Below are 57,671 nucleotides of genomic sequence, written 5' to 3'. Positions count from 1 at the left end.
CCGCTGAGATCGGCGGGCGCGCGCTTCAGGCTCCCCGTTCCCGCAGCGCCTTGACGAGCGCGACATAGTCGACCTTGCCGGAGCCCAGCAGCGGGATCGCGTCGAGCACGACGACCGACGCGGGGGCCATGATCGGCGCCGCCCCCTTGATCTTCATCCAGGCGTCGACCTCGGCCTTGGCGGCCCCTCTATGGGTCGTGGCCAGAATGACGCGCTCGCCCCTTTTCGCGTCGGGCGCCGCGACGCAGGCCACCGCATCCTCCGGCCACAGGCCCCACAGCAGATCCTCGATCGCGGCGAGCGAGATCAGTTCGCCCGCGAGCTTGGCGAAGCGCTTGGCGCGGCCCTTGATCGCGACGAACCCTTCCGCGTCGATCGCCACGATGTCGCCGGTGTCGTGCCAGCCGCCCGCCGGCGGCTCGAGTTCGCCCGGGTTGTCGGCGCGATAGTAGCCGACCATGACGTTCGGGCCCTTGACCAACAGCCGCCCGCCCTCCTCGATGCCCGGCACGGGAACGATGCGCGTCCTGATGTGGGGCAGGAGCCGGCCGACCGTGCCGATCCGGTTGAACATCGGCGCGTTGACGGCCAGCACCGGCGCGGCCTCGGTCACGCCGTAGCCTTCGAACAGTTGCAGGCCGAATTTCTCCTGATAGACGCGGCGCGTCTCGGGTTTCAGCGCCTCGGCGCCGGCGATGACGTAGCGCAGCGAGCGGAAGCCGTCGGCGGCGGCGTTGCGCGCCCAGCCGGTGAGGAACGTGTCGGTGCCGAACAGCACCGTCGCGCCGACCCGGTCGATCAGGTCGGGGATCTGGCGGTAGTGCAGGGGCGTCGGGTACAGGGAGACCCGCATCGAGGTCATGAGCCCAAGCAGCGTGCCCGCCGACAGGCCGAAGGCGTGAAACATCGGCAGCGGGTTGAAGACGATGTCCGAGACCCTGAGGTCGTAGCGGGCGTCGATCTGGGCGACATTGGCGAGAATGTTGGCGTGCGACAGGGCGACGCCCTTCGGCGCGCCCTCGGTGCCCGAGGTGAACAGCACCGCCGCCGGATCGTCGGGCGCGCGCGGCGTCAGCGCCCGCCCGGCGGTCAGCGCCGCCGTGAGCTTGTCGCGCGCGGTCGCGCCGGCGCGCACGTCCTCGAGCCAGACGATCCGGGCGACCTCGGCGATCGCCTCGATCACCGGACCGAGATCCGCTTTCTCGACGAAGGCGCGCGAGGTCAGCACCAGCCGGATCTCGGCCGTCCGGCAGGCCGAGACGAGGTTGGCGGGGCCGGCGGTGAAGTTGAGCAAGGCTGCGACCCGGCCGGCAGCCTGCAACGCCATGAACGTCACCACCGCGCCGTTGGCGTTCGGCAGCATGAGCCCGACCGTCTCGCCCGGCGCCGAGAGCGCAGCGATCTTGCGCGCCAGCACCGCGATCCCGATGCGGAACATTCTGACCGTCATGGGGCCGGCGAGCGGGTCCTCGACCACGATCCGCTTCACTCCGGTGCGGCGGACCTGCGCTTCGAAGGCCGCGTGAAGGGTGCGGCGGATGTCCGTCGTTTCGAACACGACGTCGGCCATCAGGTCGACGAGCGCGGCGCCGGCGGCGCGCCGGCGCGCCCTGCCGTTGGCCGCGCGCGGAACCGCCAGCCGGCGCGGCGGCAGGACGGTGAGCCTGATCTTCGGGAACAGCCGCCGGCCGACATGGGCCGGGTCGAGCCGCGAGAACAGGGTGCGTTCCGCGCCCTCGATGCGCACCGGCGTGACCAGCGCCCCGGTCTTCTCGATCATCAGCGACAACGCAGCGTAGTCGCGCATGATCATCGGGGTCAGCGCCGTCCGCCCTTCCGGAAACACCGCCAGCGCGCGGCCGGCGCGCGCCGCCCCGACCAGCGCCCGGGCGGTCAGCGGCCGCGCGGGGTCCATCGGCGCGATGCCGAGGATCCCGAGCAGCGGCTTGACGAGTCCGCGGCGCGCGGCGATCCGGTCGACCGCCAGCAGCGGCGCCTGCTCCATGACGGCGGTGAGCGCGACCGCGTCGAGGAACGAGACGTGGTTGACTGCGATCACCGCGCAGTCGTCGGGTCGCGGAAGATTGTCGGCGCCGACCACTTCGAGCCGGTAGACGATCCCCAGCGCCAGGCGCGCCAGGAAGGCGAGCGGGTTGGCGGGCAGGGAGCGAAACGCCAGCGCCGCCGCGACGAGGTTGGCGAGGCCGAGCAGGACGAGCGTCGCCGGCTCGCTCAGCCGCACGAGCTCGAGCAGGATCATGGTCGCGAGGGAGCCCGCGACCATCATCAGGTAATTCAGCGCATTGACGGCGGCGGTCACCCGGGCGCGCCGGTCTTCCCCCGCCCAGGCCTGGATGGCGGCGAAGATCGGCACCACGAACAGTCCCGCCGCCGCGGAAAAGACGAGCAGGTCGAAGGCGAGCCGGAGGCCGAGCGGGCTCATGAAGAACTCGGCGAGCGGGACCGTGCGCGAGGCCGCGGCGAGGCCGCTCGTCGTCAGCCCGAGGTCGATCAGCGGCGCGGCCATGACGAGGAGCAGGAACGGCGCCGGGGCGAGTTCGATCCGGCCGTGCGCCAGCGCCGCCGCGGCGAGCGAGCCGAGCGCGACGCCGACGGCGAAGATCAGATTGACGCCGATCTCGACGTCGAGCCCGCCGCCGATCCGCGCCTTGACGATCACCGGCACGAGCGACAGCGCCACGATGCCGACCGTCCAGAACCAGCTCGTCGCCAGCGCCGCCGCCCACGAGCGTCGGTCCGCCCGCAGTTCGCCGATGATCGCCCAGGTCGAGGCGAACACGTTCCAGCGCACTTTCAGACCCGGCGCGCCGACCCCGGTCGGCGGGATGAAGCGCGCCGTGGCGTAGCAGGCGAAGGCGACCAGCATCATCTGCGCGACGATCCCGAGCGACGAACGGCCGTTCGCCGCCGCGAGGCCGCCCAGGATCAGGCCGCAGATGATCGCCGCATAGGTCGCGCCCTCGACCAGCGCATTGCCCGCGACCAGTTCCGTCCGCCTCAGGTGGTCGGGCAAGATGCCGTACTTGATCGGGCCGAACAGGGCGGCGATGCAGCCGAGCCCGAACAGCGCGACATAGAGGAGGGGCAGCGAGGAGAACACGAAACCGGCCGCCGCGATCGCCTGGACGACGATCTCCGCGAGCTTCAGGCGTCGGGCGACCGCCGCCTTGTCGTGCGAGTCGGCGATCTCGCCGCCGAGCGCCGACAACGGGATCGCCGGCAGCACGAAGACCATCGAGGCGAGCAGAATCTTCAGGCTGCCGTCCCCGGCTCCGAAGCGGAACAGGATCAGCATGACCAGCATGTTGCGGACGAAATTGTCGTTGAAGGCGGAGAGGAACTGGCACCAGAACAGCGGCGCGAACCGCCGTGACGTCATCAACGCGCCAAACATCAGGCGTCCCCCACGCTCAATTGCAGCCGTTGGACGCCAAAATCCCCGGGCCCGTCAAGCGGCCCGTTGTCCCACCTCGAATCGGGCGGGCGCGGCGGACGGCCGTGCCGTCAGCCGGCGACCCGCAACGGACCGTCGAGGAACGGCTGCGTCGCGAGGAAATGCGCGAGCCGGCTCGCGAAGGCCCGCCTGACCTTGGTCAAGGGCGGCCGCGAGCGCCGCCAACCGGGCGTGTCCGGCGCCGCGGCCCAGTCAGGCCAGGGGGACGTGTGGAACCAGTCGCGGTAGTCCTCCGCGAAGCGCGCCTCGCCCTTCCATTCGCCCAAATTCCACGGCTTCGGCGCGTTGACGAAATGCAGCACGATCGGGTCGATCCGGCGCTCGAGGTCGAGGAGGAAGAAATCGCCCATGAAATTCATGCGCGGCGAGAGCGGCGCGAAGCGGCCCGCGAGCGTGGCGTTGAGCGCGTCCTGCTCCATGAAGGGATAGCGCTGCGGCGCTTCGCTCAGCGCCGTCGTGACTCGCTCGGTGAGCCTTTCCCGCCGCCACGCCGCCCGGTCGATCGCCATCAGGCCGGCGTTGAAATAGGGCGTGTCGAGCGCGAGGCCGAGCGCCGCCCGCGAGCGGCGGAAGCGCTTCACCAGCGGGTCGTCCTCGCCCTTGAAGTCCATGAGAAAGATCATGTCGTAGGCGGCGGCGAGGGGCGCCCCGGCGAAATCGAAGTCGGCGAGCCGGGCGAGGCCGGGGCGGACGATGACCATGTCGGAATCGACGCTGACGATCCGCTCGATCGGGTCCGGCAGGACCTCGGCGAGAAACAGGCGGCGAAACACCGCGCGCGAGAACCGGCCTTTTCCGGACAGCCGCCTGTCGTGCGCCGAGAAGTCGAGCGTCAGGAGGGTGATCCGCTCGCGCAAGCGGGCGGGCAGGCGGTCGAAGCCGGGCGTCACGTCCCCGGGCTCGCAGACGAGGTAGATCTCATGCGCCTCGTCCGGCTCCGCCGCGATCAGCGAGGCGATCGCCCGCACCGCCGGCGGGAAGAAGGCGCGGTCGGGCGTGAAGCAGAAGGCCGTGCGCAAGACCGAGTTCCTCCCGAATCGCGGCCCGAGGGCCGAGTGAACCGCTTACCGGGAAACGACGTATCCCGAAACCGGCCCGGACCTCGTCGGGGATGCCCGGCGGACGCGCAGGCGCTATGCTGGCGCGATCCAACGTCCGAAAAGGTCAAGCGCATGGAATACCTGCACACCATGATCCGCGTCACCGACCTGAAGGCGACGATCGCGTTCTTCGAGCTGATGGGATTCGTCGAGACGCGCCGGGTCGACAACGACAAGGGCCGCTTCACCCTGGTCTTCCTCGCCGCCTCCGGCGACGCCGAGCGGGCGCGCAAGACCCAGGCGCCCCTGATCGAACTCACCTTCAACTGGGATCCCGAGGTCTATGGCGGCGGGCGCAATTTCGGCCATCTCGCCTACCGGGTCGACGACATCTACGCGACCTGCCAGCGCCTGATGGACGGCGGCGTCACGATCAACCGGCCGCCGCGCGACGGCCACATGGCGTTCATCCGCACGCCCGACGCTATCTCCATCGAGTTGCTCCAGAAGGGCGGCGCGCTGCCGCCCGCCGAGCCGTGGGCGTCGATGCCGAACGTCGGGGTGTGGTGAGCGCGCCATCCCGGCTTCGCGACCAAGGCCGGACGGCGGGCCGCCGCGTTCTGCTGTGAACCCTCGTTGAGTGCGGCTCCTCCCTGTGACATAGTGTCGCTCCGGCGAAGGGAGCCGGTTGCTGGGGGATCCGCTCATGGACGTGTCACGACGAGGCTTGCTGGCCGCGACCGCGGCTGGCGGCGCCGCGCTCACCGCGACTCTCGCGCGCGGCGCGTCTTTCGGAAATCCCGACCTGCCGCCCGAGGGCGCGGTCAATGTCGCCGATCCGCGGGCGCTCGCCATTCCGGGCCCGCACGATGCGTCGCTCGCCCAGCAGATGCCGACCTTTCTCGATCCGCCGCCGACCGACGTCGGCAGCCTGCCCGAGTTCTGGGCCTCCTTCAACCTCGCGCCGCGGCGCATCCAGAACGGCGGCTGGGGCCGTCAGGTGACGGTGTCGGACTTCGCCATCTCCACCGAAATCGCCGGCGTGAACATGCGGCTCTCGGCCGGCGGCATCCGCGAGCTGCACTGGCACCAGCAGGCGGAATGGGCGATCATGACTTACGGCCATTGCCGCATCACCGTGCTCGACGCCAAAGGCCGCCCGTACGTGGCCGACGTCGCGGAGGGCGACCTGTGGTATTTCCCCGCCGGCCTGCCGCACTCGCTGCAGGGACTGGGGCCCGACGGAGCCGAGTTCGTGCTCGCCTTCGACAATGGCGCCTCCTCGGAGTTCAACACGCTGCCCGCGACCGACTGGATCGCGCACACGCCGCCCGACGTTCTGGCCAAGAATTTCGGCGTGCCGGCGGAAGCGTTCAAGAACATCCCGCTGCAGGACCGCTGGATCTTCCAGGGCGCGGTTCCCGGTCCGCTCGAGGAGGTGCGGGCGGCGATGGCGGGCACGCGTGGCGCGCCGCAATATCCGTTCACCTTCGCGCTCAGCAAGTCGCCCAAGGTCGCCGACAGCCATGGCGGAACCCTCCAGATCGCCGACAGCTCCAACTTCACCGTGTCGACGACGATCGCCGCCGGCCTCGTCACCATCAGGCCCGGCGCGCTCAGGACGCTGCACTGGCATCCGAACGCCGACGAATGGCAATATTACCTCAAGGGAACGGCGCGTATGACCGTGTTCAACGCCGGCCCGTCCGCCAATACCGCGAACTTCCGCCCCGGCGACATCGGCTACGTCAAGAAGGGCCTCGGCCACTACATCGAGAACACCGGCGACAGCGATCTGGTCATGATCGCGGTGTTCCGCTCGTCCGTCTACGAGGAAGTCTCGCTCGCCGACTGGCTGGCCCATTCGCCGCCCGAGATGGTCGCGGCGACCTTCAATCTCGATCCCGAGACGGTGGCGAAGTTCCCGCGCAACAATCCGGCCTTCATGCCGGAGTGAGGGTTTCGGCGCGAGCCCCGTCATTGCGAGCGAAGCGAAGCAATCCACCCGCTGCTTCGTCGCTTCGCTCCTCGCAATGACGGCGGCGTTTGCAGTCTCGATTGTTACAGGATCGCCGCGCTCACCAGGTTGCGGAACAGCGTGCGAAAATACTCGCGGTGCTCCGGCGCCTGCACCATCAGGACGGCGAACAGATTGTCGCGCGGCGAAATCCAGAACGCCGTCCCCATCATGCCGCCCCAGAAATATTCCCCGACGCTTCCGGCGCTCGGGGCCAGCCCCTGCCTGACCCGGACCGCGAATCCGAGCCCGAAGCCGTGGCCCGGCCAGAGCAGCGGGTGGCGGCGGTCGACGTGGGCGTCGAGGTGGTCGCTCGCCATCCAGGCCAGCGTGCGCGGGCTTAAGAATCGCGTCCCGGCGAAAGCGCCGCCCCCCGCGAGCATGGCGGCGAAGCGCGCATAGTCCGTGAGCGTCGAGACGAGGCCGCCGCCGCCCGATTCGAATTTCGGCGGCGCCTCCGCGTTACCCATGTCGGCGCCGGCCGCGGTCATGATCTCGAACGAGAACGGGTCGGCGCGGCGCGCCAGTTTGGCGTGCGGGGTGAAGAAGGCGGTGTCGGGCATCCCGAGCGGGCCGAAGATGCGCGCACGCAGGACGTCGCTCAGGCGCGCCCCTTCGACGATCTCGACGATGCGCCCGAGCACGTCGGTCGAGACGCTGTACTCCCAGACGGTTCCCGGCTGATGCATCAGCGGCAGCGCGGCGATTTCCGCGACGTTCTCGGCCGTCGTCCGCCCGGCGCTGAGCACGTCGGCGGCCTTGGTCAGCGTCTGGACGGGGCCTGCGCCGGTGAAGCCGTAGGTCAGGCCGGAGGTGTGGCGCAGCAGGTCCTGCACGGTGACGGGCCTCGCGAGCGGGCGAAGCTCGAGTTCGTCGCCGTTGGGGACGCCGACCTTCACGTCGCCGAAGGCCGGGACATAGGCCGAGACGGGATCGAGGACCGAGAGCCGGCCCTCCTCGACCAGCATCATCGCCGCCACCGAGACGATCGGCTTGGTCATCGAATAGATCCGGAAGATCGCGTCGTCGCGCATCTCCGGGCCGCCGGGCCGCAGGTCGCCGAGCGCCTGGCGGTAGGCGACCTTGCCGTCGCGGGCGATCAGCATCGCGATCCCCGGCGCCTTGCCGTCGTCGATCTGCCGCTGCATCGCGTCGGTCAGGCGGGCGAGCCGGGGCGGATCGAACCCCAGGCGCTCCGAGGGAACGTAGGGCAGGACGGAATGAGGCATTTGGGTTTGCTCGCTGACGAGGGACGCGGGAGCATAGTCACGCAGCGGAGAGGGGCAAGAGTCCGTGGCTATCGTTGGGCGTCACCCCCTTCTCCGCGAAGCGGGGAAGGTGGCGCGAAGCGCCGGATGGGGTGCGGAAAGCAGGACTCCGTGGGTGCAGGCAGGCGGCGCCGATCGTGCAATCCGTCCCACGGCGACGCCTCGGCCCACACCCCATCCGTCGCCTTCGGCGACACCTTCCCCGCTTCGCGGAGAAGGGGTGTCGTCTCCGCAGTTCGTGCTACATAGGCGGCATGGAGGAGCCGCCGCGATATCGTCAGTCCTCGCGCAAGTTCGCAAGGGCGCAGCGTCAGAGCATGACGAAGGCGGAAACGCTGCTATGGCGCGCGCTGCGCAATCATCGCGTCGACGGGTACGGGTTTCGCCGTCAGACGTAACTCCCAACCCCGTCATTGCGAGGAGCAAAGCGACGAAGCAATCCATGCCGCCGCTTGCTTCCTGCGGAAGAAATTGCTCGCAACGAAGGGCGGCGGGACGATCAGAGGGCGCAACAGCAGCCCAGCGGCCCTGGATCGCTTCGCTTCGCTCGCGATGACGGCGCTGTTCGCTGCCGGCTTGGGAGTTACCGTCAGACCCCGATCGGCCCTTATTTCGTTGATTTCGTTTGCCTCGCGAGAAGAGTCATCGTCGAAGCGGACGGCCGCACGCACGAAACGGAGGAGGCGCGGATCAGGGACGCAGCGCGGGACGAGTGGTTTCACAACGCCGGCTTTCGCGTTCTGCGCTTTCCCGACGACCTCGTCATCGGCGGCCTGCCGATCGTCGTCGAACGCATTCGCGCAGCGTTGCGCGAATCCTGAACTCCGGAGTTGCGTTGTGCGCCCCTGTCCTGCTTCGCGGGGTCGCGTCGCTTTCTCCGCCTCCCGCCGCTGGACAGCGCCGCCCCCCGTGCGGGACAAGGGGAGCCATGAGCCTGTTCGACGAGGCGCCGCCGAGCGCCACGCCGCCGCCCTCGCCGCTCGCCGAGCGGCTGCGGCCCAAGAGTCTCGACGAGGTCTCGGGCCAGGAGCATCTGACCGGACCCGACGGCGCGCTGACGCGGCTGCTTCAGGCGCCGACCCTCGGCTCGATGATCTTCTGGGGTCCGCCGGGCAGCGGCAAGACCACGGTCGCGCGCCTGATCGGCGCCCTGCGCCCGGACACGTTCGTCCAGGTCTCGGCCATCCACAGCGGCGTCGCCGAGCTCAAGAAGATTTTTGACGCCGCCCGCGCGCGGCGGGGGCAGGGGCGGGGGACGTTGCTGTTCGTCGACGAGATCCATCGCTTCAACCGGGCGCAGCAGGATTCGTTTCTGCCGGTGATGGAGGACGGCGCGGTGACGCTGATCGGCGCCACGACCGAGAATCCGTCGTTCGAGCTGAACGCCGCGCTCCTCTCGCGCGCCCGCGTCCTCGTCTTCAAGGCGCTCGACGCCGAGGCGCTCGAGGCGCTGGTCGGCCGCGCCGAGCGCCTCGTCGGCAAGCCGCTGCCGCTCGAGGGCGACGCCCGCGCGGCGCTGATCGGCATGGCCGACGGCGACGGCCGCGCGGCGCTGACGCTCGCCGAGGAGGTGTGGCGCGCCGCCCGCCCGGGCGAGACGCTCGACGCCCGCCGTCTCGCCGACGTCGTGCAGCGGCGGGCGCCGCTGTACGACAAGGGCCAGGACGGCCACTACAATCTGATCTCGGCCCTGCACAAATGCGTGCGCGGCTCCGACCCGGACGCGGCGCTGTACTATCTCGCGCGCATGTTCGACGCCGGGGAGAACCCGCTGTTCATCGCCCGCCGCGTGGTGCGCATGGCCTCCGAGGACATCGGGCTCGCCGATCCGCAGGCGCTCGTGGTCGCCAACGCGGCCAAGGACGCCTACGACTTCCTCGGCAGCCCGGAGGGCGAACTCGCCATCGCCGAGGCCGTCGTCTATGTGGCGACGGCGCCGAAATCGAACGCCGTCTATAAAGCCTGGGCCGCCGCGCAGGCGCTCGCCAGGAGCCACGGCTCGCTGACGCCGCCCAAGACCATCCTCAACGCGCCGACGAAATTGATGAAGCGCGAGGGCTACGGGGCGGACTACCACTACGACCACGACGCGCCGGACGCCTTTTCCGGCCAGAATTACTGGCCCGAGGCGCTCGGGCGGCGTACGGTCTACCAGCCGGTCGAGCGCGGCTTCGAGCGCGAGATCCGCAAGCGCCTCGACTGGTGGGCGAAGCTTCGCGGCGAGCGGGGAGGGGGTTGAATGCGCCTGACGAGACGGGCGATCGCGCTCACGCTGGCCGGGGTTCTTGCCGCCGCCGGCGTCGCGGCGGTCCTGTGGCCGGCGCCGCCCATTCCGCCGGATTCGATCGAGCGCACGCCGACCTATCAGAACGAGGCGCTGCTGGCGCGCGCCTGGTCGCTCCCGGTCGCCCATCGTTACGGTCCGGCGGGCTACGTCTATCAGCCGAACCAGAGCGTCTGCGGGCCGACCAGCGTCGCCGACGTCATGCTGTCGGAGGGCCGGCCGACCGATCCGAAGACGGTCGCCGACCTGTCGGGGGCGTTCCAGATCTTCGGTTATCTTCCGCGCGGCCTGACGCTCGACCAGGAAGCCGAAGTTCTCGGCAAGGCCGCCGACGCGCCGGTCAAGACGCTGCGCGGCCTGTCGCTCGACGACTTTCGCGCCGAGATGGCCAAGAGCAACGACCCGTCCGAACGGATCGTGGTCAATTTCACCCGCGAGCCCCTGTTCGGCCGCGGCCACGGCCATTTCTCGCCCGTCCTCGGCTACCTCGCCGATCAGGATCTCGTGTTCGTCGGCGACGTCAACGCCCGATTCAAGCCCTGGCTGGTCCCGACGCAGCGCCTGTACGAGGCGCAGAACACGATCGACTCCGACAGCGGCCTGAAGCGCGGCGTGCTGGAGGTCGAGGCGCGCCAACCCTTGTAGGGCGCGGTCTGCCCCCGCAATGTAGGGCGCGGTCGCTGACCGCGCCTGGGCGGGGTCGCCGACCCCGAGCCCTACAGGCCGCGCACTGTAGGGCGCGGTCGCCGACCGCGGCTGGGCGGGCCGCCCCCGACTCTCGCCGACCGCGCCGGGGCGGGGTCGCCGACCCCGCCCTACAGGCGTCCTGCCCGGTGTGCTCAGAGTTGACATTGCGGGGAGAACTTCGCAAAATAGTGAAATCGAATGGGCAGGCGCGCCGCTCCGCTGACAACGCTTTCCGAGTCCTTCCGCATCGAGGAAATGGCGTGCGCGATCGAAAGCACCTCAAGCGCCTCTACACGGTTTCGATCGCGACCCCTGTGTTCTTCGTGACAATCTGCGTCGCGAACCGCCGCCCGGTCCTCGCCGCCCCCGAAGCGTTCGCGATCCTCCGTGGGGAATGGGCCGCCGCGCGCGACCGTTACGGATGGGCGGTCGGCCGTTTCGTCGTCATGCCCGACCACGTCCATTTCTTCTGCGCCTGCGACGAGACCGCCCATGCGAAGCCGCTGTCCGGGTTCATCGGCGGGTTCAAGCAATGGACGTCGAAGGCGATCCTCAAACATCTCGGCCTGCCCGCTCCCCTTTGGCAAAAAGAGTTCTTCGACCATCTCCTTCGCAACGATGAAAGCTACGCCGTGAAATGGGATTATGTCAGAGACAATCCCGTCCGCGCCGGGCTCGCGCGCTCGGCTGACGACTGGCCGTACGCGGGCGAAATCACGCCGATATCGAGGTGATCGCGCCGCGCGCATTGCCGGGCGCGGATCGTTCACCGCGCCCGGGGCGGGGCCGACCCGGCCTTTGCAGGGCGCGGATCGTTGACCGCGCCGGGGGCGGGGCCGGGGCGGGGTCGGCGACCCCGCCCTACAGGCCTCGCATGTAGGGCGGGGTCGCTGACCGCGCCTGGGCGGGGTCGCCCCCGCTCTGCCGGGCGCGTCGAAATGCGGCCACACAGGGGCCCGGTTTCCCGCGTAGCGACCGGGCGGGCGCATGCACGCGCTCCGTTCGCGTGAGGAGCGCTCCGGCCGATGGCGGCGACGCGCAGACAGGTTCTTTCCATCGCGGCGTGCGTGGCCGCGGGCGGGCTTCTCGGCTGGGCCGCGCCGGCGGCGGCCGAGGCGGGTCCCGGCGGCAGCCTGGCCGCGCCCGACCGCTCCGCCTTCGATCAGGTCTGGGAACTGGTGCGCGACCGCTTCTACGACCCGCGCCTGCACGGCGTCGACTGGGACGCGATGCGCCGCCGTTTCAGCCCGCAGGTCGCAGCCGCCCGGTCGAACGCCGAGCTCGCGGCGGCGATCAACGCGATGCTCGCGACCCTGAACGCCTCGCACACGCACTTCTACACGCCGGACGAGCCGGCCTACTACCAGCTCGCCGACATTTTCGCCGGCGCCCTCGAGCATCGCGGGCTCGGCAAGATCTTCCCGGGCGGCGCGATCCGCTATCCGGGGATCGGGATCTTCACCGAAACCGATTCCGAGGGCCGCCAGTTCGTCGCCGGCGCGATCGACGGCGCTCCGGGCCGCAGCGCCGGCCTGCTGGTCGGCGACGAGATCCTGTCCGTCGACGGCCGGCCGTTCGAACCGGTCGGGTCGTTTCGCGGCAAGGTCGGCGCGCGGGCGTCGATGTCGATCCGGCGCGCCGCCGGCGCCGCGCCGATCGAGGTCGCCGTCGCCCCCGTCGACCTCGAGCCCGGCGCGCTGTTTCTAGCGGGCCTGAGGCAGAGCGCGCGCATCGTTCCGGGGGCCGGCGGCGCCCGCGTGGGTTACGTCCGCGTCTGGTCCTACGCCAGCCGCCGCTACCAGAGCGCGCTCGAGGATCTGATCGCCGAGGGTCCGCTCCGCGACGCCGACGCGCTCGTCTGGGATTTGCGCGACGGCTGGGGCGGGGCGCAGCCCTGGTATCTCGATCTCTTCAACGCCCGCGCCCCGACCATGCAGGTCGCCGACCGCGACGGCGAGACCGGAATCGTCGGCGCCCGGTGGCGCAAGCCCGTCGCGGCGCTGATCAACGGCGGCACCCGCAGCGGCAAGGAGGTGCTCGCCTACGGGTTCAGGGAATACAGGCTCGGGCCGCTGGTCGGCGCCCGCACCGAAGGCGCGGTGCTGGCGGCGACCGCCTTTCTGGTCGGCGACGCCGGCCTGCTGCTGCTCGCGGTCGAAGACGTCCTGGTCGACGGCAAGCGGCTCGAGGGCGTCGGCGTCGAGCCGACGATTCCCGTTCCCTTCGACCGCCGCTGGGCCGAAGGCCGCGACCCGCAGCTCGACCGCGCGGTCGAGGCGTTGACGCGGAGCCGGGTCGGGGTCGAACCGTGACCGCGCTCGGCGCTTCCGCCGGATCGTCGTAACCGGGGCGGATCGGCGGGCGGCGAGCGCGGTCGGCGGCCGGGTCGCCAGGGGAAGCCGACAGGTCGATAGGCCCGGATCGGCCGCCGGGTTAAAGTTCGCGCATGCGAATCATTTCCTATCGCGACCTCGAGCCCGGCCGATTCGCCAAGGCGGTCGAGCGAATTCGCGCCGCGCTGGCGTGCGGAGATTTCGCCGCGGCCGGCCTCAAGAAACTGTCGCCGACGCCGTACTGGCGCGCCAAGCTCAGCGACGAGGCGCGGCTCCTGATGCAATTCGCGCCGCACGAGGGCGAGACGGTCTGTCTGTTTCTGGAAGTCATTCCCAACCACGCCTATGAAAAATCCCGCTTTCTGCGCGGCGCTGCGATCGATCGGTCGAAGATCGAAAGCGGGCCCGACGATCCGGCGCCGCAACCGGCGCCGCCGGCCCGCGGCGGGCTGGAGCTGCGCTGGCTGCCGGCGCAGGCCGCCGAATTCGAGCTCCTCGACCGGCCGATCGTGTTCGACGAGGCGCAGGAGGCGGTGCGCCGCCGCGAGGTTCCGCTGGTGGTCGTCGGGTCCGCCGGGTCGGGCAAGACCGCGGTGACGCTCGCCAAGATGCGCGAGGCGACCGGCAGGGTGCTCTACGTGACCCACTCGGCCTATCTGGCGCAGACGGCGCGCCGGCTCTACAGCGCCCACGGCTACGAAAATCCGGCGCAGGACGTCGAATTCATGAGCTTCCGCGAGCTCGTCGATTCGATGGCCGTTCCCGAGGGCGCCGAAGTCGGCTTCTCAGCCTTTCGCGCCTTTGTCGAACGCCGGCGCGGCGGCCTGAAGGGCGACTTGCGCCAGGCCGACGCGCACGCCCTGTTCGAGGAATTCCGCGGCGTCCTCGGCGCGCCGGCGGCCGGGCCGCTGTCGGGCGACGACTATCAGGCGCTGGGCGTGCGGCAGTCCCTGTTCGCGGCCGGCGACGTGCGGGCGGCGGCGCACGAGCTGTTTCGGAAATACGTCGACTGGCTGGCCGAATCCGGCCTGTTCGATCTCAATCTCGTCTGCCACGCCTGGCGCGCCAAGGCCGAAGCGCTTTACGATTTCGTCGTCGTGGACGAAGTGCAGGACTTCACCGGCGCCCAGCTCGCGCTGATTTTCGACTCCCTGAAGGCGAAGGATCGCTTCCTGCTCTGCGGCGACGCGCATCAGATCGTGCACCCGAACTTCTTCTCCTGGGCCTCGGTGCGCGCCCTGTTCCGGGAGGCCGGGCGGAACGAGACGACGGAGGCGGCCGCGGCCCGTGACGTCACGGTCCTGCAGGCGAATTTCCGCAATACGCGCGCCGTGACCGGGGTCGCCAACCGCCTGTTGAAGATCAAGCAGGCGCGGTTCGGCTCGGTCGATCGCGAGAGCAATTTCCTGGTCAGGTGCGCCTCGTCCGCCGTCGGGGAGGTTCGCCTGCTCGAGGCCAAAGACAAGGCGCTGAAGGCGCTCGACGCGTCGTCGCGCGCCTCGGTGCGCAGCGCGGTGATCGTCCTGCGCGACGAGGACAAGGCCGCCGCCCGCGCGCATTTCCGCACGCCGCTGGTCTTCTCGGTGCACGAGGCGAAAGGCCTCGAGTATCCGAACGTCATCCTGTTCAACATGGTCTCGGGCGCCCGCGCCGTCTACGCCGAATTGTGCCGGGGGGTGGCCGCGGACGACCTCGAGGGCGATGAGCTCGATTACCGCCGGGCGAAAGACAAGGCCGACAAGTCGCTCGAATTGAACAAGTTCTACGTCAACGCGCTGTACGTGGCGATGACCCGGGCGATGGAGGGCCTCGCGATCGTCGAGTCCGACGTCCGGCATCCGCTGCTGCAGCTTCTCGGACTCGAGGCAGCCGGCGAGATTGTGACCGGCCCCGTCCAGGCTTCGAGCCGGGACGAATGGGCGCAGGAGGCGCGCAAGCTCGAGCTGCAGGGCAAGCAGGAGCAGGCGCGCTCGATTCGGGAAACCTTCCTGACGAGCCGGCCGACGCCCTGGACCCCGTGGTCGCTGGCGGCTCTGCAGGAATGGGCGCCGAAAGCGCTCGATCCCAGGAACCCGTCGTCGAAGATCAAGCAGAGCATGTTCGATTACGCCCTGTGGCATGGACAGGGTGCCTATATCGAGCGGCTCGCCGGGCAGGCGAAATTCGCCGCCGCGCTGCCGCTGACCCACGACGGGGAGCTGCTCGGCCGCCTCGACCGGACGTGGAACGGCTGGCGGTACGCCCATCCCTCCCGCGACGAAGGCTTCGCCGAGGATCCGAAGAACCCGATGGGGCGCGCCGGGCGCGCGGTCGCGGCGATGCGCGAGCGGCTGTTGCGGCCCTATCTCGAGCGCTCGCCGAAAACCATATTGCAGGATTGCGGCGTCTACGGGGTCGACCACAAGACCTATTGCGGCGCGACGCCCCTGATGCTCGCGGCGCGCGCCGGCGCCGTCGCGCTGGTCGAACAGCTCCTCGAACGCGGCGCCGACGCCGATCTCGTCGACGATTACGGACATACCGCCTGGATGGGCGCGCTCAACCGGGCGATCGACGATCACGCCTTCGGCAAAGCGCATCTCGGCCCGCTGTTCGAGCGTCTGGGTCCCGATACGCTCGACGTTCACGCCGACGGGCGGCTCGTGCGGCTCGAACGCGGTCAGGCCGAGTTCTGGCTGCTCGGTCTGATGCTGGCGGGCCTCAAGACCCATGCCGGCGGGTTGGTCGCGCGGCCCCTGGGACCGCATCGCCATATGCGCGGCTTCTTCTCCGATTCCCTGCTCAGGACGCTCGAACTGCTGCCGGAGCATCTGTGGCCGACGTCGCGCCGCAGGCGGGACTACATCAGCAGCGTGCTGGCGCGGGCGGAAGTGGGATCGGCCTATCGCCCGGCGCGCAAACTCTGGAAGCGCCGCGAGACCGGCTATTACGTCCCCGCGCCGGACCTGCGATTGCGCCGCAAGACGCCGGACGGCGAAACCTGGACAGGGATCGCCGAGGCCATGAACCTGGCCGCGGTGGCCGACGGCGCGGGCGGCTGGTTCTTCGACGTCTACGGCCTCGACGCGGCGACGCTTTCGGCGGAGGCGGCCGGCTCGGCGCAGTCGTGACCGGGCGCAGCGTTTCGGCAGGTCCAGCCGCTGGCGCAGGCCCCCCGACCCGCCGACTTCAGAAAGCCAATCTCACCGCGACGCCGCCGTGCACCGTGCTGCCGACTTCGCCGAAGGCGGTGCCGAGCAGGAAGGCGTCGAGGACGAAATGGCTGTTGAAGCGGTAGCCGAGCCGCCCGCCGTACTCGAGCCAGGTCGTGTTGGGGATCGCGCCCGGCGCGATCGGGCCGAAATCGGTGACGTTGACGAACGAGCCCGCCCCCGCTCCGAACCCGTAGGCGACCGCGGCGCCGACGTTGGCCTCGATGACGCCGTTGAAGAGGTGCGTGATCTGGCCGCCGAACCGGGCGACGTTCAAGGTCTGGAGGCCGGCGCCGGCGCTCGCCGGATAGGGGTTGAGCGCCGTCTCCGCCTCGGCGTAGGCGCCGGTCTGCATCCAGCTCCGGCCGATGTCGGCATAGGCCGCCGCCTCGTCGGTCGGCGTCAGCCGCGCGAGCCAGCCGGCGCGGGCGAACAGCGAAAGGCTGCGGTCGACGGCGGTCGAATTGCCGGTCGCCATCGTCGACCCGTTCGGGTAGCTGCGCGCCGTGTGGACGCTCTCGTAGGGCGTGACGCCGCCGCCGACCTGGAGGAACGGCCGGCTCGAACCCCAGTTGGACATGTCGTAGATGAGCGAGCCGGCGGCGGTCGGGGCGTCATAGACGGAAATGCCCTGCGCGCTCCACTGGTTGTAGGAGACGCCGCCGATCGCCGTCAGCATCGGCGACAGGGTCCAGCGGCCCTGCATGCCGAGCGCGAGCGAGCCGATCGAGGCGAAGCCCGAGGCGCAGCTCGAGCAACTGATCTGCTGCGTCGCGCCGATCAGCAATGAGCCGAGCACGCGCCCGGTGACCGCCTGCGCCTGCTGCGCCTTGGCGACGGAATTGACCGAATTCTGCATCTGACCCTGCGTGGTCGTCGGGGTCGAGGTGAGGAACCATGCGCCGTCGGTCTCGTCGAGCGTGTACTTGTAACCGCCGACCACCGGCGAACCGGCGAGCTGGAAGGCGTTGGCGGCGATCGTCCCCCCGTTCGTGGCGACGATGAGCGGAATGCCGCTGCCGCTCGTCTGTCCGCCGAGGCCGCCGACGTTGCGGATCTGCAGGACGGTCGTCCCGGTCGCGGTTCCGCCGTTGACGATGAGCTTGTCCGCCCCCGAGCCCGCGCCGCCGAGCGCGACGTTCATGACCATGAGCGCGCCCGCGCCGACATAGCTGCCGACCGTCAGGGTCTTGAACCCGCCGCCGGCGCCGGGCGGAGCGAACGTGACGACGCTGTTGGCGACCGAGAGGCTGCTGACGTTGGACGGCCCGGTCAGGGTCCAGGTCGTGCCGTTCGTCAGGTTGAGGTTGGACGTCGACGTCGGCGTGGTGATCGCGGCGCCGGTCAGAGTCGACCCGCTGGCGTTGAGCGTCACGACGCTGCCACCGGTCGCGTCGACGACGTTGGCCGCGGTGACGGTCGAATTGGCGAGGGTGATCGTCGCCGTCGACGGGTCGGCGTAGACGAAATCGCCGGACTTCGCATTGATGGTGAAATTGTCGAAGCTCGCGGTCTGGTTGTTTCCGTCGAGGAACGCGAAGACGTTTCCGGCCGCCGTGATCGCGCCGCCGCCGCTCGCGACGATCGCGGCGCCGTTCCCTTGCAAGCCGACCGCGGTCGCGGCGGCGTTGGTCGTGACGATGGCGAGGGGGCCGCTCGCCGTGATCGCGCCGGCCTTGCCGCTGCCGGCAGCGTCGCTGGCGAACAGGCCGTAGGCGCCGGCGCCCGCGACCGTCACGTTGGCCGCGCCGAGCGCGATCGCCGATCCCGCGCCGTCGGCGTTCACGCCATGAGCGGCGAGGCCCGTGGCCGCCGAGACGCCCCCCGACGTCGTGACGGTGGTGATCGAGGACGGGCTTGCGCTCACCACGCCGCCGAGCGCGGCGTAGACGCCGATCGCGCCGGCGCCCTTTGTGGCGAACGTGTTCGTCCCGTCGAGGCCGACGGACGTTCCGGCGCCGCTCGCGGAGAGCGCGTGCGCGGCCTCGCCCGTGGTCGCAACCGAAGAGTTGGCGAGGGAGGTCGAGCCGCCGCCGTTGGTGACCACGCCGCTCGCCCCTGCGCCTGTCGTGGCGATCGTGAGGCCATTGGAGGTCGTGACGTTCGCCCCGGCGCCGGAGGCCAGCAGTCCGTAGGCGGATTGCCCCGAGGTCGTCACCGACCCGCCGCCGATCGTGGTTACGCCGCCCGCGCCGGTATAGACGCCAGCGGCGCCGTCGCCCGCGGTCGAGATCGTCGTGTTGGTCAGTCGGAGCACGCCGCCCGAGGACGACGAGCTCGTCCAGGGCGCGTTGGCCGCGCCCCAAGCGGTAAGGCCGGTCGCCGAATCGTAGCCGCCCCTGGTCGTGATCGTGAGGTTCGTCGCGTCGATCTCGGAGCCGAGGCCGGTGACGCCGAGGCCTCCCGAGCCGTTGGCGGTGGTGGCGATCGTCTGCCCGTTGAGGGCGATCTTGCCGTTCGACGTCGCGACGGCGACGATGGCGCCCGCTCCGCTCGTTCCGATCGTCGCCTGCCCGGCGTCGCTCGCGCCGATCGTGATCGCGCCGCCGCTTTCGGCGAGGAGCGCCTGCGCGTAAGCGCCCGTCGTGGTGATCGAGCCGCCGAGGATCGTCGTCGTCCCGAAGTTCGCCGAGACGACGCCGGACGCGCCGGCGCCGCCGGTTCGAATCGAGGAATCGGCGATCGTCAGCCTGCCGCCGCCCGAGAAGTCGCCCGTACCCGAACTGCCGTTGTAGGCGCCGACCGCATTGTGGCCGCTCGCGTCGGCCCCGCCGGACGTCGTGATCGACACGCCCGTCAGCGACATCGTCGAGCCCGTGCCGACGAGCGCGGCGCCGGGCGAGCCGTTGCCGGTGGTCGCGATGGTCGCGCCGGCGACGGTCGTCCGCGTTCCCGCTCCCTCGGAGACGATCGCGTCCGCCCACACGCCGGCCGTGGAAACGGCGCCGCCGGAGATCGTCGTCGCGCCGCCGTCGGCGGTGACGACGGCGTGCATCTGATCGCCGCTCGTCGCGATCGTCGCGCCGGTCAGCGTCATTGTTCCGCCGCCGGCATAGCTCGCATAGGACCCGTTGTAGGCGCCCTCGGCGTGCTGCCCGGTGCTGGAGTCGATGCCGCCCTGGGTCGTGATCCGCACGTTGGTCGCGTCGAGGACGCCGCCCGATCCGTTGACGAACAACCCGCCCGAGCCATTGCCGGACGTCGTGATGACCGTCCCGCTGATGTCCAGCGTCCCGCCCGCGGCGACGCCGGCGGCATAGGACGAGGTCCCGGTCGTCGCGATCGTTCCGCCGTTCAGGCCTATGCGGGCGCCGCTGTCGGCGATAACGCCGATCGACTGCGCCCCGCCGGTCGAGACCGCCGCGCTGTCGGCGGTGATCTGCGACCCGGCGCCCGTCGCGTAGAGACCGGTCGAGCCGGCGCCCGTCGTCGTCACCGTCCCGCCGCTCAGCGTCACCAGGCCGCCGTTGTCCGCCTGCACGCCGTTGGCGTTGCTCCCTCGCGTCGTGACATTGACGTTTTGTGCGGTGATCGACGACGCGACGGGGCCGCTGTCGGTCGACGCCGAGCCGGTGGCGTAAAGCCCGACGCTGTTGTTCCCGGTCGTCGTCACCGTTCCGCTGGTCGAGGTCGGCGACACAGCGAGGATGACCGATCCGCCGGAGTCCGCCTGAACCGCCGGGGTGTTGGCGGCCGACGTCGAGAAAGACACCGAACTCTGACCCTCGTTGACGTTGGTCAGGACCGCGCCGGCGCCCGTGGCCTGACCGGCGATGACGTCGGTCGACACGTAAGAGCCGCTGGCGAAGCACTTCTCGCCTGCCGAGGCTTTGATATTGACTCCCGGGGCGCCGAGGCACCCCGCAGGCGGCAACCCCGCCTGGGCATAGACGAGGATGTCCGCGCCGTTCCCGCCCGAAGTGGTGACGTTGCCGTTGGTGCTGACACGCGACCAGCTGGTCAAGGCGCTGTTGTCCGTCGCGGAGAACGTCACCTGGTACGTGTCGCCGACGGTTGTGGAGATTGTCTGACTGATCGCGTCGTAGGCCTGCACCGCGCCGTCGTGCCAGCAGTAGCTGCCATAACCCTCGCAACTCGACGTCACAACCCCGCCAGCGCTGGCGCCGTAGATGTTTGCGTACGTCCAGCTCGTCGGGGCTGCCGTGTTGCCGTTGTCGGTATGCGTGCCGCCCGAGAAGTCGCCGTTCGTCAGCAGGTTCCCGCTCGATGTGGTCAGGTTGACGACCGAGGTGTTGAACACAAAAACGTAAGCCGGGTCTTCGCGGAAGGCGAAGGTGATCGCGGTGTTCGGCACCGACGATGTGAAGTCGACGGTGTACGTCTGAGGCGTCCCATGCGGGATCACGCCGCCATTCAGATCGAGGATGGCGCCGGACGGCGGCGGTTGGTTGCTGGGTCCGGCCCAGGCGGCGCCCGCGAATCCGGCGGCGACCGCCAGCGCGAAACACCAGCGGGCGCCCGTGCGAGCTCTCGGCGCTAGTGTCCGCATAGCGCCCCCGCCGGAAAGCCGCCCGCGCCCAGGGTCCCGCCGCCGGCGCCGATCGGACCGGCCGACGCGAAGGCGACCGGCGAGCACAGCGAACCGGAGCACAGCGCGCCGATGTTGACCGGAGCGGCGACCAGACCCGCCTGAACGGCGCCGCCCGCGCCTCTCCGGACCTGCGCGGTCTGCCCGTCCTGATTGAGTTGGACGCAGTCGCAGCGTCGCCCGCTCGCGCAGTCGCTCACCTGGCTCTCGAACGTGACCCCGGCGCGCCGCGGGCAGACCAGGGCCTGGCCCTCGACCAGCGTGACCCGCGTCTGGGCGCTGCGCGCGTCGATGTCGAGCACCGTGCCGCGCACCCCGACCGAGGCGGTCGGGGTGTTGATCTGGTAGGCCTTCTTGTCGAGGGCGCCGGTGGTGAAGCGGAACACGCCTTTGGCCAGATTGACCGTCACCTTCTGTGCGCTGACCTCGGTCGAATAGACGAACTCGTCCAGCGTCACCCGCGAGGTCGGGCCGATGGCGAGATTGGTCGAATCGAGGAAGACGAGCTTCGCCCTCGAATCCTCTCCGGTCCGGACGATCTCGTTGCGAAAGACGTCGTCCCCGGCCTTCAGCGGCGCAGCGGCGCCCGACAGTTCCCGGGTGACGACGTTCAGGGAGGCGGCGGCCGAGCCGATGTTCTGCTGCGCGCGGGCGTGGCCCGCGCCGCAGACGACAATCAAGAGCGCGAAAAGCGCAATGGCGCAACGGAAGGAAATCCCCGCCTCCCTGCATCGGCGGCCGTACAAGCCGGTTGACTTCGTCATCATACAGCAGGAAAGCCGGTCGAGGCGAAAACCTTTCGCAATTTTGTCAAATTCTCTCGGTGGTGTGGCCGGAAAGGCACGCATTTCGTAACTCCCAAGCCGCCGTCATCGCGAGGAGCGACCCCCGGACTTGGATCCTGACTTGGATCCGGGGGGACGTGGCGATCCAGGGGGCAGGGCCAAGGCCTGCCGTATGCGGGGCGTCGCGCGCTTCAAGATCGGCGCTGGCGGCCCCTGGATCGCCGCGTCGCCCTTCGGGCTCCTCGCAATGACGGCGGGAAGCGTCATCGCCCCACCTCGGGTTTTGACGACCGCCCGTCATTCCCAAGGCGCCCCAAGGCTTGGGAGTTCCATCAATTCTCATTCGCAAACATACGCCCTGTTGGCAATATTCCACGACCATAAATTGTGGTCATGCGCAGGTCGCTGGACCGTGCGGGCCAGGCGCGCCGTCGGCGCGGCTGCGCCCCCGGGCTTCGCGTCTACTGTCCTTGGCCGCTCTGGCCCGCGACGCGCCCGATGAGCGCGCCCGGCAGTCGCCTCAGATAGTCGAACGCGTTCGTGAGCTGGCCGACCGACTGCGCGGCCAACGAGGCGGGCGGCGGCGGGGCGACCGGCGCGGCTTCGGCTGGATCGGGCGCCGGCTGATCGACGGGCAAAGCCGCCGCCTTCTGCGGCGACGCCGGCCGCGGCGGCGGATACGGCGTCTCCGCCGCTCTCGCCTTCAGGGGCTTGTCCGCGATCTTCTGCGCCGACGCCTTGTCGGGCGTCGGCTTCGTCGCCGGCTCGACCTTCCCCGCCGGCGACCTTGGCGTGTCCGCCCTGACGCCGCCCGCGGGCGTCGCCTTGTCGTGCGGCTTCGGCGCTTCGCTCGCAGGCGGCGCGCCGGCCGCAACGGCGGGCTTTGCATCGACGGGCGTTGGGTTCGGCCCGACCGGGCCGCTCCGGACGGGTTCGGGGGCAGGCGGTTGCGGCGCCGTCGAGGCCTGGGCCGGCTGAGACGCCGCCGGCGTGTCGGCCGGTCTCGCCGCCGTCGCGTTCGAGCCGTCGGCGGGCCGCAGACCGTCGCGCGGCGCCGTTGCAGCGCCCGGCGCCTCGGCGTCGACGGCGGCGCCGGAGCCGCCGGCCGGCGCCGGATCGGAGCGGCGGTCGTCGGTTCCCGGCGCGCCCGGGACGACGCTCGACGTCTGCCGGGTCGGGGCTTCGGCGAGCGGCCGTTTCGGCGTCGGAGCGGACGGCATGAGCGCGAAACCCGCGCCCGCGACCGCCGCGCCCGCGAGCGCCAGCCCGGACGACACGATGAGCCGCCGTCGCAAGGGACGGCGCGCCGGCGTCCCGATCGGAGCCTGTCGCGGGCCGCGGTTGTCGGCGACCGATCCGGCGGCGCCGTCGCGCTCCCCGGCGATGTCCGCGCCGTGGCGCGGCTCCGCCGCGGCGGCGGATGCGGACCCGGGCGACTTCGACAGCAACGGAAAGCCCGCCGATTCCAGCGCCTGCTCGAATTCGGCCAGCAGGTCTTGCGCGTTCGGTTGTCGCCCGGCGCCGGGGGGCCTCTCGACCGGCCCGGGTCTGTCGCCTCCGGTCGGCTGGGAGCTCATGTCAAACTCCAGTTCTCATCATGCGCGACATGCGCGACCGCTCCCCGCCCGGCGTTATACCGACGCCGTCCGAAGAAGGGAAACCATGATGTGTCTCGACGCCTCGCTCGGGCGCCGAACAGGCGATTGCGACGGCGGCGTCAGCGTTGCGCCCGCCCGATTGCGGCGGCGGGGCGGAAGCTCGTCGGGGCGCTCTTCGTTCGAGCGCCGCGGCAACGCCGCCGACGCCATGGCCGCTCACATGGGAGCGGCCATGGCGTCCTTGACGCACTTCTTCACGAACGAGGTCCTGGCCGCGCCGTAGAGCTTCTTGTCGGCGGCCTGTCCATCGCAGGCGGTCCGTTCGCATTTCGTCAGGAAGCTGGTCTTGGCGGCGCCCGCGAGCTTCTTGTCCATCGACTGGGTCATGCAGGCGTCGTCGGCGAAGGCGAGGGTCGACGCGCCGGCGAGGCAGAGGGCGAGCGCGGCGAGCGCGAAAGTCTTGATCATGGGTTCGTCTTCCGAGAATCCGACCGTCTGGGATGCGGCCGGCGACGAGGATAGCCGCGCCCGGCCGATCTGGCGAGACGCGCGGCGGCGCGCGGGGAGAACCGTCAGCGGAGGGCGCTTGGTTTTCCGATTCTTTCGACATTGTCTTCCGATTTAGAGAAATCAGGAGTAGCATCGGAATCGCCGCGCCGCCTCGCGCCTCGCGACGGGGCTGCCGGCTGGCGCGTCCGGGCGCCCAAGACGCGCGCCATGCCGTTGAGCGCTGCGATCGCCGCTCGTGCGCCCGACTTGGGAGATACGGCCGCCCGGAAAATCCAATGCAAATGGCTGAAAACACTGAAAACCGACTCGGGAACGGGGCCGCGGCCGCGTCGCCGGCGAGGGTCCGCCGAGCGGCCGTTCGGCGTCTTGGGGGCCTTGTCCGCCGGGGGCGGCGACCGGTGACGCTGCGACAAAAAGTGACGGCGGCCGTCTGAATTCGCTTGTGCGGCGCCGGGACAGGCGGCACTGGAGACCCGGCAGCGGCGGGGGCGTCGCCGTCGCAAGCGAAAAGGCCGCAGGCGCGCCGTCTGGCGCCAGCGGCCCGCGAACGCTAGATAGGATCGCGACGCGGACGCTGCACCGCGATCCGAGGGAACCGCGGGCGGCGATGAAAGCGATCGACTGGATTTTGGCGACACTGGCGCTCGCGGCGTTGGCTGCGGGGGCGCTCGGGCAGGCCGGCGTTGTGCATCCGCCGGCGCCGCCGATCGCCTTCGTCGTGGCCGCCGCCGTTCTGGTCGCGCTGCTCGTCATCCGCTGGCTGCCCTTGCGGGTCCGTCGCCCGGTGGTCTTCATCGTCACCTTGTGCGCGCTCGCGGGCCTGACCGTGGGCCTGGCCTGGTTCCAGTTCGTCATCAAGCCGGCCATGCTCAAGGGCATCATGGCCGCGGCCTTCGCCCCGAAGCCCACCACCGTCTCCGTCTCGCCCGCGACCATGGAGCAGTGGCCGCCGGCGCTCACCGCGATCGGCACCTTGCGCGCCTACCAGGGCATCTTCATCGCCCCGCAGGTGGCGGGCGTGATCACGGCGATCCACTTCGAGTCGGGGCAGGACGTCAAGGAGGGCGACCTGCTGATCAACCTCGACGATTCGGTCGAGCAGGCCGACCTCGCCGCGGGCCAGGCGCAATTGCGCAACGCCGAGGCGACGCTCGCGCGGCAGAAGACCCTGGTGCTCGGCGGCAATACCCCGCAGGCGACGCTCGATTCGGCGCTCGCGGCGCGCGACAGCGCCGCGGCCTCGGTGCAGCGCACCCAGGCGGTGATCGCGCAGAAAGCGATCCGGGCCCCGTTCCCCGGCCGCATCGGCATCCGCAACGGCGACGTCGGCCAGTTCGCCGCGGTCGGCACGCCGCTCGCTTCGCTCACCCGGCTCGAGCCGATCTACGCCGACTTCCCGGTGACCGAGGACGCGCTCGCCACGATCGCGGTCGGGCAGGACACCGCGATGACCGTCGCCCCGTTTCCCGGCCAGACCTTCCAGGGCAGGATCAAGGCGGTCGACGCCCGCGTCAACGCCGATTCCCGCAACATCACGATCCGCGCGGAATTCGCCAACCCGGACCGGCGCCTGCTGCCCGGCATGTTCGCCAACCTCACCGTGACCACCGGCGCGCCCCGGGAGGTCCTGACCCTGCCGCGCACCGCGATCGTCTACAGCCTTTACGGCAACAACGTCTTCGTCGTCGCGCCGGCGCCGCCGCCGCCGGCCCCGTCGGGGACCGCCTCGGCGGCGGCGCCGGCCGCGCCGGGCGGCCTCGTCGTGGAGCGGCGGTTCGTCCGCCTGGGCGCCGTCCGCGGCGAGCGCATCGCGATCACGGACGGGGTGAAGGAGGGCGAGCGGGTCGTCGACGCCGGCCAGATCAAGCTGCAGCCGCACATGCCGGTGGTGATCGACGACCGTCCGGCCCTGCCGCCGCCGGCCCAGACGCCGCTGCAGTGAGCCGGACCGCCCGATGAACGCTTTCACCGATCTCTTCATCCGCAGGCCGGTGCTGGCGAGCGTGGTGAGCCTGCTCATCCTGCTCGTCGGGCTCATGTCCGCCTACAAGCTGCAGGTCCGGCAGTTCCCGAAGACCTCGAACACGACGATCACCATCACCACGACCTATCCGGGCGCGGCCGCCGACGTCATCAAGGGCTTCATCACCACGCCGATCGAGCAGGCGGTGGCGAGCACCGAAGGCATCGACACCCTGGTGTCGAGTTCGCAGCAGAACGCCTCGACCGTCACGCTCAACCTCCGGCTCGACGCCAATCCCGACCGGGCGATGGCGGACGCGCTGTCCAAGGTGAACCAGGTGCGCGGCATCCTGCCGCGCGAGGCCAACGATCCCATCGTCGTGAAGCAGACGGGGCAGGGCTTCGCGCTCATGTACCTGAACTTCAACTCGGCGGTGATGACGTCGTCGCAGATCACCGACTATCTGACCCGGGTCATCCAGCCGCGCCTGCAGACCGTCGACGGCGTCGCCAACGCCCAGATCCTCGGCGGCCAGCTGTTTTCGATGCGCATCTGGCTCGATCCGACCCGGATGGCGGCGCAGGGCGTCACCGCGACCGACGTGCGCGCGGCGCTGCTCGCCAACAACTTCACCACCGCCGCGGGCGAGGTGAAGAGCGACTTCACCCAGATCAGCGTCGACGCGCTCACCTCGCTCGACAGCCCGAAGGCGTTCAGCCAGATGGTGATCGCGACCCACGGCGACGCGCTGGTGCGGCTCGGAGACGTGTCGACCAAGATCGACCTCGGGCCGCAGACCTCCGACTCGTCCTCCGTGTTCGACGGCCTGAAGGCCGTGTTCATCGGCATTTACGCGACCCCGGAAGCCAATCCGCTGACCGTCATCGACGGCGTCAACGCGATCATGCCGAGCATCCAGCAGCAGCTGCCGGAAGGCCTCAACGCCACCATCGCCTACGATTCGACCAAGTTCATCCGCGCCTCGATCCGCGAGGTCGCCAAGACCCTGGTCGAGGCCGCGGTCATCGTGATCGTGGTGATCTTCCTGTTCCTCGGCAACCTGCGCTCGACCTTCATACCGATCGTCACCATCCCGCTGTCGCTGATCGGGGTGATGATCGCGCTCTACGCGCTCGACTATTCGATCAACCTGCTGACTCTGCTGGCGCTCGTGCTCGGCATCGGTCTCGTGGTCGACGACGCGATCGTGGTGGTGGAGAACATCCACCGCCATATCGAGGAGGGCATGACGCCTTTCGATGCGGCGATTCGCGGCGCGCACGAGATCGCCCTGCCGGTGGTGGCGATGACGATCACGCTCGCCGCCGTCTACGCCCCGATTGGATTCGTGACCGGCGTGACCGGCGCGCTGTTTCGCGAGTTCGCCTTCACCCTCGCGGGCGCGGTCATCGTCTCCGGGTTCATCGCGCTGACCCTCTCGCCGATGATGTGCTCGAAGCTGCTGCGCCACGACCAGCATCAGAGCTGGTTCGCCCGCCTCGTGGACCGCACCTTCGACCGCCTGCGCCAAGCCTACCAGCGGCGTCTGCACGCGACGCTGAACTTCCGTGCGCTGACGGCGCTCGTCCTGGTGGGCGTGCTCGCCCTGACCGCCGTCATGTACCGCTCGACGCCGCAGGAGCTCGCGCCCGAGGAGGACCAGGGCTTCCTCCTGACCCTCGCCAAGATCCCGCAGGTCGGCAACCTCGACTATCTCGAGGCGGCGACGAGCCGGCTCGTCGACGAGATCAAGGACATTCCGGAAGTGGCGCATTCGTTCGTCATCAACGGCGCCGGCGGCGTGCGCATGGCTTTCGCGGGCCTGATCCTCAAGCCGTGGGACGATCGCGAGCGCAACCAGAAGAAGGTGCTCGCCGACCTCGGCCCGCGCTTCCTCAAGGTGCCGCAGGCGAAGGTCCAGGCGTTTTCACCGCCGGCCTTGCCGGGGTCGACCGGCGGCGCGCCGATGCAGTTCGTCATCCGCACCACCGGCGACTACCAGACGCTCGCCGACGTCGCGGAATCGATGCAGCAGGCGGCGCGCGAGAGCGGGCTCTTCCTGTTCACCGACGTCGATCTCAAGTTCGACACGCCGCAGTTCAAGTTCAAGGTCGACGCCGACAAGGCGAACGCCATGGGCATCAACATGGCCGAGGTCGGCAACGCCCTCGCGACCATGCTCGGGGGCAATTACGTCAACCTGTTCAGCCTCTACGGGCGCAGCTACCAGGTCATCCCGCAGGCCCCGCGCGAGTTCCGGCTGACGCCCGACTGGCTGACCCGCTACCAGCTGCGCACCCGCAACGGCGAGCTCGCGCCGCTGTCGGCGATCGCGAGCGTCACCGACGAGGTTCAGCCGAACGCGCTGACGAGCTTCCAGCAGCTGAATTCGGCGACCATATCCGGCGTGCCGTTTCCGGGCCGCACGCTCGGCGAAGCGCTCGATTTCCTCAAGGCAAAGGCCAAGGCGAGCTTCCCCGAGGGGTATTCGTACGATTTCGGCGGCGATTCGCGCCAGTACGAGCAGGAGGGCAACGCGCTCGTCTATGTGTTCGTGTTCGCGCTGATCGTCATCTATCTCGTGCTCGCGGCGCAGTACGAGAGTTTTCGCGACCCGCTGATCATCCTGATCGCCCTGCCGACGGCGTTGTTCGGCGCGCTGCTGCCGCTCAACGTCGGCGGCGTCCTGGGGTTCGCCAGCATCAACATCTATTCGCAGATCGGCCTGGTGACCCTGATCGGCCTGATCTCGAAGCACGGCATCCTGATGGTCGATTTCGCCAACCGCATGCAGGAGCGGGGCGGCATGTCGCGCCGCGAGGCGATCGAACACGCCGCCTCCGTGCGCCTGAGGCCGATCCTGATGACGACGGCCGCCATGGTGGTCGGAGTGATCCCGCTGATCGTCGCCACCGGGGCGGGCGCGGCGTCGCGATTCAACATCGGATTGACGATTTTCGCCGGCATGTCGATCGGAACCTGCTTCACCCTGTTCGTGACGCCGATGGTTTATACGCTTCTCGCCCGCGACCACGCGGCGTTGATCGCGCGGGAGCGCGCGGCCGGGCATCTCGCGCCGGGCGGAGAGGAGCCGCCGCCGGCATAAGGACGCTTCGGCCTCAGGTTGGGCTTCGAGCGACGGGATCGGGGTAAGGAGGCGAGGACCGCATGACCTATCTACCGAGCCTCTTCGCCGTCGCCGGGCTCTATCTGGTCGCCGTCGCGAGCCCCGGTCCCAACTTCCTGATCATCACGCAACTCGCCCTGAGCGGCGAACGCCGGCTCGCGCGTCTCGTCGCCTGGGGGGTCGCGACCGGTTCCGTCATTTGGGCGCTGCTCGCCATGTTCGGCGTCGCCGCGGTTCTGGCGAGCGTCGGTTGGCTGTACCTCGCCGTCCGCCTCCTCGGCGCGGCCTACCTGATCTGGCTCGGGGTGAGGCTGCTGCTCGGCGCCGCCCGCCCGCGGGCCGAGCCCATCGGGCGAACCGCCGCGATGCGGCCCCTCGCGGCTTGGCGGGCGGGACTGACGACGAGCCTGACGAATCCGAAGTCCGGCGCGTTCTGGACCAGCGTGTTTGCGACGACGTTCCCCGCCGACGCCCCGGTCTGGTTTTTCGTGGCGACCGCGGCGACGATCGCCGCCCTGTCCGTCGGCTGGCATTTGGGGCTTGCGACGACCTTCGCCTCGAGCCGCATCCAGGCTCGATATCGGCGCTTGCGTCGCCCAATCGATGCGGTCTCGGGGGCGATCCTGGTCGCGTTCGGTCTTCGACTCGCGACGGCGAGGTAGCGACGTTCCGGGACGAAATCGCCGCGGCGCGAGCGAACCCGGGTCCGGGGTTACGCGCGGGGGGCGTGACCCAGGCGCGCGCGCGCCTTCGCCGCCAGCCGCGGCGACTCCCCCTCGGACATCGCCCGGCTCGGCATGACGATCGGCGCCCCCGCGCGGGTCCAGAGATAGACGAGCCCGCCGGCTTCCTCGGCCTCGACGCAGTCGGCGAACAGAATCCGCCGGGGCGCCGCTCCGCCGCTCTCGCGGACCGCGGACTCCTCGATCGTCACCGTCACCCGGCGGCCCGAGAGCAGCCGTTCGACCTCGGCGCGTCCCCTGTTGCGCGCCCGCCAGATCCGCCGGTGCGTCACCAGCCGCTGAACCATGAAGGCGAGAGCCGCGAGCACGAACACGGCTTCCCCCGCGCGCCGGCTGATCAGGTCGGTCTTCGCCAGAATCGCGGCGAACAGCAGCGTCAGCACGAACGCCGCCAGCGGCGCGTGGTGACTCGCCGTCAGGCCGCCGCCGAGCGCGTCCCGCAATCCGTACCGGGCGGCGACCGCGTCGAGTTCGCCGGGCTCGAGCGTGAAGACATAAGGCCCGTGCGCTTCCTGCCCGTCGGGCATCAGGGCTCGCCGGGCGCCTTGGCGTCGATGGCGAGCGCGTGCAGGCCGTCGGCGAACTCGGCCGGCAGAAGGTCGTAGACCAGGCGGTGACGTGCGACCCGGTTGAGGCCGGTAAAGCGCGCCGAAACGATTCGGATGCGATAATGCGTGCCGCCGCCAGCCTGGGCGTGGCCGGGTCCTGTCCGAACCCCGGCATGACCGGCGTGCCGGCCGGAGTCGTCGATGACGGTCAGATCCACCGGCGCCAGCGCTTCCGTCAAACGCCCGATAATTCTATCCTCCATCGTCATCCGCCCGCACTCCCGCTCGCCCGCCCGCACCCCCAAATAGCCGAGGGCGGCGCCCGGCAGAATGTTTTTCTTTGACCCGGGCCGCTGGACCGTCGACGGGCAGGGGAAGAGAAGGAATTGGGACTTGCCCGGTGACGACCGCACTCCTAAAGGTCATGACATGGATCTGAATTCTCCCCTGTTCGACCGCATCCGGGTGAAGCCGGCGAAGAGCGCGCCGGAAAAGCCTAAGGCCAAGATTCTGTGCAGCCATCCCGGTTGTCAGGAGGAAGGCGTGTTTCGCGCGCCGAAAGGGCGGGAGCGCGAAGGGGAATACTTCACCTTCTGCAAGGACCATGTGCGCGAGTACAACGCCACTTACGACTACTTCAAGGGCATGGACGACGAGTCGATGGCGAAGTTCCGCCAGGCGGACGCGATCGGCCACCGCCCGACCTGGAAGCTCGGCGACCGGGCGGCCGCGAGCCACGTCGACGAGACCGTGTTCGCCGAAGCGCGCGCGGCGCGGCGTCGCGGGCTGAAGGGCAAGGCGCCGCAGACCGAGGCGGCGCCGCGCTACAACGCGCTGGCGCTGAAGGCGCTGATGACCCTCGAGCTGGACGGACAGGCGACTCAGGCCAGGATCAAGGCGCGCTACAAGGATCTGGTGAAGCGGCATCATCCCGACGCCAACGGCGGCGACCGTTCGTCCGAAGACAAATTGCGCGAGATCATCCAAGCTTATAACTATCTGCGGGCCAACAAGCTGGTCTGACGCGCGGGAATCTCGCCCGCCCTTCGCGACTTCGAAGGGGGCGGCTTTTGCCATGCGCCGGATTTGGTTAAGAGAGAGCCGCGCCGGCCATCGGGACGGAGCGTGGAGGACCGATGAATTCGAGAGAAACGGCGACGCCGGCGCAGCCTACCCCCGGTCTTCCCGATGCGCGGGTTTCCGTGCGGAAGGTGTTTGGGATCGAATCGGACATGGAGGCGCCGGCGTATTCGGTCGCCGAAGAGCATGTGCCCGACCTCGACCCCGACTATCTGTTCGACCGCGACACGACGCTCGCGATCCTGGCGGGGTTCGCCTACAATCGCCGCGTCATGATCACCGGGTATCACGGCACCGGCAAGTCCACCCACATCGAGCAGGTCGCCGCCCGTCTCAAGTGGCCGTGCGTCCGGATCAATCTGGACAGTCACGTCTCGCGCATCGATCTCGTCGGCAAGGACGCCATCGTCCTGAAGGACGGGATGCAGGTGACGGAGTTCCGCGACGGCATGCTGCCATGGGCGCTGCAGAACAACATCGCGCTCTGTTTCGACGAATACGACGCCGGCCGGCCGGACGTCATGTTCGTCATCCAGCGCGTGCTCGAAGTGTCGGGCAAGCTGACCCTGCTCGATCAGGCGCGCGTCATCCGCCCGCATCCGGCGTTCCGGATGTTTGCGACCGCCAACACGGTCGGGCTCGGCGACACCTCCGGCCTCTATCACGGCACGCAGCAGATCAACCAGGGCCAGATGGACCGCTGGTCGATCGTTGCGACGCTGAACTATCTGCCGCACGACAAGGAGGTCGACATCGTTCTGGCGAAGTCGCCTGCGCACCGCGCCAGGAAGGACGGCCGCGACGTGATCAACAAGATGGTGCGCGTGGCGGACCTGACCCGCAACGCCTTCGTCAACGGCGATCTGTCGACCGTGATGAGTCCGCGCACCGTGATCACCTGGGCTGAGAACGCCGACATCTTCAAGGATGTCGGATTCGCCTTCCGCCTGACTTTCCTCAACAAATGCGACGAACTCGAGCGCACGCTGGTGGCCGAGTTCTACCAGCGCTGCTTCGGTCAGGACCTGCCCGAGAGCGCGCTGAACGTGGCGCTGAGCTGAAGCCTTTTCGAGGACCCGCCGATGGGTCGGAGCGCGGTCGTTGACGTGAGCCGAGCGCCCGCCAGGGAAGCGGACCCGTATTCCTGGGCGCGGCGGCAGGCCGACCTGTTGCGCGCCGGTCGGCTCGGGGAAATCGATCCCGCCGGCCTCGCGGAGGAGATCGACGACCTGGGCGAGGAGCAGTACGACAAGCTCGAAAGCGCGCTGCGCGTCGTTCTTCTGCATCTGCTGAAGTGGGACCATCAGCCGGAGCGGCGAAGCCGAACGTGGGCGGCTTCGATTCGCGAGCAGCGCCGGCGGGTCCTGCGACGGCTGCGCAAGAACCCGGGGCTGAAGTCCCGCCTCGAGGAGGCGCTCGCCGATGCCTACGAGGATGCGTGTGACGAGGCCTCGGGCGAAACCGGTCTGCCGCTGACCGACTTCCCGGTTGTTCGTCCCTACGAATACGCCGAGTTCATGGACCGGCCGGTCGTCTGGCCCGGCGACGAATAGGGGCCTCGGCGGATTGTCGTATTGCGCGCAACGCGCAGTGGCCCTTTAGAAGCGCGGTCGCGAGCCGATTCGCGGCGGCCAGATTCCGATTCGTGGACTGAATTCATGCGCGTGCTTGCGATATCCGGCAGTCTTCGCCAAGGCTCGTCCAACACGGCCGCTCTGGAGGCGCTGGCGCGTCTCGCGCCGGACGGGATGCGGGTGCTCGTCTATCACGACATCGCCCGGCTGCCGCCATATAACCCCGACGACGATGTCGAGGATCAGCCGAAGCCGGAACTGGTGGTGACCTTTCGCGCGATCGTCGGGGCATGCGACGCCATCGTGATCGCGACGCCGGAATACGCCCACGGCGTGCCCGGCATGTTCAAGAACGCGCTCGACTGGCTGGTGGCGAGCGAGACCTTCGCCGGCAAGAGGGTGGTGCTGATCAACACCTCGCCGCGCGCCTTTCACGCCCAGGCCAACCTGCGCGAGATCCTCGCCACCATGGCGGCGCGCCTTCTGGCGGACGCGTTCATCACCCTGCCGCTGACGAGCAAGACCATCACCTGCGAGGAGATCGTGGCCGATCCCACCTGTTCGCGGCGGCTCGGCCACGTCCTCGACGCCTTGCGCGAGGCCGTGCAGGAGTCCTGACCTTCGGCCATTGCACGCGACTGCGCTTTGGCCTTATGGGGTCGCATGCATCACGACCTCGTCCTCATCGTCGACTTCGGCTCGCAGGTGACGCAGCTCATCGCCCGGCGCGTGCGCGAGGCGGGCGTCTATTGCGAGATCCACCCGTTCAGCAAGGCGGAGGACGCCTTCGCGCGGCTCGCCCCAAAGGCGGTGATCTTCTCCGGCGGCCCCGCTTCCGTCCCGGAGGCGGGAAGCCCGCGCGCTCCACAGGCGATCATCGACGCGGGCGTCCCGATCCTCGCGATCTGCTACGGCCAGCAGACCCTTTGCCAACAGCTCGGCGGCCGGGTCGAGGGCGGCCACGCCGCCGAATTCGGCCGCGCCGACGTCGAGGTTCTGGCGACGAACGCCCTGTTCGAAGGCGTCTGGGAGACCGGCCGGCATTATCCGGTGTGGATGAGCCACGGCGACCGCGTCACCCGCCTGCCGGACGGCTTTCGCGTCTACGCCGTCTCGGACAACGCGCCCTACGCGGTCGCCGCCGACGAGGCGCGCCGCTACTACACCACCATGTTCCACCCCGAAGTCGTCCATACGCCCGACGGGGCGAGGCTGATCGCGAACTTCCTGCACAAGGTCGCCGGAATCGCCGGCGACTGGACCATGGCCGCCTTCCGCGCCGAGGAGGTTTCCCGCATCCGCGCCCAGGTCGGCAAGGCGCGCGTCATCTGCGGCCTCTCCGGCGGGGTCGATTCGGCGGTGGCGGCGGTGCTGATCCACGAGGCGATCGGCGATCAGCTGACCTGCGTCTTCGTCGACCACGGTCTCATGCGGCAGGGCGAGGCCGACGAGGTGGTGGGCCTGTTCCGCGGTCACTTCAACATCCCGCTCGTCCACATCGACGCCGCCGACGAATTTCTGAGCGCGCTCGCAGGGCTCGACGACCCCGAGGCCAAGCGCAAGACCATCGGCCGCCTGTTCATCGACGCGTTCGAGGCCGAGGCGCGCCGCATCGCCAGCGACGGGCGCGGCCCGGTCGAGTTTCTGGCGCAGGGCACGCTCTATCCCGACGTGATCGAGAGCGTGTCCTTCACCGGCGGCCCCTCGGTGACGATCAAGAGCCACCACAATGTCGGCGGCCTGCCCGAGCGCATGCGGATGAGACTGGTCGAGCCGCTGCGGGAACTGTTCAAGGACGAGGTGCGGGTCCTGGGCCGCGAGCTCGGCCTGCCCGAGGCCTTCGTCGGCCGCCACCCGTTCCCCGGACCCGGCCTCGCGATCCGATGCCCCGGCGGCGTCACGCGGGAAAAGATGGACATCTTGCGCCAGGCCGACGCGATCTACCTCGACGAGATCCGCAAGGCCGGGCTCTACGACCGGATCTGGCAGGCCTTCGCCGTGCTCCTGCCGGTGCGCACCGTCGGCGTCATGGGCGACGGCCGCACCTACGACAGCGTGGTGGCGCTGCGCGCCGTGACCTCGGTCGACGGCATGACCGCAGACTTCTACCCCTACGACATGGCCTTCCTGGCCAGGACGGCGACCCGGATCGTCAACGAGGTCAAGGGCGTCAACCGGGTCGTCTACGACGTGACCTCGAAACCGCCCGGCACGATCGAGTGGGAATGAAGGGGATATTGCCGAGCGGCCCAGGCTAGCGTGGCGGATCGCGGAATCGTCGTCAGAGAATTTGGGGCGCGAGGAAATCGGTCGGCGATGTCGCGTTCGCCGACCGGGGGCCCCGTCGCGGCCGGCCCCGACCCGTCTCCGGTACGATCTCCCCTGGCGGTCGTCCGCGCCACGGCCGACGGAGGCCGCAAGCACGCCGTCTCCGTCGCGACTTGTCCGAAACCGACCGAACAAGAAAGAAATGTGACGCCTGCGCGCTTCGGCTGTTGACACCGCTCACTGCGGATGTAAACAGCGTGCCGAATTCAGTGGAAGTGACCGCCGGCAGGCGGCGGGCCGCTGCGGGTGGGCTCGAGCCGGGAGCATGTCGCGTGATGTCTTGCAAGAAAATGTCGGCCATCGCCTTGGCGGCGGGGTGTAGCGTCGCGGCGATCGAGTCGGCGTCGGCGGACGTGAACTATGCATATTACACGACGACGGCCATCGACGGATCGATCACAGCCACGGTGACGTCAGGCAGTGGCGTTAACGTCTATACCCCATCGCCGAGCCAGATCTTCTTGCTGGACAGCACGTTTGCCGTCCTCCAGCTCGCCTGGTGCATCGACATCGCCACGCCGTTGGCGCAAAGCGGGTCCTACGGCGTCGATCCCGGAGCTCTGCCTGCCAATCCGGGCGCGATCGGAGCGCTCGTCTACAACGGAAATCAGCTTCTCGCCGGGATTGACCCGGTGAATGGCGCCGGCTCCATCACGCAGCAGCAGCAGATCGACTCGGAAGCGATTCAGCTCGCGATCTGGGATGTCGAGTACAATACCGCAGGGTCCAGCATCGTCTACTCGGGCGTGGATGCGGATGTGCTGACGGCCGCCAACACGTACCTGCAGAACGTGACCGGCGGGACTTGGGCGGCGAATCCGAATATCGAGGCGTTGTCGGCCGACGGCACTCAGACGCTCATCGCAGCCGCGGCTGCTCCCGAAGCGTCGACCTGGGTCATGGCGCTCGTCGGGTTCGCGGCGCTCGGCGCCGCAGGTTACCGCCGCCCGTCAGCGCCATCGGCGTCCCGCGCCTGATACGCGGGTCCGGCGCGAGGCCGGAGCAGCCATAATTTCCAATCTTTGACAAGACGGGTCGAGTTCACGACGTGAGCTCGGGTGTGGTTTTTTGCGTCCAACCGGGAAGCTGTCATGACCGATATTTCCGACTCCAGCACCCCCTCGGTCGCCACCGATCAGCCGGATTACGCACCCGGCTCCGAGGCGATCTTTACCGCAACCGGCTTCGACCCGAACAGCACGATCGAATTTCAGGTCCAGATCCTTCAGCCGGACGGGACCTATTCCGCTCCCGTCGCCTGGTTCGCGACCGCGTCAGATACGGGCGACGTCTCCACCCCGTTTCTGGTCGACTACACCTACGCGAACACGTCCGACCTGTTGACCGCGACGGAAGTTACCCTCAATCCGGACGGCAGCGTCACCGCGGTCGGCCCGTCTGCGTCGACGCCGTTTACGGATTCCGCGTCCAACTCCCTCACGATTACCAAGACCTTTACGACCACGCCGCAAGACGTCGCCGACGTCGACGCCAACGGCGGGGAGGCCGACACCGCAGGGCAGGTCATCCACTATACGGTGACGGTCAAAAACACCGGGACCGGTTTGCTGACCGGCGTCGCCGTCACGGATGCGCTTTCGGGCGCCCTGACCGGATCGGTTGCCTTGACAGGCGGCGCCAGCGTGCTGACGCCGGGGTCGACGGAAACGCTCACCGGTTCGCTCACGGTCACTCAGGCCGAGATCGACGCCGGCGTCGCGATCGTGAACACCGCGTCGGTGACCGATGCGCAATCGGTGAAAGGTTCGTCCACCGTCACCACGACCATCGCGCAGCATCCGGGCCTGTCGCTGACGAAGAGCGTCGCCGCCAGCGCCGCGACTTACGCCGGCGACGCGGCCGGATCGGTCGACGCGGCCGGCCAGACGCTGACCTACACCATCGTCGCCAAAAACACCGGCAACGAGACGCTGACCAACGTGGTCGTGACCGACCCGATGGATCCGACCGCCGGCAATGTCGTCGGCACGATCGCCGCGCTCGGCGTCGGCCAGTCGCAGACCTTGACCTTCACCGTGGCGGCGACGCAGGCCGAGATCGACGCCGGGGCGGCGATCGCCAACACCGCGAGCGGCGCCGACGACCAGAACGCGCCGGCGACCTCGAATACGGTGACGACGTCGGTCGATCAGCATGGCGGACTGTCGCTGACGAAGTCGGTTTCGACCACGCCGTCGCTCGCGGGCGACGCGGCCGGGTCGGTCGACGCGGCCGGCCAGACGTTGACCTACACGATCGTCGCCAAAAACACCGGCAACGAGACGCTGACCAACGTGGTCGTGACCGACCCGATGGACCCGACCGCCGGCACTGTGGTCGGGACGATCGCCGCGCTCGGCGTCGGCCAGTCGCAGACCTTGACCTTCACCGTGGCGGCGACGCAGGCCGAGATCGACGCCGGGACGGCGATCGCCAACACCGCGAGCGGCGCCGACGACCAGAACGCGCCGGCGACTTCGAACACCGTGACGACGTCGGTCGATCAGCATGGCGGCCTGTCGCTGACGAAGTCGGTTTCGACGACGCCGTCGCTCGCTGGCGACGCGGCCGGGTCGGTCGATGCGGCCGGCCAGACGCTGACCTACACGATCGTCGCCGAAAACACCGGCAACGAGACGCTGACCAACGTGGTCGTGACCGACCCGATGGACCCGACCGCCGGCAATGTCGTCGGCACGATCGCCGCGCTCGGCGTCGGCCAGTCGCAGACGCTGACCTTCACCGTGGCGGCGACGCAGGCCGAAATCGACGCCGGGACGGCGATCGCCAACACCGCGAGCGGCGCCGACGACCAGAACGCGCCGGCGACGTCCAACACGGTGACGACATCGGTCGATCAGCATGGCGGACTGTCGCTGACGAAGTCGGTTTCGACCACGCCGTCGCTCGCGGGCGACGCGGCCGGATCGGTCGACGCGGCCGGCCAGACGCTGACCTACACGATCGTCGCCAAAAACACCGGCAACGAGACGCTGACCAACGTGGTCGTGACCGACCCGATGGACCCGACCGCCGGCAATGTCGTCGGCACGATCGCCGCGCTCGGCGTCGGCCAGTCGCAGACGCTGACCTTCACCGTGGCGGCGACGCAGGCCGAGATCGACGCCGGGACGGCGATCGCCAACACCGCGAGCGGCGCCGACGACCAGAACGCGCCGGCGACTTCGAACACCGTGACGACGTCGGTCGATCAGCATGGCGGCCTGTCGCTGACGAAGTCAGTTTCGACGACGCCGTCGCTCGCGGGCGACGCGGCCGGGTCGGTCGACGCGGCCGGCCAGACGCTGACCTACACGATCGTCGCCGAAAACACCGGCAACGAGACGCTGACCAACGTGGTCGTGACCGACCCGATGGACCCGACCGCGGGCACTGTGGTCGGGACGATCGCCTCGCTCGGCGCCGGCCAGTCGCAGACTTTGACCTTCACGGTCGCGGCGACGCAGGCCGAGATCGACGCCGGGACGGCGATCGCCAACACCGCGACCGCGACCGATACGCAGAACGCGCCGGCGACTTCGAACACCGTGACGACGTCGGTCGATCAGCACGGCGGCCTGTCGCTGACGAAGTCGGTTTCGACCACGCCGTCGCTCGCGGGCGACGCGGCCGGGTCGGTCGACGCGGCCGGCCAGACGCTGACCTACACGATCGTCGCCAAAAACACCGGCAACGAGACGCTGACCAACGTGGTCGTGACCGACCCGATGGATCCGACCGCCGGCAATGTCGTCGGCACGATCGCCGCGCTCGGCGTCGGCCAGTCGCAGACGCTGACCTTCACCGTGGCGGCGACGCAGGCCGAGATCGACGCCGGGACGGCGATCGCCAACACCGCGAGCGGCGCCGACGACCAGAACGCGCCGGCGACGTCCAACACGGTGACGACATCGGTCGATCAGCATGGCGGACTGTCGCTGACGAAGTCGGTTTCGACCACGCCGTCGCTCGCGGGCGACGCGGCCGGATCGGTCGACGCGGCCGGCCAGACGCTGACCTACACCATCGTCGCCAAAAACACCGGCAACGAGACGCTGACCAACGTGGTCGTGACCGACCCGATGGACCCGACCGTCGGCAATGTCGTCGGCACGATCGCCGCGCTCGGGGTCGGCCAGTCGCAGACCTTGACCTTCACCGTGGCGGCGACGCAGGCCGAGATCGACGCCGGGACGGCGATCGCCAACACCGCGGCCGCGACCGACGCCCAGAACGCGCCGGCGACCTCGAATACGGTGACGACGTCGGTCGATCAGCATGGCGGGCTGTCGCTGACGAAGTCAGTTTCGACCACGCCGTCGCTCGCGGGCGACGCGGCCGGGTCGGTCGACGCGGCCGGCCAGACGCTGACCTACACGATCGTCGCCAAAAACACCGGCAACGAGACGCTGACCAACGTGGTCGTGACCGACCCGATGGACCCGACCGCCGGCAATGTCGTCGGCACGATCGCCGCGCTCGGCGTCGGCCAGTCGCAGACTTTGACCTTCACCGTGGCGGCGACGCAAGCCGAGATCGACGCCGGGACGGCGATCGCCAACACCGCGGCCGCGACCGACGCCCAGAACGCGCCGGCGACCTCGAACACGGTGACGACGTTTGTCGACCAGCATCCGGGCCTGTCGCTGGTGAAGAGTGTTGCCACCAGCGCTCCGGTCTATTCCGGCGACGCGGCCAACAGCATCGACTCGGCGACGCAGACGCTGACCTACACGATCGTCGCCAAAAACACCGGCAACGAGACGCTGACCAACGTGGTCGTGACCGACCCGATGGATCCGACCGCGGGCAATGTCGTCGGGACGATCGCCTCGCTCGGCGTCGGCCAGTCGCAGACGCTGACCTTCACCGTGGCGGCGACGCAAGCCGAGATCAACGCCGGGACGGCGATCGCCAACACCGCGACCGCGACCGACGCCCAGAACGCGCCGGCGACTTCCAACACCGTGTACACGCCCGTCGAGCAGCACAAGCCGGCGAGCCTGTCCCTCGCCAAGACCGTCACGTCGATCACGGAGCCCGGCAGCGGCTCGCACGGCTGCGGAACCAGCGGCTCGGGAACCACCACCCTCAGCCCCGGCAGCAAGGCGGTGGCCGGCGACACGATCAACTACTCGATTGTCGCAACCAACACTGGCGGCGTGACCCTGACCGGCCTGACGGTCGTCGACCCGCTGACCGGGAAGACCCTGATCAGCGGCGCGAGCCTGGCGGCGGGCGCGACCGACACGTTCACGACCAGCTACACCGTGACCGCTCAGGACATGAGCAACGACGGCAATCCGGCGGGCAGCGGCGACATCGTCAATACCGCGACCGCGACCGACAACCAGACGTCTGCGGTCGCCGCGAGCGCCACGACCGTTCTGAACTACGCGCCGGGGCTCAGTCTGACCAAGGTTGTCACCTCGATCAGCGACAGCAGCAACAGCGGATGCGGGCCGGGTTGGGGGGGCGGCGGCTCGGGATGCGGCGGCGGTGGCGGTTCGGATTGCGGCGACGATGCCGATTGGGGCGGCGGCTCAGGTTGCGGCTCGAGCGGAGGGAGCGGCTCGGCCTCCGTCGTCGACGCGGGCGACACGATCACCTACCAGATCGTCGCCGCCAACACCGGCAACGTGGCGTTGACGAATCTCGTCATCATCGACGCGTTGACGGGCGCGAAACTGGCGAGCAACGTCACGCTCGGCGTGGGTCAGAGCCTCACCTACACCACGAGCTACACGATCACCGCCGCCGACATGAGCAACGACGGCAATCCCGCCGGCTCCGGCGACATTGTGAACGTCGCGACCGCGACCGACGCGCAGACCGCCGCCGTCCAGGCCTCGGCGACGACGCAGATCACCTACCAGCCGGGTCTCCAGGTTTCGATGGCCGCCAACCCCAACGGCAGCGGCGGCTGCGGCTCCAGCGGTTGGGGCGGCTGCGGTTCTGACGGCGGTTGCGGCGCCGGCTCGGGCGGCGTTACCGCGGTCGGTCAGACGATCAGCTATGCGGTGACGGTCACCAACACCGGCGACGTCGGCCTCACCGGGCTCACCTACGCCTACGGCCCGGTTGCGTTGACGGGCGGCGCGGCGACGCTCGCCGTCGGCGCCAGCGAAACCCTGACCGGCACTCATGTCGTGACGCAAGCCGACGTCGACGCCGGCTCGTTCGTCAGTTCGGTGACGGTCAACGACGCGCAGAACGTAAAGCAGACCGCGTCGGCGACGACCGCGATCGCGCAGACCCCCGGCCTGACCGCGGTCGAACTGGTTTCGACCGACGGCGGCGTCAACTGGTACGCTGCGTCCGGCGGGTGCGGCGGCCTCAGCAACTCGGTCATCAGTCAGGACACCGGAATAGCCGCCGCCGATCTGCATACGGGCGCGCCTGTCGCCTCTGCCGGACCGGTGGAGTTCGAGGTTCTCGTCGTCAATTCCGGCAACGTCGATCTCTCGAGTGTCTCGGTCCACGATTCGGCGGCCGGCTTGAACGTCTCGCTCGCCTCATCGTTGCTCGGGGCCGGGCAGTCCGAGGAGTCGTCGATCGCGACCCTGACGCCCTCCCAGATGGGCGCGACGATCGCCGATACGGCGACGGCGTCGGGGACCTACGACGGCGCGAGCGTGGTCACGGCGTCGTCCTCGGCGTCCTTCCAGACGCCCGCCGCAACGACCGCTTCCCGCACGGCAAGCGGTTGGGCCAGCGCCTCGTGGACGGGCGTGGACCCCAGTTCGAGCAAGCTCGTTCTCGGCGACGTGAACGGCGGCGGGGTCGCGAACGACGGACCGACCAACGCAGCGGAAACCGGGAACCACGACTACAACGACCTGACCTTCACCGCTTCTGCAGCCAAGAGCCTGCTCGGCGCGAGCGGGTCGGGCGACGCCCGCGTCGCCGTAGCGTCCCAGCTCGTCGCGGCGCAGATGAACCTCTACAATGACCTCGCCTTCGACCAGTCGCATGGCGGCCTCGCGTCCGGCTACGAAGCCGCGCCGAGCGGCCTGATCGAGGAGTCGGTCCTGTGGCTGACCGGGAACGACTTCGGCACGGGCGTCGCATCCAACACCGATGCGGCGGCGAATGTCGACGTCAATCATAACGGGACGCTCGATAGCTCCGAATACAACGGCGGCGCTGCGTTCACGTCGTTCTCGAGCCCGGCGCTGTCGACCAGCAACGCGGCGTATACGACGATGCAGGACGTCCTTGCCGCCACGGCGGCGGGCAACTGGGACCATCTGACCATCACCGCCAATGCCTTGGGTCTCACCAACGCCTTGACGGACTTCAACAACGGCTCGCTCGTCGTGTCGTCCGACGGCTCGATGATCGGCTGGAACAACCACGGCGCGATCACCGACGTCCACCAAAACTCGGCCGGAGCGTTCTGGGCGGTCCTCTACGACCAACACGTCGCCGGCGTGTCGCACGCGTAAGGGGCCGGGAGGACAGGGGGCGGATCGCCGTCGGGGGCCGAAGGTCACGGCCGGTTCTCGTGCGGACCCGGCCCATCGTTCCGCCCGCAGCGCGATCGCGTCGCTTGCGGCGCTCGTTGTCTGCGCTCCTCCGGGCGTCCGCGCCGCCGCTGCGGCCGACAGCCGCGACCCGTCGGCTGTTCCAGGGAAAGCCGCGGGCTCTCCGGGAGGCGCCCCGGCTCACGCCCCGGAGCGCAGCGACCCATCCGGGGCCATCGCCGCCTGCAGCGCCGCGGCCATGCTCTTCTCATCGTAGGGCTTTTGCAGCACCACCGCGCGCGCGCCGTCCCGTCCGCCGTGCGCGGCGAGGTCGTATCCGGTGGCGAAGACGATCTTCAACCCCGGCCGCCGCGTCGCCGCCTGCGCGGCGAGATCCTCGCCCGACATGCCGGGCAGGACGAGATCGGTCACCATCACGTCGAAGCCGTCCCGGTCGAGGGTCGCGAGCGCCTCCTCCGCATCGCCCGCTTCCTCGACGGCGTGCCCGAGGTCGGTCAGCATCTCCGCCGTCGCGAACCGGATTAACGCGTCGTCCTCCACCAGCAGGACCCTGAGCGGCCGCGGCGAGGCGGCCGGGCGCGCGGATGGCGGCGAGTCTGCTCGCGGCGCCGCGCGGGCCGCATTGCGCTGCTGCTGGTTTCTCAGCACGTGGCGGATCTTCCGCGCCAGCGCATCGCGGCTGTAGGGCTTGCTGAGCAGCTCGATGCCGTCGTCGAGGCGGCCCCCGTGCACGATGGCGTTTTCGGTGTAGCCAGAGGTGAACAGGACCGCGAGGTCGGGCAGCCGCGCCTGCGCCCGGCGAGCGAGTTCCGGGCTCCTGAGCGCGCCCGGCATGACCACGTCGGTGAACAGAAGGTCGATCGGGACGCCGCTTTCGACGATCGCCAGCGCGCTGCCCGCGTCCTTGGCCTTGAGCACCCGGTAGCCCATGTCCGACAGCATGTCGACCACCGTCATGCGGACTTCCTCGTCGTCCTCGACGACGAGCACCGTCTCCGCGCCGCCGGTCGCCTGGCCCATGTCGACGTCCGTCTCGACGTCCTCCTGGCCGCGCGCACGGGGCAGGTAGACGCGCACGGTCGTGCCCTGGCCCACCTCGCTGTAGATCTTGATGTGGCCGCCCGATTGCTTGACGAAGCCGTACACCATGCTGAGTCCGAGGCCGGTTCCCTGGCCTTCGGGCTTGGTGGTGAAGAACGGCTCGAAGACGCGGCCCATCACGTCCGGCGCGATTCCGGCGCCGGTGTCGGTGACGGCGAGCATGACGTACTGGCCGGGCGTCACCTCGTCGTGACGCGCCGCGTAGTCGTCGTCGAGCCAGGCGTTGCCGGCCTCGATGGTGAGCTTGCCGTGTCCGCCCATCGCGTCGCGCGCGTTGATCGCCAGATTGAGGAGGGCGTTCTCGAACTGGACCGTGTCGACGAAGGCGTTCCACAGGCCTCCGGCGACCAGCGTCTCGACTTCGACGCCGTCGCCGAGCGCCCGGCGCAGCATGTCGTCGAAACTGCGAATCAGACGGCCGAGGTTGACCACCTTGGGGGCGAGCGGCTGGCGCCGGCCGAAGGCGAGCAATTGCGAGGCGAGCTTGGACCCGCGCGAGATGGCGGAAATCGCCGTGTGAAGGCGCTTCTCCGCGCGCTCGTTTCCCACCACGTCGCGGCCGAGCAATTGCAGGTTGCCGCCGATGATCTGCAGGACGTTGTTGAAGTCGTGCGCGACGCCGCCGGTGAGCTTGCCGACCGCCTCCATCTTCTGCGCCTGGAGCAACTGCGCCTCCGCCTGGCGCCGCTCGTCGACGGCGGCGGCGACCCGCTGCTCGAGCAAGTCATTGGCCTCCCGCAGGACCCGCTCGGCCTCCTTGCGGTCGGCGATGTCGATGATCGAGCCGATGTAGCCGAGGAACCGGCCGTCGTCGCCGAAGCGCGGCGCCGCGGCGCCGAGCGCCCAGCGATACACCCCGTCGTGGCGAAGCAGGCGGAACTCGGCGCGAAAGGGCTGTTGCGCCGCGTTGCCGTGGCGAAAGGCGTCGCGCGTCGCGGCCCGGTCGTCGGGATGAAGCGCGTCCCAGGCCCCCGACCCGAGCGCCCCGTCGAGGGTCTGGCCGGTGAATTCGGACCAGAGCTGGTTGAGATAGGTCAGCGACCCGGCCGGATCGGACATCCACATCATCACCGGCGCGTGCTCGGCCATGTTGCGGAAGCGGGCCTCGCTCTCGCGGAGGCCGCGCGTCGCCTCGCGTCGGAGAAGCGACAGTTCGAGGTTGGCGTTGACCCGTGCGATCAGCTCGCGGGCCGAGAAAGGCTTGGTGAGATAGTCGTCCGCCCTGGCTTGGAGGCCTTCCACCCGCGCCTCCTCGCCGGCGCGCGCCGACAGCACGATGACGGGAAGGTCGGCGAGCGCGCCGTCGCCTCTGATTTCGCCCAGCAGCCCGAAGCCGTCGAGCTCCGGCATCATGACGTCGGTGAGCACGAGGTCGGGCTTTCGCGCCCGAATCGCCTCGAGCGCCGCCCGCCCGTTCGCAACCGTCTCGACCTCGAAGCGCGATTCGAGCAGCCGCCGCAGGTAGCGGCGCATGTCCGCGTTGTCGTCGGCGATCAGGATGCGGGCGCCGGCGGTTCGTCCCGCAAACGAAAGGTCGAGCGGTTCGTCGCCCCGGTCGTCCGGGCTGTCGCCGATCGCTCCGTCCGGCAGCCAGCGCATGGCCTCCTCGACGAAGGCGTCGGCGCGAAGCGAGGTCGAAGCGCGGGTGCGGCCCCGGCCGATCCTGTCCTCGGCGAGATGGCCTGTTCCGAAGGGAATCGAGATCGTGAAGGCGGCGCCGCGGCCCTCGTCGCTCTCGGCCCGGATGCTTCCGCCGTGCAGCCGGACGAGTTCCTGCACGAGGGCGAGGCCGATCCCCGACCCCTCGAACGAGCGGCTCCTCTGGCCTTCGATCCGGTGGAAGCGTTCGAACAGTCGCGGCAGCTCGGCCGCAGGAATGCCGACGCCGGTGTCGCGGACGACGAGTTCGGCGGCGCGGCGATCGTCGGAAATGCGGAGCTGGACCGAAATCACGCCCTCGAACGTGAATTTGAAGGCGTTCGACAGGAGGTTGAGGACGATCTTCTCCCACATGTCGCGATCGACGTAGACCGGCGCGGGCAAGTCTTCGCACACGATGTCGAGGCTGAGGCCGGCGCGCACGGTCGCCGACTCGAAGTTTGACGCGAGCTCGCTGGTCAGGCGGGAAAGGTCCACCGGTTCGAAGCTCATGTCGATCCGGCCGGCTTCAATGCGGGAAAATTCCAGCAGCGCGTTCACCAGCTTGAGCAGGCGCAGGCTGTTGCGGTGGGCGGTCTCGAGACGGGCGCGATCGACCGCCGCCAGGCGCGCCGACGTTTCCTGCAGCATGTCTTCGATCGGACCGAGCATCAGGGTCAGCGGCGTGCGGAACTCGTGACTGATGTTGGAGAAGAACGCCGTCTTGGCGCGGTCGAGCTCTGCCAGCGCTTCCGCCCGCCGCTTCTCCTCCTCGTAGGCCTGGGCGTTGGCGATCGCGGACGCGATCTGTCCCGCCGCGAGGCCCAGGAAGCCGCGATAGCTGTCGTCGAACAGCCGGAACGGATTGAGGCCGACGACCAGCACGCCGGCGCGTCCGCCGTCGCCGCTCGGCGGAATGGGAAGCAGAGCGGCGCGCGCGGGGGGCTGGGGCCAGGGCCCCGCGGGGACGGCTTCGCCCGCGACGGCCTCGACGGTCGGGACGACGACGACGGTCTGCGTCCGCAAGACGTCGGCGATCGGCCAGGGCGAGCCTTGCGCGAGGGCGAGGGAGGCGGGGGCGAGCGGGTGGCCCGGCGCGATGCCGGAGCAGCCGGCGAGTTCCGCCGCGCAGGCGTCGCGCTCGGCGACATAGATCATCGAGAATGGCAGATCGCGCGGGTTCCTGGCGAGCGCGCCGGCGCTGAGCGCGCAGGCTTCCCGCCAGTTGCGCGCGTGACCCCCCTCCGCCGCGAGATCCCTCAGCGAGGCGAGCTGCCGTTCGCCGATCACCCGCTGCGTGTCGTCGGTGTTGGCGCAGAAAATGCCCCCGACCGCCCCGTCGTCGGTCGGGATGGGGCTGTAGGAATAGGTGTAGTAGGTCTCTTCCGGATAGCCGTTGCGCTCCATGATCAGGAGCTGCGATTCGACGTAGGTGCCCTGGTCGCCGCCGAGCGCGGTGTCGAGCATGGGGCCGATCTGGTCCCAGATCTCGCTCCAGACCTCGCGCGTGGGACGGCCGAGCGCCCACGGGTGCTTGCCGCCGATGATCGACTTGTAGGCGTCGTTGTAGAAGGTCGTGAGCGCCTCGCCCCAGCCGATCCAGATCGGCTGGCGGGAGGTCAGCATGATCCGAATCGCCATCATCAGGCTTTGCGGCCAGGAGTCGGGCGCGCCGAGCGGCGTCGTCTCCCACGGGTAGCCGCGCAGGAGCGCCCCGAGTTCTCCGCCTCCCGACAGGAAACCGCGCCCGGTCTCGCCGGAATCAGCGTCGTCGACCTTCGCAGAAGCACGCATCGATGCCGTCCTCGAACCCCGAACCATCCTTCGCGGCCGAAATCACGCACCGCTCGACGGCAAACTACCGGGATACGAGAGACTTGCACACATGGTTCACCGCCGCTGGGAACCAAGCATCGCGACCGGTCGTTTTTGTGGCTTTTGCTCCGGATCGCAAGTCCCGAGCCGACCGCCAGCGCGGAGATGGCGTCGCTCAGCGGGAGGGCGCCCGCTCCCCGGGCGCCCGGTCGACCGGACGCGCCTGTCCGCTTCCGACTGATGGAGGATGCGGGCGCGCGGCTCGGGGAAGCCGAGGCGTCCGCCGTCGTCCAGGACCTTGCGCCGCGCCGCGCCGCGGCGCGGGCGCACGCGCTCGATCCAGGGGCCGAGATGGGGCGAGACGTGGATTCCAGCCGGCGGCGGTCGCTGTCGCGAACAGAGCCGCGAGCCGGTCCGGATCGGACGCCGGCGCGCCGTCCTCTCCGAGGAAGGGCGCGAGAAAGGCGCGCGGCTCGGGGGTCGGGACCGGTCCCCTCGGCGCGGGGGCGGCGGGATCGCCCTCTCGCGCAAGGAAGAATTCCGGGCGCGAGGCCGAAGCCGCCGCGGCCGGTGCGGCAGGGCTCTGATCAAGAGCAGGCCGGCGTGGACCTTATCGCTCGAGGTCATATCCCAGCAGCGCCTCGCGCTTGCCCATCCCGTCGCAGTCGTCGCGATTGGCGGCGAAATGGGATTTTTCCGAGTCGGAGTAGCAGCGGTAGAGCGGCTGCGTATTGGTCTGTTGCGCGGAATAGACGAAGCCGGCGCTGCGCAGGCGGCGGTAGCCGTGGCTTTCACAAACGCCATTCTCGATCAGGATATGGTCCGGATGCCCCGGCCCGTCGCTGACGCATTCCTCGAGCTCGACGGAAGCGTGCGCAGCGTCGGGACTCGTCATGACATAGCCGAGCTCGGCGACGAGCTTATAGGCGCTATTGTTTTCCGGCACGGGGGCGGTCGTCGCCCAATGGTCGTGGCGCGCTGCGGCGTACCAGTGCGTCAGCATCTCGCCGACTTCCGGCTCGCCCGGCCCGCGCGTCCAGGCGATGTCGACGGGACGGAAGACGAGATAGCGCCTTGCGAAGGTCTCGCCGGGGCTGAGATACATGTAGGTCAGCAGCCAGCGGTCGCCGAGCTGGTTGCTCCCGGACTTCGCGTCGAGCAGGACGGGGTAGGCGACCAGCTCGAGGCCGTTCTTGCGCGACCAGTCGCCCGGCTCCGCCAGCATGAGCGGCTCGGCGAAGACAGGGGCGAAATGCAGGCGGTCTTTGGACGCTTCGAGCCCCAGGCCGCCCTTCACCCAGTTGAGCCCGAGGGTTTGGCTGGTCGTCCGCCACCACGCGACGCCGCCGCCGTCGAGCTTGCCCGACCGGCCGTCGACGCCGGGCTCGGACCAGGCGCCGTCGAAATATTTCGTCCACTTGCCGGGGCCGGGATCCGACGCAGGCGCGCGGGCGATGAAGCCGTAGCCGCCCTCCCAAGGGTGGCCGCCATTGTGCTTGCAATAAGCGTAGTCATATCCGTCGTCGCCCCGGATCGCCGTGACGCAGCTGTCGCCGGTCTCCTTACCCGCGGCCGGGGGATCGGTTCCCCGGATGATCGGGCCTTCGACCGTCCAGGTCAGACCGTCGTCGGCCGAGGTCGCGATCGTCATGCTGGCGTGAGTCTGGCCGCCCTTGGCGTAGTCGCACGCCGTCTCGTTGTGCACCCAGCCGATCAAAGTCTTGCCCTGCCGCTCGACATGCTGGAGCCATTGACCGCACGAATCGGGAGCGCCGGGCGGCCCGCGCCCGAGCACGGTCCTCGCCTTGCCGCCCATGTCGTGCGGCGTCTTGCCGTCGATTGCGATGGTGGTCCCGGCGGCGGTGAAGCCGCGGAAGAGCCCGTTGGGCAGTTCGATCTCGGTGAAGGAATCGTCGGCGATGTCCGGGGCCGGGCCGCGGACGACGAGCGGCGGCCCGACCCGCACGCGCATCGAACCGTCCGGACCCGCCCGCCCCGGTTCGGCGCTCGCCGCCTTCGCTTCCCGGACTTCGGGAGCCATCGCGGCGCGGCCGCTCTGAGTGAGCGCGCCGCAGCGGAAGACGCTGTCGGCGTCGGGCTCCTTCGACCACGGGTCGGAGTTCCAGGAGAAATAGTCGATCCCCATGAGCCGGCCTTCGGCCGCGGCCTCCGAGAAAGCGGCGCGCGTCTCCTCGACGAGCAGGGTGCGGCCCGCCTCCCTCGCGCTCGGGCAGGCCAGATCGGCGTTGGGAAATCCCCATTCGGTGATCCAGCACGGCTTTCCGGCGCCGGCGCCCCGGGGCCGGCATGCGGCGAGATCGACGCGCTGCAAACGCTGCTTCAACGCCGCCGTCGCGGCGGGGTCGCCGGGCCGGGCGGTCGAGGGATAGGCGTGAACGCCATAGGCGTCGACGAGTCGGTCGAGCCCGTGGGCGCGCAGGAAGGCGAGGGTCGCCGACAGGCTGACCATGTCCTCTTTCTTGCTGTTGTAGATCTTCGCCCCATCCTCGGCGCTGACGAGACCGGCGGAGATGATCGGCGCGGCGTGATTGAGCCGCGAGCGGTCGCGTACGTCCTTCAGGGCCGCGAGAACATCGAGATATTTCAGGAATCCCCTGGCGACCTGTGCGGCCTCGGGATCGCCGGCGAGATCCTCGAGGCTGAAGATTCTCCCTTCGCCGGGCAGCGGGAACTCGGGATTGAATCCCGCCCAATTGATCTCGTTGCCGAGCTCGGCGCCGGCGATCGGAATTCCGGCCGCGTCGAGGGCGTCGAACAGGCGCTGGAACGCCGCCTTCGAGAGCGCCGGATCGGCTGCGGACAGCGGCGGGCCGCCCCACATATGCGGGAAGGCGTCGGGCTGATAGGGTCGCTTCGGCGCGCTGGGTCCGTATTCCGGCGTGACGATCAGTTGCAGCCTTATGCCCTGAGCCAGCGCGCGTTTCGCGAAATCGACGCCCTTGTCGTCGTTCGAGATCCCGCAGCGGATGACGGCGACGCGCGCGGCCTTGATCTCGGCGAGGATGGCGTTCTGATCCGCGACGCTGGCGCGCATCGGATTGACCACGTTGACGCCGACGAGGAGGGCTTCGGCGAGAACGGGCCAAGGCCACAACAGCGCGATGGCGCTGGCGATCCACCCAAGGACCGTGCGGCGTCGAGGCTTGCGCATGCGCGTCTCCGAAGTTCGCGCGACGCTATCGAGTAGGCGCATCTTCGTCGAGAGAACGCGGGCGGCTTCATTGGATACGAGCCGGTTGACAGCGCGCCGACGGCTGAGCCATCGCGCCATCGCGGAGGGCTGTCTCAGCCGACGGTCTTCGCCGCGGTCCATCGCGCCGGATTTGGTAAAAAGCCCGCAGGCGCGGACCTCTACCGCAACCCCCGGTTGATCGCCTCCAGCGCCTTCGCCCCCGGGCAGAGTTCCGCTTCCGTTAGCGCGTTCAGCGGCCGCGCCGTCGTGCCGAGCGTGTCGTGCAATTCCTCGACGTCGTCGTCGAGATAGAGCAGGCCGGTCGGGATCTCGCCGGTCTCGCGGCAGCGCTCGAGCAGCGTCAGCGCCGCGGCGCGGTCGGAGAAATCGTGCTCGGCGTCGAGCTTGCGCAGGTGGATGGTGGCGCCGTCGTGCATGGTCACGGCGAGCGCCGCGCCCTCGGCGTAGTCGATCTCGATCGGCTCGCGCCCGGTGATGAAGTCGAGCGCGCTGACCGCGATGTTGTGCTCGCGCACGTAATCGTAGCTCTTGGTCGAGCCCTCGTGGTTGTTGAACGTGACGCAGGGCGAGATCACGTCGATGAAGGCCGCGCCGCGGTGCCCGAATGCGGCCTTCAGCAGCGGCACGAGCTGCCCCTTGTCGCCGGAGAAGCTGCGGGCGACGAAGGTCGCGCCGAGCTGGATGGCGAGCGCCGCGAGGTCGATCGGCTCGTCGGCGGCGCGCGCGCCCTTCTTGCTCTTCGAGCCGCGGTCGGCGGTCGCCGAGAACTGGCCCTTGGTGAGTCCGTACACGCCGTTGTTCTCGACGATGTAGACCATGCGCACGCCGCGCCGCATGACGTGGCAGAACTGCCCGAGGCCGATCGAGGCGGTGTCGCCGTCGCCGGAGACGCCCAGATAGGCGAGCTCGCGGTTGGCGAGATAGGCGCCGGTCAGCACCGAGGGCATGCGGCCGTGCACCGAGTTGAAGCCGTGGCTCTGGCCGAGCATGTAGGTCGGCGTCTTCGACGAGCAACCGATGCCGCTGAGCTTGGCCACCCGGTGCGGCGGCAGCGCCAGCTCGAAGCAGGCGTGCACGATCGCCGCTGTGATCGAATCGTGGCCGCAGCCGGCGCACAGCGTCGACATCGACCCCTCGTAGTCGCGACGGGTGAAGCCGAGCGTGTTGGTCGGGATCGACGGATGGCGGAACTTCGGCTTGCCCTGAAAGGTCATGTCACGTCCTCGAGGATCGGCGGGGCGGCGGCGGGTTTCAGCCGGGCGGCGACGGCGTCGGCGATGAAGCGGGCGGTGATTGGCGAACCGCCGAAGTGCAGGATGGAAGTCAGGTCCGCCGGGTCGAGCCCGAGATCGCTCGTCATCAGCGTCTTCATCTGCGCGTCCCGGTTCTGCTCGACGACGAACACACGCTCGTGCGCGCGCACGAACCCGGCGATGTCGGGGCTGAGCGGAAAGGCCCGGATGCGCAGCGCATCGGCCGCGAGGCCCGCGTCCGCCAGCAGCGCCAGCGCCTCGTCCATGGCGGCGGCGGTCGAGCCGAAATGGACGATGCCGATCGGCGCCGGCGCGCCGGCGCTGGTCAGCACCGGCGCGGGCGCGAGCCTGCGCGCCGTCTCGAACTTCAGCGCCAGCCGCTCCATGTTGTCGACGTAAGGCGCAGGGTCCTCGGTATAGCGCGCATAGCGGTCGCGGCTGGTGCCGCGGGTGAAATAGGCGCCCAGCGTCGGGTGACCGCCCGGCAGCGTGCGATAGGGCACGCCGTCGCCGTCGACGTCCTTGTAGCGGCCGAACTCGACGATCTCGTCGAGCTGGCGCGGGCTCAGCACCTTGCCGCGGTCGTAGAGGCGCTCGTCGTCCCAGCGGAACGGCTCGGTCAGGTGCGAATTCATGCCGATGTCGAGGTCGAGCATGACGAACACCGGCGTCTGCAGCCGCTCGGCGAGGTCGAAGGCCGCAGCGGTGAATTCGAACGCTTCGCCGGGGCCGTCGGGAATGAGCAGGACGTGCTTGGTGTCGCCGTGCGAGGCGAAGGCGCACAGGATCAGGTCCGACTGCTGGGTGCGGGTCGGCATTCCGGTCGACGGGCCGCCGCGCTGCACGTCGACCACCACCACCGGGACCTCGGCGAAATAGGCGAGGCCGAAGAACTCCTGCATCAGCGACACGCCGGGGCCGGAGGTGGCGGTGAAGGCGCGCGCGCCGTTCCAGCCCGCGCCGACCACCATGCCGATCGCCGCGATCTCGTCCTCGGCCTGAACGATGGCGACATTCTTGCCCCCCGTCGCCGGGTCGACGCGATAGCGCCCGGCGAGGCGCTCGAACGACTCGGCGACCGACGTCGAGGGCGTGATCGGATACCAGGCGCACACGGTCGCCCCGCCGTAGAGCGCGCCGAGCGCCGAGGCGTAGTTGCCCTCGACCAGAATGCGGTCGCCGACCGCTTCGCTGCGGCGCACGCGCAGGCCGAGCGGGCAGGCGAAGCGGGTTTTGGCGTCGTCGAAGCCGAGGCGGAGCGCGCGCGCGTTCGCCTCGATCAGCTTGTCCTTGCCCTTGAACCGCTCGGCGATCAGCTCCTCGAGCACGCCGACCTCGATGTCGAGCAGCGCCGCGAGCGCGCCGACATAGGCCATGTTGCGGTAGAGCTGGCGCTGGCGCGGGTCGGAATAGCGCGCGGCGCAGAGTTCGGTGAGCGGCATGCCGATGACGGCGATGTCGCCGCGGGTCATGGTCGGCGGCAGCGGGCGGGTGGAATCGTAGAACAGATAGCCGCCGACGCTGAGCGCCGCGACGTCCTGGGCGAAGGTCTGCGCGTTCATCGCCACCAGCATGTCGGCGCCGCCGCCGCGCGCGCCGAGAAACCCGCGCTCGCTCACCCTCACCTCGTACCAGGTCGGCAGGCCCTGGATGTTGGAGGGGAAGATGTTGCGCGGCGCGATCGGCGCCCCCATGCGCAAAATGGCCTTGGCGAACAGAAGGTTGGCGCTCGCCGAGCCAGACCCGTTCACGTTGGCGAAACGGATCACGAAATCGTTGGTTGCTTCGATCGGCATGGATGTCCCGCCTGGGCCATTTCGATGGTGTACTTTTCCATGTCCCACGCGCCGGTCGGACAGCGGTCGGCGCACAGGCCGCAGTGGAGGCAGAGGTCCTCGTCTTTGACCATCACCTTGAGGCTCTTCACCGGCTCCGACACCAGGATCGGCTGGTCGAGATTGACCGCCGGCGCGTTGAGCGAACGGCGCACCTCGTCCTCGGGCGCGTTCGGCACGAAGGAGATGCAGTCGATCGGACAGATGTCGACGCAGGCGTCGCATTCGATGCAGGCCGGGGCGGAGAACACCGTCTGCACGTCGCAATTGAGGCAGCGCCGCGCCTCGCCCAGCGCCTGCTCGAGGGAGAAGCCGAGTTCAACCTCGGTGCGCAGGTTGCGCAGCGCCGCGGCGCGCTCGACCTGCGGCACGACATGGCGGCGGTCGAGCGTGATGGCGTGGTCGTAGGACCACTCGTGCAGGCCCATCTTCTGGCTGACGAGATTGGTCATCGGCGGCGGCCGGTCGCGCAGGCTGCGCCCGTGGCAGAAGGCGTCGATCGAGATCGCCGCCTCGTGGCCGTGCGCGACGGCGGTAATGATGTTCTTCGGACCGAAGGCCGCGTCGCCGCCGAAGAACACGCCGGGCAGGCTCGAGGCGAAGGTCGTCGGGTCGATCGCCGGATAGCCGCTGCGGTTGAGCTTGATGCCGAGGTCCGCCTCGATCCAGGGAAAGGCGTTCTCCTGGCCCACCGCGATCAGCACGTCGTCGCACGGGATCTGCACGTCCGGTTCGCCCGCCGCAACCAGCTGGCGCCGGCCATGCTCGTCCTTGACCGGCCTGACCCGTTCGAACGTGACGCCGGTGAGCTTGCCGGCTTCGTGCGTGAAGGCTTTCGGAACGAGCCAGTTCAGGATTTCGACGCCCTCGTGGACGGCGTCCTCTTTCTCCCAGGCCGAGGCCTTCATCTCCGCGTAGCCGGAGCGCACGACCACCTTGACCTCTTCGCCCCCGAGCCGGCGCGCGCTGCGGCAGCAGTCCATCGCCGTGTTGCCGCCGCCGAGCACCACCACGCGCCGCCCGATCGTGTGGGTATGGCCGAAGAACACGCTCGCCAGCCACTCGATGCCGATGCGGACGTTGCGCGCCGCCTCGCCGCGGCCGGGGATGGCGAGGTCGCGCCCGTGCGGCGCACCGCAGCCGACGAAGATCGCGTCGTAGCCTTCCGCGATCAGCGCCCGGAGGCTGGCGATGCGCCGGGCCGCGACGAAGGTCGCGCCGGTCGAGAGGGCGTAGCCGACCTCCTCGTCGATCACCTCGTCGGGCAGCCGGAATTTCGGGATCTGGCTGCGCATCATGCCGCCGGCGCGCGAGTCGGAATCGAACACCACGACCTCGTAGCCGATCGCTGCGAGGTCGCGGGCGACGGTGAGCGAGGCTGGCCCCGCGCCGACGCAGGCGACGCGCTTGCCGTTCTTGTCCCGCGGGGCTTTCGGCAAGAGCCCGGCGATGTCGTCCTTGAGGTCGGCTGCGACCCGTTTCAGCCGGCAGATCGCCACCGGCTGCTCCTCGAGCCGCCCGCGCCGGCAGGCCGGCTCGCAGGGGCGATCGCAGGTCCGGCCGAGGATGCCGGGAAAGACGTTCGACTTCCAGTTGATCAGGTAGGCGCCCTGGTAATCCCCCTGGGCGATGCGGCGGATATATTCCGGGACCGGCGTGTGAGCCGGACAGGCCCACTGGCAATCGATGACACGGTGAAAATAATCCGGATTCTTGACGTCAGTCGCCCGCACGACGGCAAGTCCTCCCAAATTGCTCCGGCGCCCCGGCGCCAGTTCACGCCATTCATACGCCGATTTTCGGGCGCGCAGGCGAAAAAATCGCCCTGGGAATCGCGCGCGAAAACGCCGCGCCCGGTCAGACGGCGCCGAGTTTGTCGGCGATCAGCTGGGCGAGGTCGCCCTCGAGCGCCTTCGCCCGAAAGGCGTCGAGCAGCGCCTCGCGCTTGTCGACGAAGTCCCCCGCCATTTCGATCATATAGGCGTCGTAGATCCGCTCGAACTGCGCCAGGCCGTCGGAAATGGACGGATTGCGCGCAACCAGATCGGCGAGTTCGTTCGCGGCGCGTTCGGCTGTGGTCATCGGCCCCTTCCGTCTTGGTCGCAATCGGCTTAAAAGGCGCGCCGACCTTACCCTTCCCCCTTTCGCGCCGGCAACCGGCGCCGGAGACCGTTTCATGGCCAAGCCGCGGACGTTGTACGACAAGATCTGGGACGACCACGTCATCGAGACGGCGGGCGGCTCGAGCCTGATCTACATCGACCGCCACCTCGTCCACGAGGTGACGAGCCCGCAGGCGTTCGAGGGCCTGCGCCTGTCGGGCCGGCGCGTGCGGGCGCCGGAGAAGACGCTCGCCGTCGTCGACCACAACATCCAGACCACCGACCGCAGCCAGGGCATCGCCGATCCCGAGAGCCGCCAGCAGGTCGAGACCCTCGCCGCCAACGCGAAGGCGTTCGGCATCGAATATTACGACGAGTTCGATCCGCGCCAGGGCGTCGTCCACATCATCGGCCCCGAGCAGGGCTTCACCTTGCCGGGCACGACCATCGTCTGCGGGGACAGCCACACCTCGACCCACGGCGCCTTCGGCGCGCTCGCCCACGGCATCGGCACCTCCGAGGTCGAGCACGTGCTCGCGACCCAGACGCTGATCCAGGCAAAAGCGAAGAACATGCGCGTGCGCGTCGACGGGACGCTGCCCGATGGCGTGACCGCCAAGGACATCATTCTGGCCGTGATCGGCGAGATCGGCACCGCCGGCGGCACCGGCCACGTGATCGAATATTGCGGCGAGGCGATCGAGGCGCTGTCGATGGAAGGCCGCATGACGGTGTGCAACATGTCGATCGAGGGCGGCGCCCGCGCCGGCCTCGTCGCGCCCGACGCGAAGACCTACGCGTATCTCGAGGGCCGCCCGAAATCGCCGAAGGGCGCCGCCTGGGAGCAGGCCTTGCGCTATTGGGAGACGCTGCGCAGCGACGACGGCGCCGCCTTCGACGCCGAGATCGTGCTCGACGCCTCCGACCTGCCGCCGATCGTCACCTGGGGCACGAGCCCGCAGGACGTCGCCACCATCGCCGGCTTCGTGCCGCGCCTGGAGGACGCCGCGAACGACCAGAAGCGCGCCGGACTCCAGCGCGCGCTCGACTACATGGGGCTGAAGGGGGGCGAGAAGATCGCCGACCTCGCGATCGACCGCGTGTTCATCGGCTCGTGCACCAACGGCCGCATCGAGGACCTGCGCGCCGCCGCGAAGATCGCGGAAGGAAAAAGGGTGAGCGAGCGGGTGAGCGCGATGGTCGTGCCGGGCTCCGGCCTCGTCAAGGCGCAGGCGGAAGCCGAGGGGCTCGACAAGATCTTCCTCGCCGCCGGCTTCGAATGGCGCGAGCCCGGCTGCTCGATGTGCCTGGCGATGAACCCGGACAAACTGCTTCCGGGCGAGCGCTGCGCCTCGACCTCGAACCGCAACTTCGAAGGCCGCCAGGGCTACAAGGGCCGCACGCACCTCGTGTCGCCGGCGATGGCGGCGGCGGCGGCGATCGCGGGGCGGTTCGTCGATGTGCGGGCGTGGCGCTGAGGTTTTCACCCTTCCCCAGATTTGCTGGGGAAGGTGGCGCGAAGCGCCGGATGGGGTGTGGGCCGCTTCATCGACGCTGACGGATCGCACGACCGGCGCCGCGTCCCTGTCGCCGCTGGAGTCCTGCTTTCCACACCCCATCCGGCCCTTCGGGCCACCTTCCCCGCTTCGCGGAGAAGGGGAGAGGCCCGGTCTGAGAACCGGAAGGATGGATGATCCGCGGAAGCTCTGGGGCGGTGGCTGCCAAAAGAGGTAGCCTCCGCCGCCAGCTTCGACGCAGGACGGCGGCGCATCGTCGGCGAACTCGCCGACGGCCGCTTCGAAGGCCGCCAGGGCTACAAGGGCCGCACCCACCTCGTGTCGCCGGCGATGGCGCCGGCGGCGGCGATCGCGGTGCGGTTCGTCGACGTGCGGGCGTGGCGCTGAGGTTTTCACCCTTCCCCAGCTTTGCTGGGGAAGGTGGCGCGAAGCGCCGGATGGGGTGTGGGCCGCTTCATCGACGCTGACGGATCGCACGACCGGCGCCGCGTCCCTGTCGCCGCTGGAGTCCTGCTTTCCACACCCCATCCGGCCCTTCGGGCCACCTTCCCCGCTTCGCGGAGAAGGGGAGAGGCCCGGTCTGAGAACCGGAAGGATGGATGATCCGCT

Annotated in this window: 36 protein-coding genes (1 of these 36 cut by a window edge); 21 read left to right on the top strand and 15 right to left on the bottom strand. The window is 69.4% G+C overall.

Going from position 1 to position 57,671, the window contains the following annotated elements; all coding sequences use genetic code 11:
* Positions 1-7, top strand: partial view of a GtrA family protein gene (locus tag DFR50_RS23070; protein WP_113891619.1) — the 3' end only. 449 nt of this gene lie to the left of the window's left edge; 7 of the gene's 456 nt are visible here — the last part of the coding sequence; the start codon falls outside the window, past its left edge; the stop codon is at positions 5-7.
* Between the two features lie 18 nt (positions 8-25).
* Here DFR50_RS23070 and DFR50_RS23065 read toward each other — a convergent pair whose 3' ends face one another.
* Both DFR50_RS23065 and DFR50_RS23060 read right to left on the bottom strand, forming a co-directional pair.
* Positions 26-3,415 (bottom strand): acyl-[ACP]--phospholipid O-acyltransferase, encoded by a 3,390-nt coding sequence (locus tag DFR50_RS23065; RefSeq protein ID WP_113891618.1) that lies wholly within the window; start codon positions 3,413-3,415, stop codon positions 26-28.
* Between the two features lie 110 nt (positions 3,416-3,525).
* Entirely contained in the window at positions 3,526-4,494 is a 969-nt protein-coding gene (locus DFR50_RS23060) for a glycosyltransferase family 8 protein (protein ID WP_113891617.1), read from the bottom strand.
* Between the two features lie 153 nt (positions 4,495-4,647).
* Between DFR50_RS23060 and DFR50_RS23055 the strand changes: the two genes are divergently transcribed.
* The gene (locus tag DFR50_RS23055; protein ID WP_113891616.1) at positions 4,648-5,085 is read left to right on the top strand and encodes a VOC family protein; all 438 of its coding nucleotides are present in this window, start codon (positions 4,648-4,650) and stop codon (positions 5,083-5,085) included.
* A gap of 136 nt (positions 5,086-5,221) precedes the next feature.
* Complete coding sequence (locus DFR50_RS23050) at positions 5,222-6,472, top strand: cupin domain-containing protein (RefSeq protein WP_113891615.1); 1,251 nt, start codon at positions 5,222-5,224, stop codon at positions 6,470-6,472.
* A 104-nt stretch (positions 6,473-6,576) separates the two neighbouring features.
* Here DFR50_RS23050 and DFR50_RS23045 read toward each other — a convergent pair whose 3' ends face one another.
* Positions 6,577-7,761: a serine hydrolase domain-containing protein gene (locus tag DFR50_RS23045; RefSeq protein ID WP_113891614.1), complete on the bottom strand. Its 1,185-nt coding sequence runs from the start codon at positions 7,759-7,761 to the stop codon at positions 6,577-6,579.
* 293 nt (positions 7,762-8,054) lie between these two features.
* On the opposite strand from DFR50_RS23045, the gene DFR50_RS33390 reads away from it, so the two are divergent.
* The 7 genes from DFR50_RS33390 to DFR50_RS23010 all read left to right on the top strand — a co-directional run bounded on the left by DFR50_RS33390 (position 8,055) and on the right by DFR50_RS23010 (position 16,214).
* Entirely contained in the window at positions 8,055-8,198 is a 144-nt protein-coding gene (locus tag DFR50_RS33390) for a DUF559 domain-containing protein (RefSeq protein ID WP_113891613.1), read from the top strand.
* Positions 8,199-8,213: 15 nt separating this feature from the next.
* Positions 8,214-8,621 (top strand): endonuclease domain-containing protein, encoded by a 408-nt coding sequence (locus tag DFR50_RS23035; RefSeq protein WP_342634577.1) that lies wholly within the window; start codon positions 8,214-8,216, stop codon positions 8,619-8,621.
* A gap of 107 nt (positions 8,622-8,728) precedes the next feature.
* Positions 8,729-10,039 (top strand): replication-associated recombination protein A, encoded by a 1,311-nt coding sequence (locus tag DFR50_RS23030; protein ID WP_113891612.1) that lies wholly within the window; start codon positions 8,729-8,731, stop codon positions 10,037-10,039.
* The gene (locus tag DFR50_RS23025) at positions 10,040-10,729 is read left to right on the top strand and encodes a phytochelatin synthase family protein (protein ID WP_113891611.1); all 690 of its coding nucleotides are present in this window, start codon (positions 10,040-10,042) and stop codon (positions 10,727-10,729) included. It begins immediately after the preceding gene.
* Between the two features lie 302 nt (positions 10,730-11,031).
* Positions 11,032-11,505 (top strand): REP-associated tyrosine transposase, encoded by a 474-nt coding sequence (locus tag DFR50_RS32255; RefSeq protein ID WP_170153356.1) that lies wholly within the window; start codon positions 11,032-11,034, stop codon positions 11,503-11,505.
* A gap of 291 nt (positions 11,506-11,796) precedes the next feature.
* Positions 11,797-13,083, top strand: coding sequence for a S41 family peptidase (locus DFR50_RS23015; protein ID WP_113891610.1), 1,287 nt, complete (start codon positions 11,797-11,799; stop codon positions 13,081-13,083).
* 134 nt (positions 13,084-13,217) lie between these two features.
* The gene (locus DFR50_RS23010) at positions 13,218-16,214 is read left to right on the top strand and encodes an ankyrin repeat domain-containing protein (protein WP_113891609.1); all 2,997 of its coding nucleotides are present in this window, start codon (positions 13,218-13,220) and stop codon (positions 16,212-16,214) included.
* Between the two features lie 58 nt (positions 16,215-16,272).
* Here DFR50_RS23010 and DFR50_RS23005 read toward each other — a convergent pair whose 3' ends face one another.
* The 4 genes from DFR50_RS23005 to DFR50_RS22990 all read right to left on the bottom strand — a co-directional run bounded on the left by DFR50_RS23005 (position 16,273) and on the right by DFR50_RS22990 (position 23,695).
* On the bottom strand, positions 16,273-20,805 hold the full coding sequence (locus DFR50_RS23005) for a beta strand repeat-containing protein (protein ID WP_113891608.1): 4,533 nt from the start codon (positions 20,803-20,805) through the stop codon (positions 16,273-16,275).
* Entirely contained in the window at positions 20,793-21,524 is a 732-nt protein-coding gene (locus DFR50_RS23000) for a FecR family protein (protein ID WP_170153355.1), read from the bottom strand. The genes DFR50_RS23005 and DFR50_RS23000 overlap by 13 nt, the downstream gene beginning before the upstream one ends.
* A 566-nt stretch (positions 21,525-22,090) precedes the next feature.
* Entirely contained in the window at positions 22,091-23,206 is a 1,116-nt protein-coding gene (locus DFR50_RS22995; protein ID WP_113891606.1) for a hypothetical protein, read from the bottom strand.
* Between the two features lie 237 nt (positions 23,207-23,443).
* A complete protein-coding gene (locus DFR50_RS22990; RefSeq protein ID WP_210209010.1) occupies positions 23,444-23,695 on the bottom strand; it encodes a hypothetical protein in 252 nt (83 codons plus the stop codon).
* A gap of 649 nt (positions 23,696-24,344) precedes the next feature.
* On the opposite strand from DFR50_RS22990, the gene DFR50_RS22985 reads away from it, so the two are divergent.
* The 3 genes from DFR50_RS22985 to DFR50_RS22975 all read left to right on the top strand — a co-directional run bounded on the left by DFR50_RS22985 (position 24,345) and on the right by DFR50_RS22975 (position 29,489).
* Positions 24,345-25,679, top strand: a complete 1,335-nt coding sequence (locus DFR50_RS22985) for an efflux RND transporter periplasmic adaptor subunit (protein WP_245428068.1) — start codon at positions 24,345-24,347, stop codon at positions 25,677-25,679.
* A gap of 13 nt (positions 25,680-25,692) precedes the next feature.
* Entirely contained in the window at positions 25,693-28,806 is a 3,114-nt protein-coding gene (locus DFR50_RS22980; protein ID WP_113891605.1) for an efflux RND transporter permease subunit, read from the top strand.
* A 62-nt stretch (positions 28,807-28,868) separates the two neighbouring features.
* A complete protein-coding gene (locus tag DFR50_RS22975) occupies positions 28,869-29,489 on the top strand; it encodes a LysE family translocator (protein WP_113891604.1) in 621 nt (206 codons plus the stop codon).
* 50 nt (positions 29,490-29,539) lie between these two features.
* Here the strand turns inward: DFR50_RS22975 and DFR50_RS22970 are convergent, their stop codons facing one another.
* Positions 29,540-30,097, bottom strand: coding sequence for a hypothetical protein (locus tag DFR50_RS22970; protein WP_113891603.1), 558 nt, complete (start codon positions 30,095-30,097; stop codon positions 29,540-29,542).
* A complete protein-coding gene (locus DFR50_RS22965) occupies positions 30,097-30,387 on the bottom strand; it encodes a BolA family protein (protein ID WP_113891602.1) in 291 nt (96 codons plus the stop codon). Before DFR50_RS22965 ends, DFR50_RS22970 begins: the two co-directional genes overlap by 1 nt.
* Before the next feature lie 160 nt (positions 30,388-30,547).
* Between DFR50_RS22965 and DFR50_RS22960 the strand changes: the two genes are divergently transcribed.
* From DFR50_RS22960 to DFR50_RS22930, 7 genes are all read left to right on the top strand, one after another.
* Positions 30,548-31,141, top strand: a complete 594-nt coding sequence (locus tag DFR50_RS22960) for a DnaJ domain-containing protein (protein WP_113891601.1) — start codon at positions 30,548-30,550, stop codon at positions 31,139-31,141.
* A gap of 113 nt (positions 31,142-31,254) precedes the next feature.
* Positions 31,255-32,259 carry a cobaltochelatase subunit CobS gene (gene cobS, locus DFR50_RS22955; RefSeq protein WP_113891600.1) on the top strand — a complete coding sequence of 335 codons (1,005 nt, stop codon included), beginning with the start codon at positions 31,255-31,257 and terminating at the stop codon, positions 32,257-32,259.
* Between the two features lie 45 nt (positions 32,260-32,304).
* Complete coding sequence (locus DFR50_RS22950) at positions 32,305-32,751, top strand: DUF29 domain-containing protein (RefSeq protein ID WP_245428066.1); 447 nt, start codon at positions 32,305-32,307, stop codon at positions 32,749-32,751.
* 105 nt (positions 32,752-32,856) lie between these two features.
* The gene (locus DFR50_RS22945; RefSeq protein ID WP_113891598.1) at positions 32,857-33,390 is read left to right on the top strand and encodes an NADPH-dependent FMN reductase; all 534 of its coding nucleotides are present in this window, start codon (positions 32,857-32,859) and stop codon (positions 33,388-33,390) included.
* 45 nt (positions 33,391-33,435) lie between these two features.
* A complete protein-coding gene (guaA, locus tag DFR50_RS22940; RefSeq protein ID WP_113891597.1) occupies positions 33,436-35,001 on the top strand; it encodes a glutamine-hydrolyzing GMP synthase in 1,566 nt (521 codons plus the stop codon).
* A 389-nt stretch (positions 35,002-35,390) separates the two neighbouring features.
* Entirely contained in the window at positions 35,391-36,077 is a 687-nt protein-coding gene (locus DFR50_RS22935) for a PEP-CTERM sorting domain-containing protein (RefSeq protein WP_113891596.1), read from the top strand.
* Positions 36,078-36,191: 114 nt separating this feature from the next.
* Positions 36,192-42,548, top strand: coding sequence for a DUF7507 domain-containing protein (locus DFR50_RS22930; RefSeq protein WP_113891595.1), 6,357 nt, complete (start codon positions 36,192-36,194; stop codon positions 42,546-42,548).
* Positions 42,549-42,767: 219 nt separating this feature from the next.
* On the opposite strand, the gene DFR50_RS22925 is transcribed toward DFR50_RS22930, so the two are convergent.
* The 6 genes from DFR50_RS22925 to DFR50_RS22900 form a co-directional block, all read right to left on the bottom strand.
* Complete coding sequence (locus tag DFR50_RS22925) at positions 42,768-47,120, bottom strand: response regulator (protein ID WP_113891594.1); 4,353 nt, start codon at positions 47,118-47,120, stop codon at positions 42,768-42,770.
* A 631-nt stretch (positions 47,121-47,751) separates the two neighbouring features.
* The gene (locus tag DFR50_RS22920; protein WP_147262866.1) at positions 47,752-50,313 is read right to left on the bottom strand and encodes a hypothetical protein; all 2,562 of its coding nucleotides are present in this window, start codon (positions 50,311-50,313) and stop codon (positions 47,752-47,754) included.
* Positions 50,314-50,513: 200 nt separating this feature from the next.
* Positions 50,514-51,569 carry a 2-oxoacid:ferredoxin oxidoreductase subunit beta gene (locus DFR50_RS22915; protein ID WP_113891592.1) on the bottom strand — a complete coding sequence of 352 codons (1,056 nt, stop codon included), beginning with the start codon at positions 51,567-51,569 and terminating at the stop codon, positions 50,514-50,516.
* On the bottom strand, positions 51,566-53,404 hold the full coding sequence (locus DFR50_RS22910) for a 2-oxoacid:acceptor oxidoreductase subunit alpha (RefSeq protein WP_113891591.1): 1,839 nt from the start codon (positions 53,402-53,404) through the stop codon (positions 51,566-51,568). The genes DFR50_RS22915 and DFR50_RS22910 overlap by 4 nt, the downstream gene beginning before the upstream one ends.
* Positions 53,374-55,176, bottom strand: coding sequence for an FAD-dependent oxidoreductase (locus DFR50_RS22905; protein ID WP_113891590.1), 1,803 nt, complete (start codon positions 55,174-55,176; stop codon positions 53,374-53,376). The genes DFR50_RS22910 and DFR50_RS22905 overlap by 31 nt, the downstream gene beginning before the upstream one ends.
* A 124-nt stretch (positions 55,177-55,300) precedes the next feature.
* On the bottom strand, positions 55,301-55,525 hold the full coding sequence (locus tag DFR50_RS22900) for a hypothetical protein (RefSeq protein ID WP_113891589.1): 225 nt from the start codon (positions 55,523-55,525) through the stop codon (positions 55,301-55,303).
* 94 nt (positions 55,526-55,619) lie between these two features.
* Here DFR50_RS22900 and leuC point away from each other — a divergent pair, with 94 nt between their 5' ends.
* Positions 55,620-57,023 carry a 3-isopropylmalate dehydratase large subunit gene (gene leuC / locus DFR50_RS22895; protein WP_113891588.1) on the top strand — a complete coding sequence of 468 codons (1,404 nt, stop codon included), beginning with the start codon at positions 55,620-55,622 and terminating at the stop codon, positions 57,021-57,023.
* The last annotated feature ends 648 nt before the right edge of the window (positions 57,024-57,671 follow it).

The sequence above is a fragment of the Roseiarcus fermentans genome, from assembly GCF_003315135.1.
GTDB classification, from domain to species: Bacteria; Pseudomonadota; Alphaproteobacteria; order Rhizobiales; family Beijerinckiaceae; genus Roseiarcus; species Roseiarcus fermentans.
Note: the sequence above shows the minus strand (reverse complement) of the source record. Positions and strands in the feature narration are given on the sequence as shown.

Coding starts and splice junctions, on each gene's coding strand:
- DFR50_RS23065 (WP_113891618.1), bottom strand. CDS start 3,415: ATGTTTGGCGCGTTGATGACGTCACGGCGGTTCGCGCCGCTGTTCTGG.
- DFR50_RS23055 (WP_113891616.1), top strand. CDS start 4,648: ATGGAATACCTGCACACCATGATCCGCGTCACCGACCTGAAGGCGACG.
- DFR50_RS23050 (WP_113891615.1), top strand. CDS start 5,222: ATGGACGTGTCACGACGAGGCTTGCTGGCCGCGACCGCGGCTGGCGGC.
- DFR50_RS23045 (WP_113891614.1), bottom strand. CDS start 7,761: ATGCCTCATTCCGTCCTGCCCTACGTTCCCTCGGAGCGCCTGGGGTTC.
- DFR50_RS33390 (WP_113891613.1), top strand. CDS start 8,055: ATGGAGGAGCCGCCGCGATATCGTCAGTCCTCGCGCAAGTTCGCAAGG.
- DFR50_RS23030 (WP_113891612.1), top strand. CDS start 8,729: ATGAGCCTGTTCGACGAGGCGCCGCCGAGCGCCACGCCGCCGCCCTCG.
- DFR50_RS23025 (WP_113891611.1), top strand. CDS start 10,040: ATGCGCCTGACGAGACGGGCGATCGCGCTCACGCTGGCCGGGGTTCTT.
- DFR50_RS23015 (WP_113891610.1), top strand. CDS start 11,797: ATGGCGGCGACGCGCAGACAGGTTCTTTCCATCGCGGCGTGCGTGGCC.
- DFR50_RS23010 (WP_113891609.1), top strand. CDS start 13,218: ATGCGAATCATTTCCTATCGCGACCTCGAGCCCGGCCGATTCGCCAAG.
- DFR50_RS23005 (WP_113891608.1), bottom strand. CDS start 20,805: ATGCGGACACTAGCGCCGAGAGCTCGCACGGGCGCCCGCTGGTGTTTC.
- DFR50_RS22995 (WP_113891606.1), bottom strand. CDS start 23,206: ATGAGCTCCCAGCCGACCGGAGGCGACAGACCCGGGCCGGTCGAGAGG.
- DFR50_RS22990 (WP_210209010.1), bottom strand. CDS start 23,695: ATGATCAAGACTTTCGCGCTCGCCGCGCTCGCCCTCTGCCTCGCCGGC.
- DFR50_RS22985 (WP_245428068.1), top strand. CDS start 24,345: ATGAAAGCGATCGACTGGATTTTGGCGACACTGGCGCTCGCGGCGTTG.
- DFR50_RS22980 (WP_113891605.1), top strand. CDS start 25,693: ATGAACGCTTTCACCGATCTCTTCATCCGCAGGCCGGTGCTGGCGAGC.
- DFR50_RS22975 (WP_113891604.1), top strand. CDS start 28,869: ATGACCTATCTACCGAGCCTCTTCGCCGTCGCCGGGCTCTATCTGGTC.
- DFR50_RS22970 (WP_113891603.1), bottom strand. CDS start 30,097: ATGCCCGACGGGCAGGAAGCGCACGGGCCTTATGTCTTCACGCTCGAG.
- DFR50_RS22965 (WP_113891602.1), bottom strand. CDS start 30,387: ATGACGATGGAGGATAGAATTATCGGGCGTTTGACGGAAGCGCTGGCG.
- DFR50_RS22960 (WP_113891601.1), top strand. CDS start 30,548: ATGGATCTGAATTCTCCCCTGTTCGACCGCATCCGGGTGAAGCCGGCG.
- cobS (WP_113891600.1), top strand. CDS start 31,255: ATGAATTCGAGAGAAACGGCGACGCCGGCGCAGCCTACCCCCGGTCTT.
- DFR50_RS22945 (WP_113891598.1), top strand. CDS start 32,857: ATGCGCGTGCTTGCGATATCCGGCAGTCTTCGCCAAGGCTCGTCCAAC.
- guaA (WP_113891597.1), top strand. CDS start 33,436: ATGCATCACGACCTCGTCCTCATCGTCGACTTCGGCTCGCAGGTGACG.
- DFR50_RS22935 (WP_113891596.1), top strand. CDS start 35,391: ATGTCGGCCATCGCCTTGGCGGCGGGGTGTAGCGTCGCGGCGATCGAG.
- DFR50_RS22930 (WP_113891595.1), top strand. CDS start 36,192: ATGACCGATATTTCCGACTCCAGCACCCCCTCGGTCGCCACCGATCAG.
- DFR50_RS22925 (WP_113891594.1), bottom strand. CDS start 47,120: ATGCGTGCTTCTGCGAAGGTCGACGACGCTGATTCCGGCGAGACCGGG.
- DFR50_RS22920 (WP_147262866.1), bottom strand. CDS start 50,313: ATGCGCAAGCCTCGACGCCGCACGGTCCTTGGGTGGATCGCCAGCGCC.
- DFR50_RS22915 (WP_113891592.1), bottom strand. CDS start 51,569: ATGACCTTTCAGGGCAAGCCGAAGTTCCGCCATCCGTCGATCCCGACC.
- DFR50_RS22910 (WP_113891591.1), bottom strand. CDS start 53,404: ATGCCGATCGAAGCAACCAACGATTTCGTGATCCGTTTCGCCAACGTG.
- DFR50_RS22900 (WP_113891589.1), bottom strand. CDS start 55,525: ATGACCACAGCCGAACGCGCCGCGAACGAACTCGCCGATCTGGTTGCG.
- leuC (WP_113891588.1), top strand. CDS start 55,620: ATGGCCAAGCCGCGGACGTTGTACGACAAGATCTGGGACGACCACGTC.